This window comes from Nitrosospira sp. Nsp14, from assembly GCF_900113575.1.
Classification (GTDB): Bacteria; Pseudomonadota; Gammaproteobacteria; order Burkholderiales; family Nitrosomonadaceae; genus Nitrosospira.
This window is the reverse complement of record NZ_FOPV01000001.1, coordinates 1-57671: the sequence shown is the minus strand read 5'-3', so window position 1 is coordinate 57671 and position 57671 is coordinate 1. Positions and strand designations below refer to the sequence as shown.

50 protein-coding genes, 1 tRNA gene and 1 pseudogene (1 of these 52 running past the window's edge) are annotated in these 57671 nt (G+C 55.5%); 26 read left to right on the top strand and 26 right to left on the bottom strand.

Annotated elements, in window-relative coordinates; all coding sequences use genetic code 11:
- The 4 genes from BM022_RS00260 to BM022_RS00245 form a co-directional block, all read left to right on the top strand.
- Positions 1–1401, top strand: the 3' portion of a protein-coding gene (locus tag BM022_RS00260) for a Y-family DNA polymerase (RefSeq protein WP_091135617.1). It extends 144 nt beyond the left edge of the window; the window shows 1401 of its 1545 coding nt (coding positions 145–1545); its start codon lies off the left edge, out of view; it ends in the stop codon at positions 1399–1401.
- A 25-nt stretch (positions 1402–1426) separates the two neighbouring features.
- Positions 1427–4597 carry an error-prone DNA polymerase gene (locus BM022_RS00255; RefSeq protein WP_091135615.1) on the top strand — a complete coding sequence of 1057 codons (3171 nt, stop codon included), beginning with the start codon at positions 1427–1429 and terminating at the stop codon, positions 4595–4597.
- Positions 4598–5599: 1002 nt separating this feature from the next.
- Complete coding sequence (locus tag BM022_RS16255; RefSeq protein ID WP_305728852.1) at positions 5600–6379, top strand: calcium-binding protein; 780 nt, start codon at positions 5600–5602, stop codon at positions 6377–6379.
- Positions 6380–6729: 350 nt separating this feature from the next.
- Positions 6730–8430, top strand: coding sequence for an HAD hydrolase-like protein (locus BM022_RS00245; RefSeq protein ID WP_091135611.1), 1701 nt, complete (start codon positions 6730–6732; stop codon positions 8428–8430).
- A 16-nt stretch (positions 8431–8446) separates the two neighbouring features.
- Here the strand turns inward: BM022_RS00245 and BM022_RS00240 are convergent, their stop codons facing one another.
- The 7 genes from BM022_RS00240 to hda all read right to left on the bottom strand — a co-directional run bounded on the left by BM022_RS00240 (position 8447) and on the right by hda (position 15211).
- A complete protein-coding gene (locus BM022_RS00240) occupies positions 8447–9448 on the bottom strand; it encodes a DUF2806 domain-containing protein (RefSeq protein ID WP_091135609.1) in 1002 nt (333 codons plus the stop codon).
- A gap of 241 nt (positions 9449–9689) precedes the next feature.
- Positions 9690–11153: a 4-hydroxy-3-polyprenylbenzoate decarboxylase gene (gene ubiD, locus BM022_RS00235; protein ID WP_091135606.1), complete on the bottom strand. Its 1464-nt coding sequence runs from the start codon at positions 11151–11153 to the stop codon at positions 9690–9692.
- Positions 11154–11189: 36 nt separating this feature from the next.
- Positions 11190–12050, bottom strand: a complete 861-nt coding sequence (gene ubiA / locus BM022_RS00230; protein ID WP_091135604.1) for a 4-hydroxybenzoate octaprenyltransferase — start codon at positions 12048–12050, stop codon at positions 11190–11192.
- Entirely contained in the window at positions 12050–12589 is a 540-nt protein-coding gene (locus BM022_RS00225; protein WP_091136066.1) for a chorismate--pyruvate lyase family protein, read from the bottom strand. Before BM022_RS00225 ends, ubiA begins: the two co-directional genes overlap by 1 nt.
- Before the next feature lie 158 nt (positions 12590–12747).
- Positions 12748–13740, bottom strand: a complete 993-nt coding sequence (locus tag BM022_RS00220) for a FecCD family ABC transporter permease (RefSeq protein ID WP_091135601.1) — start codon at positions 13738–13740, stop codon at positions 12748–12750.
- Between the two features lie 134 nt (positions 13741–13874).
- Complete coding sequence (locus BM022_RS00215; RefSeq protein WP_091135599.1) at positions 13875–14537, bottom strand: histidinol-phosphatase; 663 nt, start codon at positions 14535–14537, stop codon at positions 13875–13877.
- A complete protein-coding gene (gene hda, locus BM022_RS00210) occupies positions 14534–15211 on the bottom strand; it encodes a DnaA regulatory inactivator Hda (RefSeq protein ID WP_091136065.1) in 678 nt (225 codons plus the stop codon). Before hda ends, BM022_RS00215 begins: the two co-directional genes overlap by 4 nt.
- Before the next feature lie 101 nt (positions 15212–15312).
- Here hda and purM point away from each other — a divergent pair, with 101 nt between their 5' ends.
- The 8 genes from purM (at position 15313) to BM022_RS00170 (ending at position 21903) form a co-directional block, all read left to right on the top strand.
- Entirely contained in the window at positions 15313–16371 is a 1059-nt protein-coding gene (gene purM / locus BM022_RS00205) for a phosphoribosylformylglycinamidine cyclo-ligase (RefSeq protein WP_091135597.1), read from the top strand.
- Positions 16372–16405: 34 nt separating this feature from the next.
- Complete coding sequence (gene purN / locus BM022_RS00200) at positions 16406–17038, top strand: phosphoribosylglycinamide formyltransferase (RefSeq protein ID WP_091135594.1); 633 nt, start codon at positions 16406–16408, stop codon at positions 17036–17038.
- Positions 17039–17040: 2 nt separating this feature from the next.
- Complete coding sequence (locus BM022_RS00195) at positions 17041–17820, top strand: DUF3108 domain-containing protein (protein ID WP_091135591.1); 780 nt, start codon at positions 17041–17043, stop codon at positions 17818–17820.
- A gap of 120 nt (positions 17821–17940) precedes the next feature.
- Complete coding sequence (locus tag BM022_RS00190; RefSeq protein WP_091135589.1) at positions 17941–19206, top strand: RsmB/NOP family class I SAM-dependent RNA methyltransferase; 1266 nt, start codon at positions 17941–17943, stop codon at positions 19204–19206.
- Positions 19203–19826, top strand: coding sequence for a phospholipase D family nuclease (locus BM022_RS00185; protein WP_091135587.1), 624 nt, complete (start codon positions 19203–19205; stop codon positions 19824–19826). Before BM022_RS00190 ends, BM022_RS00185 begins: the two co-directional genes overlap by 4 nt.
- A gap of 69 nt (positions 19827–19895) precedes the next feature.
- Complete coding sequence (locus BM022_RS00180) at positions 19896–21131, top strand: mechanosensitive ion channel family protein (RefSeq protein WP_091135585.1); 1236 nt, start codon at positions 19896–19898, stop codon at positions 21129–21131.
- 184 nt (positions 21132–21315) lie between these two features.
- A complete protein-coding gene (locus tag BM022_RS00175; RefSeq protein WP_091135582.1) occupies positions 21316–21534 on the top strand; it encodes a hypothetical protein in 219 nt (72 codons plus the stop codon).
- 66 nt (positions 21535–21600) lie between these two features.
- The gene (locus BM022_RS00170) at positions 21601–21903 is read left to right on the top strand and encodes a hypothetical protein (RefSeq protein ID WP_091135579.1); all 303 of its coding nucleotides are present in this window, start codon (positions 21601–21603) and stop codon (positions 21901–21903) included.
- Between the two features lie 41 nt (positions 21904–21944).
- Here the strand turns inward: BM022_RS00170 and gloA are convergent, their stop codons facing one another.
- Positions 21945–22334 carry a lactoylglutathione lyase gene (gene gloA / locus BM022_RS00165; protein WP_091135578.1) on the bottom strand — a complete coding sequence of 130 codons (390 nt, stop codon included), beginning with the start codon at positions 22332–22334 and terminating at the stop codon, positions 21945–21947.
- Between the two features lies 1 nt (position 22335).
- Complete coding sequence (locus BM022_RS00160) at positions 22336–22524, bottom strand: rubredoxin (RefSeq protein ID WP_091135575.1); 189 nt, start codon at positions 22522–22524, stop codon at positions 22336–22338.
- A 57-nt stretch (positions 22525–22581) separates the two neighbouring features.
- Here BM022_RS00160 and thiD point away from each other — a divergent pair, with 57 nt between their 5' ends.
- The 3 genes from thiD to hemL are packed head-to-tail and all read left to right on the top strand — an operon-like array spanning position 22582 to position 25382.
- On the top strand, positions 22582–23439 hold the full coding sequence (gene thiD, locus BM022_RS00155; protein WP_091135573.1) for a bifunctional hydroxymethylpyrimidine kinase/phosphomethylpyrimidine kinase: 858 nt from the start codon (positions 22582–22584) through the stop codon (positions 23437–23439).
- A complete protein-coding gene (thiE, locus tag BM022_RS00150; RefSeq protein ID WP_091135571.1) occupies positions 23417–24112 on the top strand; it encodes a thiamine phosphate synthase in 696 nt (231 codons plus the stop codon). The genes thiD and thiE overlap by 23 nt, the downstream gene beginning before the upstream one ends.
- A complete protein-coding gene (gene hemL / locus BM022_RS00145; RefSeq protein ID WP_371264275.1) occupies positions 24099–25382 on the top strand; it encodes a glutamate-1-semialdehyde 2,1-aminomutase in 1284 nt (427 codons plus the stop codon). Before thiE ends, hemL begins: the two co-directional genes overlap by 14 nt.
- A 61-nt stretch (positions 25383–25443) precedes the next feature.
- Here the strand turns inward: hemL and BM022_RS00140 are convergent, their stop codons facing one another.
- Entirely contained in the window at positions 25444–26094 is a 651-nt protein-coding gene (locus BM022_RS00140) for a c-type cytochrome (RefSeq protein WP_256208757.1), read from the bottom strand.
- 255 nt (positions 26095–26349) lie between these two features.
- Here BM022_RS00140 and BM022_RS00135 point away from each other — a divergent pair, with 255 nt between their 5' ends.
- From BM022_RS00135 to BM022_RS00120, 4 genes are all read left to right on the top strand, one after another.
- Positions 26350–26775: a VOC family protein gene (locus BM022_RS00135; RefSeq protein WP_091135565.1), complete on the top strand. Its 426-nt coding sequence runs from the start codon at positions 26350–26352 to the stop codon at positions 26773–26775.
- A gap of 69 nt (positions 26776–26844) precedes the next feature.
- On the top strand, positions 26845–27648 hold the full coding sequence (locus tag BM022_RS15360; protein ID WP_091135563.1) for an SPOR domain-containing protein: 804 nt from the start codon (positions 26845–26847) through the stop codon (positions 27646–27648).
- Positions 27649–27865: 217 nt separating this feature from the next.
- Positions 27866–28666 carry a type I methionyl aminopeptidase gene (gene map / locus BM022_RS00125; protein ID WP_091135560.1) on the top strand — a complete coding sequence of 267 codons (801 nt, stop codon included), beginning with the start codon at positions 27866–27868 and terminating at the stop codon, positions 28664–28666.
- A gap of 9 nt (positions 28667–28675) precedes the next feature.
- Positions 28676–31324: a [protein-PII] uridylyltransferase gene (locus tag BM022_RS00120; protein ID WP_091135559.1), complete on the top strand. Its 2649-nt coding sequence runs from the start codon at positions 28676–28678 to the stop codon at positions 31322–31324.
- Between the two features lie 122 nt (positions 31325–31446).
- Here the strand turns inward: BM022_RS00120 and metE are convergent, their stop codons facing one another.
- Positions 31447–33759, bottom strand: a complete 2313-nt coding sequence (gene metE / locus BM022_RS00115; RefSeq protein WP_091135556.1) for a 5-methyltetrahydropteroyltriglutamate--homocysteine S-methyltransferase — start codon at positions 33757–33759, stop codon at positions 31447–31449.
- 140 nt (positions 33760–33899) lie between these two features.
- Here metE and BM022_RS00110 point away from each other — a divergent pair, with 140 nt between their 5' ends.
- On the top strand, positions 33900–34814 hold the full coding sequence (locus tag BM022_RS00110) for a LysR family transcriptional regulator (protein ID WP_091135555.1): 915 nt from the start codon (positions 33900–33902) through the stop codon (positions 34812–34814).
- Between the two features lie 188 nt (positions 34815–35002).
- Here BM022_RS00110 and BM022_RS00105 read toward each other — a convergent pair whose 3' ends face one another.
- Positions 35003–35746 (bottom strand): 4-aminobenzoate synthase, encoded by a 744-nt coding sequence (locus tag BM022_RS00105; RefSeq protein WP_091135552.1) that lies wholly within the window; start codon positions 35744–35746, stop codon positions 35003–35005.
- A gap of 457 nt (positions 35747–36203) precedes the next feature.
- Here BM022_RS00105 and BM022_RS00100 point away from each other — a divergent pair, with 457 nt between their 5' ends.
- Entirely contained in the window at positions 36204–36626 is a 423-nt protein-coding gene (locus BM022_RS00100; protein WP_091135550.1) for a YqaA family protein, read from the top strand.
- A gap of 96 nt (positions 36627–36722) precedes the next feature.
- Here BM022_RS00100 and grxD read toward each other — a convergent pair whose 3' ends face one another.
- The 4 genes from grxD to hemA form a co-directional block, all read right to left on the bottom strand.
- The gene (grxD, locus tag BM022_RS00095; protein ID WP_091135548.1) at positions 36723–37040 is read right to left on the bottom strand and encodes a Grx4 family monothiol glutaredoxin; all 318 of its coding nucleotides are present in this window, start codon (positions 37038–37040) and stop codon (positions 36723–36725) included.
- A 129-nt stretch (positions 37041–37169) separates the two neighbouring features.
- On the bottom strand, positions 37170–37997 hold the full coding sequence (gene prmC, locus BM022_RS00090) for a peptide chain release factor N(5)-glutamine methyltransferase (protein WP_091135544.1): 828 nt from the start codon (positions 37995–37997) through the stop codon (positions 37170–37172).
- 12 nt (positions 37998–38009) lie between these two features.
- Complete coding sequence (prfA, locus tag BM022_RS00085; RefSeq protein ID WP_091135542.1) at positions 38010–39086, bottom strand: peptide chain release factor 1; 1077 nt, start codon at positions 39084–39086, stop codon at positions 38010–38012.
- Positions 39083–40336 (bottom strand): glutamyl-tRNA reductase, encoded by a 1254-nt coding sequence (gene hemA, locus BM022_RS00080; RefSeq protein WP_091135539.1) that lies wholly within the window; start codon positions 40334–40336, stop codon positions 39083–39085. Before hemA ends, prfA begins: the two co-directional genes overlap by 4 nt.
- A gap of 533 nt (positions 40337–40869) precedes the next feature.
- Between hemA and epsA the strand changes: the two genes are divergently transcribed.
- Positions 40870–41658: an XrtB/PEP-CTERM-associated transcriptional regulator EpsA gene (gene epsA, locus BM022_RS00075; protein ID WP_256208756.1), complete on the top strand. Its 789-nt coding sequence runs from the start codon at positions 40870–40872 to the stop codon at positions 41656–41658.
- Positions 41659–41772: 114 nt separating this feature from the next.
- On the opposite strand, the gene BM022_RS00070 is transcribed toward epsA, so the two are convergent.
- The gene (locus tag BM022_RS00070; protein ID WP_091135534.1) at positions 41773–42390 is read right to left on the bottom strand and encodes a PEP-CTERM sorting domain-containing protein; all 618 of its coding nucleotides are present in this window, start codon (positions 42388–42390) and stop codon (positions 41773–41775) included.
- A gap of 532 nt (positions 42391–42922) precedes the next feature.
- Here BM022_RS00070 and BM022_RS00065 point away from each other — a divergent pair.
- Positions 42923–44032: an acyltransferase family protein gene (locus BM022_RS00065; protein WP_177191582.1), complete on the top strand. Its 1110-nt coding sequence runs from the start codon at positions 42923–42925 to the stop codon at positions 44030–44032.
- A 52-nt stretch (positions 44033–44084) separates the two neighbouring features.
- On the opposite strand, the gene BM022_RS00060 is transcribed toward BM022_RS00065, so the two are convergent.
- From BM022_RS00060 to BM022_RS00040, 6 genes and pseudogenes are all read right to left on the bottom strand, one after another.
- Positions 44085–44570, bottom strand: coding sequence for an NUDIX hydrolase (locus tag BM022_RS00060; protein WP_091135532.1), 486 nt, complete (start codon positions 44568–44570; stop codon positions 44085–44087).
- 270 nt (positions 44571–44840) lie between these two features.
- Positions 44841–46226: a diguanylate cyclase domain-containing protein gene (locus BM022_RS00055; protein ID WP_091135530.1), complete on the bottom strand. Its 1386-nt coding sequence runs from the start codon at positions 46224–46226 to the stop codon at positions 44841–44843.
- Between the two features lie 210 nt (positions 46227–46436).
- Positions 46437–46841: a hypothetical protein gene (locus BM022_RS00050; protein WP_091135527.1), complete on the bottom strand. Its 405-nt coding sequence runs from the start codon at positions 46839–46841 to the stop codon at positions 46437–46439.
- Positions 46828–48819, bottom strand: a complete 1992-nt coding sequence (locus tag BM022_RS00045; protein ID WP_091135524.1) for an ATP-binding protein — start codon at positions 48817–48819, stop codon at positions 46828–46830. The genes BM022_RS00050 and BM022_RS00045 overlap by 14 nt, the downstream gene beginning before the upstream one ends.
- Before the next feature lie 66 nt (positions 48820–48885).
- Positions 48886–49125 (bottom strand): annotated as a pseudogene (locus BM022_RS16310) (Arm DNA-binding domain-containing protein); the annotation flags it as partial.
- 243 nt (positions 49126–49368) lie between these two features.
- Positions 49369–49444: transfer RNA gene (locus BM022_RS00040), tRNA-Phe, on the bottom strand.
- 447 nt (positions 49445–49891) lie between these two features.
- Here BM022_RS00040 and BM022_RS00035 point away from each other — a divergent pair.
- From BM022_RS00035 to lspA, 3 genes are read left to right on the top strand one after another with little or no spacing between them, the layout of a single operon-like run.
- Complete coding sequence (locus BM022_RS00035) at positions 49892–50869, top strand: bifunctional riboflavin kinase/FAD synthetase (protein WP_091135522.1); 978 nt, start codon at positions 49892–49894, stop codon at positions 50867–50869.
- A 15-nt stretch (positions 50870–50884) separates the two neighbouring features.
- The gene (gene ileS / locus BM022_RS00030) at positions 50885–53710 is read left to right on the top strand and encodes an isoleucine--tRNA ligase (protein WP_091135520.1); all 2826 of its coding nucleotides are present in this window, start codon (positions 50885–50887) and stop codon (positions 53708–53710) included.
- A 21-nt stretch (positions 53711–53731) separates the two neighbouring features.
- On the top strand, positions 53732–54211 hold the full coding sequence (lspA, locus tag BM022_RS00025; protein ID WP_091135518.1) for a signal peptidase II: 480 nt from the start codon (positions 53732–53734) through the stop codon (positions 54209–54211).
- An 8-nt stretch (positions 54212–54219) separates the two neighbouring features.
- On the opposite strand, the gene BM022_RS00020 is transcribed toward lspA, so the two are convergent.
- From BM022_RS00020 to BM022_RS00010, 3 genes are all read right to left on the bottom strand, one after another.
- Positions 54220–54786: a cob(I)yrinic acid a,c-diamide adenosyltransferase gene (locus tag BM022_RS00020; RefSeq protein WP_091135515.1), complete on the bottom strand. Its 567-nt coding sequence runs from the start codon at positions 54784–54786 to the stop codon at positions 54220–54222.
- Position 54787: 1 nt separating this feature from the next.
- Entirely contained in the window at positions 54788–56335 is a 1548-nt protein-coding gene (locus BM022_RS00015) for a DEAD/DEAH box helicase (protein WP_091135514.1), read from the bottom strand.
- Positions 56336–56507: 172 nt separating this feature from the next.
- Positions 56508–57290: a hypothetical protein gene (locus BM022_RS00010; protein WP_091135511.1), complete on the bottom strand. Its 783-nt coding sequence runs from the start codon at positions 57288–57290 to the stop codon at positions 56508–56510.
- Positions 57291–57671 lie beyond the last annotated feature (381 nt).

The following is a 57671-nucleotide window of genomic DNA, read 5'->3' as shown; positions in this document are numbered from 1 at the left end:
GAGCAGGGAATAATGGCTCATCAATCGCTCGCCAGCGCCCTGGCGCTTTTTTCCGATCTGGTGATAATGGAACAGGATTTGGCTGAGGAGATGAAAGCGCTGCAAGGGGCTGCATATGCCGCGCTGCGTTTCACACCCAATATTGTCTTGCAACACACTGGCCTTGTTGCTGAAGTTTCCACAAGCCTGAAGCTGTTTGGCGGCCTGAAGAAGTTGTGCCAGCTGCTGATAAAGGCAGTGGCCGCCCAGGGCCTGCAACTCTGCGCGGCGGTTGCTCCCACCGCGAAGGGGGCATGGCTGCTGGCGCAATCGGCACCGCCTGGAACCATCATCAATGGCACAAGCAATGAGACAAGCACCAAATTTCGCTTATTGCTCGATTCCCTTCCTGTCGCATTGCTGGAATCGGCCCAGTCCCACCTTGAAGTCATTCGGGGAATCGGCTGCCAGACACTGGTTGACTTGAGACGCCTGCCTCGCGCCGGGATTGCTCGGCGTTTTGGCCCGGGTCTGCCCACGGAAATGGATCGTGCTTACGGAGACTCGCCGGATCCCCAGGAATGGTTCAAGGCGCCGGAGCACTTCCAGCAGAAGATGAGGCTGATGGCGCAAGTTGAAAGCGTGGAGCTGCTGCTGATCCCCGTGCAGCGAATGATCCACCAGATGTACGGGTGGCTGGCTTCACGCCATGCGGCGGTTTCCTCCTTCTCGCTGGTATTGCAGCATGAACATTCCCTGCGGCAACCGCAACGATTCACACCCATATATATACAGCTATCGGAACAGAGCGGCGACCCGGGCCATTTGATGCTTTTGCTGCGCGAGCGTCTGGAGCGGACAAAACTCGCGGCCCCGGTTTGCGAACTGACACTGACAGCGGATGAAATCACCGCGGGAAGAGATGCCAACCTGGAACTATTCCCCAACGCGCAATCGGAAACCACCTCGCTGAACCGCTTTATCGAAAAACTTTCCGCCCGCCTGGGGCCACAGGCTGTCACGGGTTTGAAGGTTATCCCGGACCACCGGCCGGAACGCAGCCAGAGATGCGAGGCTCCGGGAAACCGGATGAATGAAAGGAAGATTGTTTCAGGCCAGAAAGAATCCCGGGAAGCCATTCCGCCTAAATCAACCCGTCCCGCCTGGCTGATGGAAACCCCGGTGGAGCTGAAGCTGCAGCGCCAGCAACCGGTCTATGGCTCGCCACTGAAACTGATTGCAGGACCGGAACGGATCGAAGCGGGCTGGTGGGATGATGCGTTGGTCGCGCGCGATTATTTCATTGCGGAGAATGACCTCGGCCAGCTGTTATGGATCTACCGGGAACATAGCGAACCCAGTGAACATAATGCGGCAACGACCAGGAACCAGAGCTGGTATTTGCAGGGACTGTTTGGCTAGCCATTGCTCATCATGAACCTACCCCATGAATTCCATGAATTCCTTCGTTCCCCCATACGCTGAACTTCATTGCCGCTCCAGCTTCAGCTTCCTCAAGGGAGCCTCCATGCCGGAGGAACTGGTCGAGCGTGCCGCGAGCCTGGGCTATGACGCGCTTGCCATCACCGATGAATGTTCCATGGCGGGTGTGGTTAGAGCCCATTCGGAAGCGAAGAAAACAGGGTTGCATCTGCTGATCGGCAGCGAATTCTTTCTGGAGGATGGATTGAGGCTGGTTTGCCTCGCCATGAACCGGAATGGCTACGGCAACCTGTGCGAGCTCATCACGCTGGCGCGGCAACGTGCGGAAAAAGGCGCTTACCGCATCAGCCGGGAGGACTTCGAAAGCTGTCCGGATGCTCCACATCTCGCTCTACTACCAGACTGCCTGGTCTTGCTTATTCCCGACCCTGCGCAGGCAGACAGCTCTTTGCTGGCTGACATGCGCTGGGCGCTGTCGCTTTTTCCCGGCCGCTGCTGGACCGCAGTCGAGCTGTTGCTTCATGCGGGTGAAGACCTGCTGTTTGGAAGAATACGCCAGGTTGCGGATATCACGGGCATGCCTTTGGTGGCCGCGGGCGATGTCAGCATGCATGATGCTTCCCAAAAGCCTCTGCAGGATACGATGGCCGCCATTCGCCTGGGCAAGCCGTTGGCGGAATGCGGTTATGACCTGCAGCCCAATGCGGAACAATATTTGCGTTCGAAGTTGCAGCTGGAACAAATCTACCCACTGGAACTCCTCCAGGAGACGGCAAGCATTGCCGCCCGCTGTGCCTTTTCGCTGGATGAGCTGCGCTACCAGTACCCCGATGAATTGACTGGGACTGATGAGACGTATGCCGCCTACCTGCGGCGCATGGTGGAAGAGGGCATAACCAGGCGTTTCCCGGGGGGCATTTCAGTCAAGGTCAGGGAACAGGTCGAGCACGAATTGGACCTGATCGCGGAGCTCAACTATGAGCCCTATTTCCTGACGGTATTTGATATCGTAAGGCACGCCCGCTCGCGCGGCATTCTTTGCCAGGGACGCGGCTCGGCAGCCAATTCCGCGGTGTGCTATTGCCTGGGCATCACCGAGATTGATCCGGCGCGCAGCAATCTGCTGTTTGAGCGGTTTATTTCCAGGGAGCGTAACGAAGCTCCCGATATCGATGTCGATTTCGAGCATCAGCGCAGGGAAGAAGTCATCCAGTATATCTATGAGAAATACGGCCAGGACCGTGCCGCCATTGCTGCAACGGTCATCACCTACCGCACCCGCTCGGCGGTCCAGGATGTCGGCAAGGCCCTCGGCCTGGATCTCGAACGCGTCAGGCGGCTGTCCGGCTCGTTTGCCTGGTGGGACAACAGCTCGGAAATCCGCCAGCGACTGACCGAAAACGGCTTCGATCCCGACAGTCCGGTTATCCAGAAGCTGATTGCACTGACCACTCTCCTGTATGGCTATCCGCGCCATCTGTCCCAGCATGTAGGCGGCTTTGTCATTACGCGCGACAAACTGTGCCGTATCGTTCCCATCGAAAATGCCGCCATGCCGGACCGCCGCATCATCCAATGGGACAAGGACGATCTGGACGCGGTAGGGCTGATGAAAATCGACGTGCTCGCGCTGGGCATGCTCTCCGCCATTCGCCGCGCGCTGGATCTGGTTTCCGCGCGACGTGGAATCCTGTTCCGGATGCAGGATATTCCCGCGGAAGATGAAAAGACCTATGACATGATCTGCAAGGCAGATACGGTGGGCGTCTTCCAGATCGAATCGCGCGCGCAGATGTCGATGCTGCCGCGTTTGAAGCCGCGTAAATTCTACGACCTGGTGATAGAAGTGGGCATTGTCCGGCCGGGGCCGATACAAGGTGGCATGGTGCACCCCTATCTGCGCCGCCGCCAGGGTCTGGAACCTGTAACCTATCCAGGCGAAGGCGTGAGAGAGGCCCTGGAGCGCACAATGGGGGTGCCGATCTTTCAGGAACAGGTCATGCAGTTGGCGATTCTTGCCGCAGGCTTTACCTCGGGCGAAGCGGACCAATTGCGGCGCTCCATGGCGGCCTGGAGAAAGAAGGGCCTGCTTGGCTCCTTCCGTGCGCGCCTGATTAGCGGCATGGTCAGCCGCGGCTATAAACTCGAATTTGCCGAGCAAATCTTCCGCCAAATCGAAGGCTTTGGCGAATACGGATTTCCTGAATCCCATGCCGCCAGCTTCGCGCTGCTGGTTTATGTATCCGCCTGGCTCAAGTGCCATGAACCGGCCGCCTTCCTGTGCGCCATGCTGAACAGCCTGCCGATGGGTTTTTATAGCGCCTCGCAACTGATCCAGGATGCCAAACGGCATGGCGTCCAGATCAGGCCGGTGGACGTGACTGTCAGCGAGTGGGAATGCACGCTTGAAGAACAGAATGATGAGCCTTCCCAATCCATTGCATCCACCGCACCTGCTCTATCCATGTCGCCTGCTGTCCGGCTGGGCTTGAACCGGGTGAAAGGAATGGGGCTGGAAGCGGCCACGCGTATCATGGGAGCAAGAAAAATCTCGCCATTTGAAAATACCGGCGACCTGGCCAGCCGCGCACTATTGAATGCCACGGAAATTCGCGCGCTTGCCGGCTCGGATGCATTACTCGCCTTATCGGGTCATCGGCGCCAGACGCTATGGGCGGTGGCGTCCCACATCAGGCAACAGGACATGATGCAGAACGCGCCAGTGAAAGAGGCGTTGCCGGTCATCTCCGCCGCTCCCGAGGGAGAGGAAATCCTGGCGGATTACGCCAGTACGGGGCTCACCCTGCGCAGGCACCCGCTGGCCCTGCTGCGGCCGAAATTATCGCGGATGAATCTGCGCTCGGCCATGGAACTGGATAACTATCCCCCGGGGCGGCTGCTGCGAACCACTGGCATCGTCACCTGCCGACAGCGGCCCGGCACAGCCAGCGGTGTCATGTTTATCACCCTGGAAGACGAGACCGGAATAATCAATGTTGTGTTATGGAACCAGCTTATTCAGAAATACCGCCGCGAAGCGTTGGGCGCACGACTGTTGACCGTGTATGGCGTATGGCAATCCGAAAGCGGCGTCAAGCACGTGATTGCCAAGCGGCTGGTGGACCATAGTCACTTGCTGGGGAATTTGATGGTGGCGAGCAGAGATTTTCATTAGTCGTTCTCATAGTCTAGGGTCAAAAAACGGAGCATGCCCTTTTCCCAATAAGACTTGTTTTTCCTCCATTGCCATCTATAAAGGAAATATCTGCCCCCCACATAATTTTTGCCGGCTGAGAGGAGATCTGAAATGAATATGCCCGGTTTTACCGCCGAGTCCTCGGCTTATAAGACAAGAGGACACTATCGCCATTATCAAATGGCTTCAGGTTTTACGGATAACAGCGCAAGTGTTGTTCAGCCACAAGCATGTGATCTCGCCTGTCTCGGCGAATGCCGGGAGGGCTGTGCTGGCCTTACAGGCAGGGAGCATGCGGACTGCATAAGGGCTTGCAGGTCGGAATGCGGCTGCACACCGCAGCCTCAGACGTGCGGCCCGTGTGAGTGCAATGCGGCAACCGGCTGGTCGCAGCGATGCTGCGCTCCCAACGGAACGAATTGCTCCCAGCGAGCTTGCACACCTCCGGGTGAGGGATGCACCGTCCGGGATAACCGCACCTGCCTTCCCTGGCCGTTGGACTCCATCTGCTGGGGTAGCTGCGAGCGGACCTGCTGCTATTGGTCGGGCTGTGACCTGCTGCGCTGCGGCGTGTCACCGTGCTGACAGTTCGCCTGGCATGAGATGAACTAAAGGTATCTGCCGCAACATTAAAACGGGGAGTGGGGTAAATCAAGGCTATCCCGCAAACTTAACCAAGGACAGGCTGAACTTTTCCCTGCTGTTTCCGGCGGTGGGAGCTTTATTTTGTGAAATAAGGTAAGACCCTTTTTAACCTGATGCTGAGCCACGGAGAGACACATATCCCTCTGTGGCTTTTTGCTTTTCACCCTCGGAGTATGAGGTTATTCGGCTCCGACAGCTGATCTCTTGGCACCCGTCACAATCGCATTTCCGTTCGGTTTCCCACTGATATTCCCGTTCGGCCGCGTCATCCTGTGCCTGTAAACGCTTGCAATTTATCCAACTTGGGGTTCAACCTTCGATATTAAGGAGATGACCTTGGCCAATATTACAGGAACGAAATATCACGATAACAACACGTTTAACAACCCATTGTGGCAGTGGCGCTCCGATCTGGATGGCACCAATGGGAACGACACCATCAATGGGTTGCAGGGTAATGACATTCTCAATGGCAAAAATGGCAACGACCGGCTGATCGGTGGAAGCGGAAATGACAGGCTCAATGGGGACAACGGTAACGACCAGCTGTTTGGCGACTCGGGCAACGACACGCTTAACGGGAATGCTGGAAATGATACCCCGCGCGGGGGACCCGGCAACGACCGGCTCAATGGCGGCACGGGTAATGATTCGCTGTCGGGCGAAGCAGGCAATGACATACTCAACGGAGATTCAGGGAACGATTCGCTAAGCGGCGGAACCGGTCACGACACCCTCAATGGTGGAACCGGAAATGATCGGCTTAATGGCGGACCCGGCAATGACATTTTGTCGGGTGGGAGCGGCCGGGACACACTCACAGGCGGAACCGGAGCGGATACGTTCGATTTCAACTCGGTGGGCGAGAGCCCTCCTAATGGTCGCGACACAATTGTCGGCTTCAACCGGGGACAAGGCGACAGGATTGACCTGAAAGCAATCGACGCCGACAGAGGCTGGCCACTTGGCAATCAGGACTTTAAGCCAAGCCAGCTGATCTATGAGAAGGTCAATGGAAATGGCCTGTTGACAGTGAACATATATGACGGTGATGATCTTCAGATAATCCTGGCAGGATACCCGCCGCTAAACGTCAACGAGGACATAATTGGATAACTGTTGCTGATTCTCTGCTGGCGCTAGGGCCTATCCGGCTTGGTGAAGCGCTGGCAGAGGGCTTCACCCATTTGTATATGAATCTAACGACTTCGGTAGACAGTTTTGATAAATTGAACTATTTTCCAGGAGTCGCCAACGAATATATAAGCGCAAAGAGATATTCCCCGCACCTGAAAGTGTTTCAAGAGATACAAGTCCTAAACACCCCTTGGAGAAGACGTGTCAAGGCTTCTGACCCCCCGGACAACTCAATACGCTGCATCTTCTCCTCGCCATCCAGGCACAGCACTCAAGGTCTCGACCGGTTATCTTGAAATTTCCCGGACTATTCGTTTCAAAGCAGCCGCATGAGGTGCCGTAATGTCCTTGTCTTCGGTGGAGGATTTCAAGGCCTTGGCTTGATAAAAGCCCTCCGCAAGGTAGCGGGAATACGTATTCTGGTAGCGGACCCCAATGAGGAAAACGTCGCGCGCTATTTTGCAGACGCTTTCTTCCCGGTGCCTTTTTCAAAGGAGAAGCAGGTATTCCTGGATTTTATTCTCCCTCTGTGCACACGGGAGAGTGTGGAAGCCATCTTCGCATCCACCGAACATGAAGTGGAGTTGCTGGCCCCTCACTACGATGCTTTTGCCGCAAGCGGCGTCGTAGCTTATGTCTCCGGGTTTTCACTGCTGAAACTCGCATGGGACAAGCTCCTGTTTTATCGCTGGCTGATCGAGGAGGGCTTGCCCTCATTGCCTTGCTACATCTCGCCGTTGGATGATGACGCGATTTTTCCCCTGATTGGCAAGCCGCGGCGTGGTTGGGGAGCCCGCGGCCTGCATGTCCTTGCCGACCGTGAAGCTTTTTTGAAACTTACAATCGACCAGAACCAGGAATTCATATGGCAGCCTTGTCTGCATGAATTTGATGAATACTCCGTTGATTTCTCGATCAGCGTTGACGGCAACATTTCTCCCCTTGCGTTCCGACGCCGAATTCGCTCGAAAAATGGATTCGCGATTCTCTGTGAGCCTGGCGCCCCTGCCCATGTTCGCGAAACCGCCCAGCACGTTCTGGAGCGCACCGTCCCTTTAGGAGCGTGCGGGCCTATGAACCTGCAGATATTACGGACTGGCGATCGCTGCTGGGTATCCGACCTCAATTCACGTGCCGGCACATCCATGCCCTTGAGTCTTGCTATCGGTTTTAACCCTATTGCCTTTTTACTGGGGGGTGGGGCCGCGGCCCCGGCCGAGGCCGATGTGATCAACGGCGTTCCCGCTCCAGGTTCACATGCAAGGACGCTGCGCTATCTGGAGGAACGCAACATCCTGGATTTAAAGCTGGACGAGGTGCGGGGAGTCGTGTTTGAGCTGGACGACACACTGCTTGATCAGAAAGCCTGGATGATCCGCAAGCTGGAGCTGACCTGGCATGAGGAAAAAATTGTCCTGCCCGCGCGCACAACATTTCTTTCCACGGCGTTGCAAATCATCGAGGAAGGCAATCACGCATGCCTCTTCGATACGCTGTGTTTGCAATTGGGATTGGGTGATGCCATCCGCGTGCGCATGATCGAAACCTACAATCAAACGCAGCCGAAAGATTGTCCGCTCTACGGTGACGTACAGGCGACCTTGGGTCAACTTCGCCGATTAGGCTACCGAATTGGAATTTTGGCTGACAATCCACCCGCGTCACAACGGCAGAAGCTGGATGTTTGCGGCCTGCTGCCGCTGACGGATGCCGGGGTGTTGACTGCGGAGCGGGGAACAAAGAAACCCGATCCTAAAGTTTTTGAGGAATGCGCCCGCTTGCTCAACTTGGCGCCGAAGCAGCTTGTCATGGTAGGCAATAATGTATTCAGGGACGTGCAAGGTTCCTGCAATGCAGGCTTTCGGCATGCCTTTCATATACAAAGAGCTGGTGCCCTCTTCAACTTCAGTCCGGATTTGATGCGGAGCGTTGGCAACGCTATGCCGGGATGTACGTCGATTAGCAGTTTGAATGAGCTGTTCTGGTATTTGAAAGGTTGTGAAAACGTTGCATCACAACAGAAGAGGTAGGGCGCAATAGCTTCGTTTACGCCGGTGTGATCTCTCTCAGCGGTTGGTATCGAATTTGCCCTGTGGGGAGATACTCAAGAATTCGTCCCATTGTAGCTGTGCCATTTCTTGCGATATAAAATCCACCTACTTTCTCCAGATAGGCCTCATCACCTTCTACAGCGATCAGCTGCAATACCTCCTGTCCAATTTTAGTAAACTTCCAAATAGCAAGATCTACCTTCGTCGCGATTTTCCCACGTTGAGCGGCCAAAATGAGATTACCAGACGTAAATAGTTCTTCTTGCACGGAGCTTTCCCGGAAGGTTTCAAGACCCAATTCTGTAGGGTACATCGCACCGAGCTCGCCTAACGCAAAATGATGTCCCGGGTAAATTTCTCTGTATGTTCGCAGCCATCCGGCATCAGCCGCTACGATAAAAGATGAACCCTGATAATTAATGGCAAGTTTTGCCATATTCTCTAGAAGAGTCGCGTCGGCTTTGGTGAGGTTCTTAACAAAATCAAGAGTTTTAAGTGAGTAACTCCCGGGCTTCTTTATTTCGCCAGAAAGTATCCGCCCCCACAGTTCTTGCATCTGCTGAGACGACACATCTTGAGCTGAATTGAAGAACCTAGATACCCAGTCCTCATCTGGTTTCTGGTCTGGGACGCTACTTTGAGCTAGTAGATCTGCCGCAGCAACGGAGGTGATGTTTTCAATATTTCTTTGTCGTTTGCGCTCTTGGTAATTTGAGCGACTGTTGGCTCTATCCTCGTTACTTGGGGCTTGGAGGGTGAGCGTCTGATCGTCCGGCTTTTGCCAAATCTCAAATTCCCCGTCCTTAAACACAACAGGAAGGTGATGTTGGTCCGCTATGTTTATCAGTGCCGAAGAGATAGTGCGCACTTCATATGCTTTCGCGTCGGCATTTCTCCTTATTAAGTAAGGACGAGAGACAGCGCCGATTCCATTGGAGATCACTTCAATAAGCCGAGTTAGGGGCTGACTCAAGCCCGCGAGATCTTTGATTTCCACATCTTTTCCTTGCTGGATAAAATGATATTAAAGCTCTTTTTTATAGGCCACGGTTCGGACCCAAGCCCGACAAACTGTTCCTTGGCGCGTGTGTCGCGCATTCGGTAAGAGCGCGGGAGGCTGCTTGGCCGCAATATCTAACTATTAAACGGAATTTCCAGGAGGAGCTATCACAAACATATGCTTAAAAACTGATTTGTAACTGGTCGCTTCTTTGCAAGGCAAATGTTCTTCTTACCAATCAAATCCCCAACCCCTTCCAAATCTCGTCCACCCGCGTCTTCACTGCCTTATCCATCACAATCGGCTTTCCCCATTCCCGGTTCGTTTCCCCTGGCCACTTGTTGGTGGCGTCCAGTCCCATTTTTCCCCCCAGACCCGATACGGGGCTGGCGAAATCGAGATAATCGATTGGGGTATTCTCGACAATCAGCGTATCCCTTGCAGGATCAACACGGGTGGTAATGGCCCAGATGACTTCCTTCCAGTCCCGGATATTAACGTCATCGTCGGTGACGATAATGAATTTGGTATACATGAACTGCCGCAGGAAACTCCACACGCCGAACATGACGCGCTTGGCGTGGCCCGCGTACTGCTTTTTCATGCTCACCACGGCCATGCGGTAGGAACAGCCTTCGGGCGGCAGGTAGAAATCGACGATTTCGGTGAACTGCTTTTGCAGCAGGGGCACGAACACTTCGTTGAGCGCCACGCCCAGTATCGCTGGTTCGTCCGGCGGCTTCCCGGTGTAGGTGGAGTGGTAGATCGGATCGCGCCGCATGGTGATGCGCTCGACCGTGAATACCGGAAAAGTCTCCTGCTCGTTGTAATAGCCGGTGTGGTCGCCGTAGGGGCCTTCCAGTGCTGTCTCGCCCGGATAGATGTATCCTTCCAGCACGATTTCGGCGCTCGCCGGAACCTGCAAGCCGTGGCTCAGGCATTTGACGATCTCGGTTTTCGCGCCGCGCAGCAGTCCCGCGAACTGGTATTCGCTCAAGGTATCCGGCACCGGCGTGACCGCGCCCAGTATGGTGGCGGGGTCCGCCCCCAGCGCTACTGCGATTGGATATGGCCGGCCAGGATTGGCGAGACAAAAGTCGCGAAAATCGAGCGCCCCGCCCCGGTGGGCCAGCCAGCGCATGATGAGCTTGTTTGGACCGATGACCTGCTGGCGGTAAATGCCCAAGTTCTGCCGGATCTTGTGTGGTCCTTTGGTGACGGTCAACCCCCAGGTGATCAGGGGGCCTACGTCTCCCGGCCAGCAGGTCTGGATGGGCAACTTGCCCAGGTCCACGTCCTCGCCTTCCCATACGATTTCCTGGCAGGGGGCTTTCGACAGCTCCTTCGGCGTCATGTTGAGGACTTGCTTCAGCACCGGGAATTTTTCCCACGCATCCATCAAGCCCTTGGGCGGCTCGGGTTCTTTCAGATAAGCCAAAAGCTTTCCCACTTCGCGTAGCGCCTCGACCGATTCCTGCCCCATGCCCATCGCCACCCGCCGGGGCGTGCCGAACAGGTTTCCCAATACGGGAATGGTGTGCCCCTTGGGTTTTTCGAAAAGGATCGCCGGACCGCCGGCTTTCAACACGCGGTCGCAAATTTCGGTCATCTCCAGACGGGGATCGATCTCGATGGCGACGCGCTTGAGTTCACCCTGATGTTCCAGCTGGGCGATGAAATCGCGCAGGTCCTTGTATTTCATGAGAGGGGTACCTGTTTGGTTGGGTCTATGAGGTAATCAGGCGAGATAATCAAGCGCAATGCCGGCAAATATCGTTGCGCCCACCCAGTTGTTGTGCAGGAACGCTCTGAAACAGCGTGTCCGGTCGCGGTCGTGAATCAGGCGATATTGGTACAGTATCAGCCCCAGTGCGATGGCCAGAGCGAGGTAATAAATCATGCCCAGCTTCTGCACCTGCCCTACCACGACCATCGCGCCCAAAAAAGCCGCGTGGCACGCCATGACCCCCGCCACATCAAAGCGGCCAAACGTGATGGCCGAGGTCTTGATACCGATCTTGAGGTCATCCACCTTATCCACCATTGCATATTCGGTGTCGTAAGCGATCACCCAAAGCAGGTTCGCGCCCATAAGGAACCATGCCAGGAGTGGCACTTCGCCCGTTTGCGCGGCGAACCCCATGGGGATGCCAAAGCTGAAAGCGATGCCGAGGTATGCTTGCGGCATGGCGAAGAAACGCTTGGTGAAGGGATAGCTGGCCGCGAGAAACAATCCGAGAAACGAGAGCTCGATCGTCAACCGGTTCAGCGGCAGGATCAGGAGAAATGCGCACAAGCTGAGCGCCGCCGACAGCAGCAGCGCTTCCTTGGTGCTCACCGCCCGGGTAGCCAGCGGGCGATTTTTCGTGCGTTCGACATGTCCGTCGAAATCGCGGTCGGCGTAATCGTTCACGACGCAACCGGCGGAGCGCATCAGCACCGTGCCCGCCACGAATATCGCCAACACCATCATGCTGGGGACACCGTCTGCGGCAAGCCACAGCCCCCACAGCGTCGGCCACAGCAGCAGGAGAATGCCGATGGGCTTATCCAGCCGCATCAGTTTTTCGTAATGGCCGAGGCGTTGCGTGAGTGTCACTATGCCAGCTCCAGTATGGAAGGAAGAAACACTTCTGTCACCAGAATGGATTGCCCGCGCAAGCTGAACAGCGAACGGCGCGCCCACAGGCCGCTCGGTTTTACCTTCAATTTCTGGCAGGCGCGGTGGAAGAGGGGGTGGGCGGGAGTCAACTTTTTAAATTTGAGCGGCGTGCGCCTGATGACGGGATTGGTAAATAACACTGTTCCCAGCGAGCGGTTGCCGAGGCCGCTCAACCCGCGCCACGCGCCGCGAAGGTCTTTCCTCGCCACCACCGAATGCGCGAATACCACCGGGGTGTTGCCGCAATACAAGTACACTTCGCGCACCAGCGCCAGTTCATTCCGGCGCAGGTTCATCACGGCAAGCTCATCCCCGCATGCCTTGTCGAGAGACTGAAACATCTGCTTGACGCGAAAATTGCTGCAATGCTGCTGGATGAGCTGAGTAAGCGAGCCGCGATTCTGCAACCAGCCGCGCGCCCGTGGAGAGACCGCAGACGGCGCGGGATACCACGCGGATGACCGGACAGGACTCATCACAACCAACTGAAAAGGGTGCATTATGCCGCATAATGCCGCGCGACTGAATCCCTGAATCCTTTATCCCTGCCGGGCAATCGTCTTCCGATGCGACGCGCCGATCCTGCAAGACCGCGTCCGGAGATCGGGTGTCTCAGGTCGGGATTTTCGGGCAATCAGGGTTTTCTTGACAGCAGCAGCAACAACATGGGCACCCCCAGCAAGGCGGTCAATACGCCGACAGGAAGTTGCTGGGGCGCCCACAATGTGCGAGCCAGGGTGTCGGCCAAGGTAAGGAAGCTGCCTCCGAGCAGTATCGATAGCGGCAACAGCCAGCGGAAATCGCTCACGCCGAGCAAGCGGACGGCATGCGGCACGATGAGACCCACGAACCCGATTGCGCCCGCCAGCATCAGCGCGGCCACCGTCGCCACCGATGCGCAGAAATAGAGTCCCACCTGCAAGGGCAACACGGCCACGCCCAGCGTCTGCGCCTTCAGCTGGCCGAGGCCCAGGACGTTGAGGCTGCGGGAAAAGAGCATGCTCACGGCCGTTACGACGCACAGCGTAACCCAAGCGGGAAGCACTTCCTCGGCCCGGGAAACGTCCCCCATCAACCAGAACAGCATGCCTTTCACGTCGCTCGCCGGGGCGAGGGTGAGGATCAAGGTCGTCAGCGCCCCACAGCCCGCGGACAACACCACGCCTGTAAGCAGGAGCCGGTAGAGATTCCAGCCGCCGGCCCGAAAACTCAGGCCAAAAACGATGGCAATCGCGGCCAAGGCTCCCGCGAGCGAGACGATATTGGTCAGCACCAGGCCCCAACCCAGCAACATCGCAAGCAGCGCGCCTACCGCCGCCCCGCCGGACACGCCGAGAATATAAGGATCGGCAAGCGGATTGCGCAGCAGAACCTGCAACAGCACGCCGGCCAGCGCCAGCAGGCCTCCGCAGGCAAACGCCGCCAATATCCGCGGCAGCCGCAACTGCCAGACAATCTGGTGCGCGACATTATCCTTACCGTCGCTGGAAGAGAGCAGAGCCTGGGCAACCGTTTCGGCGGGAATGTGGACGCTACCGAATAGCAGCCCCGCAAACGCGCTGGCGGCAGCAAAAAACAGGAAAAGGGCCAGAAGCTTCGGTCCTCTTCCCACGTTCCATGCAATCATCGCCGCGATGCGTTCGACTCAACGCCAGGTTTTGCGCCCGTTTTGAAACCGGTGAGACAGCAGCCCCGAACCGGCGGCAAAGCGAAAATGGGTATAGGGTTGAGATCGCAGGCCGGCATGAGCAACCCGGGCAATTATCGCAGGCTGATGATGGGCCAGCCGTTTCTTTCCGCATGGGCCTTGAGGGTCGCGTCGGGGTCCACTGCCACCGGGTGGGTAACCTTTTTGAGCAAGGGCAAGTCATTCAGTGAATCGCTGTAAAACCAGCTTTCCAGGAACGACAGCCAGGTCAGGTTGTGTTCATCCAGCCAGCTTTCCAGGCGCGCGATCTTGCCTTCCCTGAAGCAGGGCAGGCCTGAAACCCGACCCGTGAATTCACCATCGTTCTGCTCCGGCTCCGTAGCGATGAGATGGGTAACCTTGAGTGCCCTGGCGATGGGAGCGGTGACGAAGCTGTTCGTGGCGGTGATGATGACGCACAGGTCGCCGGCAAGCATATGCTCTTCCACCAGCTTGCGCGCAGCAGGAGTGATGATCGGCAGTATCCTGTTCTGCATGAAATCGCTGTGCCAGGCATCGAGCTGGCTTCTGGGATGGCGCGATAATGGTTTCAGCTGAAAGTCGAGAAACTCGTGTATATCCAGCGTGCCGGCTTTGTATTGCTCGTAGAACTCCACGTTGCGCGCCTCGTAGACCTCCCGGTCCAGCACGCGCTGTTCGATGAGGAACTGAGCCCATTGGAAGTCGCTGTCCCCAGCCAACAAGGTATTGTCGAGATCGAACAGGGCCAGATTCATGATGCGGCCTGCAATAGTTCACGCACCAGCGGAACGGTAATTTTGCGGCGGCTGGCCAACGCATAATTGTCCAGCGCATCGACAGTGGCAATCAAGGTGGGCAAATCGCGGCGCCCATGGCGGAGCAGGTAGTCGCCCACCTCTTGCGGCAAATCGAGGCCGCGGCTGGCTGCATGGCTTTTCATGGCTTTAATTTTTTCCTCGTCAGTCAGTTCATGAACCTGATATACCAGACCCCATCCCAGTCGCGTCACGAGGTCATCCCTCAGCTTGAGCTGTGCTGGCGCAACAGGTCCGGTTACCAGCAGGAAGGCGTGTCCCTCGTCACGAATGCGATTATAAAGATTAAACAGCCCCACCTGCGCTTCGGGGCCCAGACGATCCACATCATCCACCAATACGCAGTCAATTTCGCCGTCGATTTCGAACCGTGTGTCTTCAGCGCAAGCGAAATAGTTCACGCTTACCCGATGATGCTCGTATGCTCCAGCGAGCCCCTGCAGCAAGCGGCTCTTCCCGCATCCCTCGTTGCCCCATAAATAGAAGAAACGCTCCTTTTCGCGGCCCAGCGGAATGTTCTCCAGGGTCTGCAACAGCTCGGCGTTGCGTCCTGGCACAAAGTTAGCCAGCGTCGGAAGGGGTGGAGGTGCAATGTCCAGCAGGAGTTGTTTCACGAAGCTCACAGAATGGGCCCATAAATTGATAGCGCATGGCGCACACATCCGTTTGAGGTAAAATTGCCGTCACTTTATCTGCAACAGGAAGAGAACTCAACTTGACTTCATTCAAACAGGATAACGCGCAGTCCGCACCCCTTTCCTACCGATCTGCAGGCGTAGACATCGATGCAGGAGATCGGCTGGTCGAAAACATCAAGCCCTACGCCAAGCGCACCATGCGCCCGGAAGTGCTCGCGGGCATAGGCGGGTTTGGCGCGCTGTTTGAAATCTCGAAAAAATATCGTAATCCAGTGCTGGTGTCGGGCACCGATGGCGTCGGCACCAAGCTGAAACTGGCGTTCGAAGCAGGAAAGCATGACAGCGTCGGAATAGACCTGGTGGCAATGAGCGTCAACGACATCCTGGTGCAAGGCGCGGAACCGCTGTTCTTCCTGGACTACTTCGCCTGCGGGCGGCTGGATGTGGACACGGCGACCCGCGTGGTCAAGGGCATTGCGTCCGGTTGCGAACAGGCGGGGTGCGCATTGATCGGCGGCGAGACTGCGGAAATGCCCGGCATGTACCCCGAGGGGGAATACGATCTGGCAGGCTTTGCCGTCGGCGTGGTGGAGAAAGACAGCATCATTACCGGGCTTGATATCCGGGAAGGGGATGCGGTATTGGGGCTCGCATCCAGCGGCGCCCATTCCAACGGCTACTCGCTGATACGCAAGATCATCGAGAAAAATGGCATCGACCTGTCCACCGAATTCGACGACAAGGCGTTAATCGATGTAATCATGGCGCCGACCCGCATCTACGTCAAACCGGTGCTCGATCTGATGAAACAACTGCCGGTTAAGGGCATGGCACATATAACGGGCGGGGGGCTGGTGGAAAATATTCCCCGCGTCCTGCCGAGCGCGGTCACGGCCGTGCTGCAAAAGAATACATGGGAAATGCCTCCGCTTTTCCATTGGCTGCGGCAACAGGGAAATGTAGAGGAGAAGGAAATGCACCGCGTTTTCAATTGCGGTATCGGCATGGCGCTGATAGTGGCGCCAGAGCTGGCCGATAAGGCGAAGCAGTTATTACAATCCGCCGGCGAGACGGTCTGGCGGATTGGTACGATACGAAAACGCGCCGGGAATGAAGCGCAGACGATAATTGAGTGAGCGGCAGGGCACCCGGGCTCGCGCCTCTGCCGATATGAAATCGCTTGTCATCCTGATCTCGGGCCGGGGAAGCAATATGGAGGCCCTGATCGAGGCAAGGCTTCCGGGGCGGATAACGGCCGTTATCAGCAACAGGCCGGATGCGCCAGGGCTGGAAGTTGCAAAAAGGCACGGCATTGAAACCATCGTGCTGGATCAATTGTCTTACCCCGGTCGCGATGCATTCGATGCCGCGCTGGCGCAGGAAATCGACACGCACCAGCCTGATCTGATCGCCCTTGCGGGGTTCATGCGCATCCTGGGGAATGATTTCGTAAACCGTTATGATGGGAAACTGGTAAATGTCCACCCTTCGCTGCTTCCCGCCTTTCCAGGTCTCCATACTCACAGGCGAGCGCTGCAGGAAGGGGTAAAGATACACGGTTGTACCGTACATTTCGTCACCGCGCAGATGGATCGGGGCCCAATTGTTGTTCAGGCGGCGATCCAAGTACTTCCCGATGACACCGAGCAAACGCTGGCCGCCCGAGTATTGGAGCAGGAGCATCGCATTTACCCCGAAGCCGTGCGCTGGTTCATGGAGGGGCGGCTGAAAATCTCCGAAGGCGCGGTTGAAGTAAGCTCTGCCGCATTCGACAGCTCCATTCTGTATTCACCTGGATTATGAAAATGAAATTATCGTTTGATTTGCTGAGAGATTTAAGTTTTTCCTTCGCTGCGCTGACGACCCTTGCTGCGTTTTCCGCTGCCAGCGCTTATGCCGCAGATATTCCGCCCCGCATCGATATCAGCTATACAGTTACATCGGGCAGTCTCGAAGCGGATATGAATGACAAGGTGGAAATCCGGCAGGAAAACGGCGCGCGCAGCTATGCGATCTACAGCGAAGGCCGCGCCAAGGGGTTGCTGGCGCTGACACAGCCGGACAGCGTGGTGCGCGACAGCGAAGGCACGATCACGTCACAGGGGCTTTTTCGCCCCGGCCGTTTCTCCGACAAGCACGGCAACAAGCCGGGGAAGATAGCCATTTTCGATTGGGACAAGAAGCTGCTGACGCTGCAGCATAAACGCGGGGAAGAGCAGAAGCCATTGCCCGCCGATACCATCGACAGGCTCAGTTTGCAGTACGCCTTCATGTTTGCGCCTGTTCCCGTCAAGGTGGTGACGGTGCATGAAACCGACGGCCGACGCCTCGAAGCCACCCGCTATGCGGTAGGCAAGGAAACCCTGGATACGCCAATGGGCAAGCTGGAAACCGTTGTGCTTACAAAGCAGCTGGAAAAGGAGGGTGACCGCGACAAGAAGATCTGGCTTGCGGTTGATCATCACATGTTGCCGGTTCGCGTCGTCGCAGCAGAGAAGTTGGGAATCGTGACGGATCAGATGGTCAAGAACATCAGCTATGCGGAAAAATCGCTCAACGGCCAGAAACAGGGGCGCCTGCACTGACCTGAACCAACCTGAGCCAACCCGCAAACCCGGACGGCAGTGGTCATCCCTGCCGTTATGGTGTATGTTGCGTTCGAGCTGCGCTATTCGCCTTAACTTCCTTCCGCAATACCACTATCGATGCGTCTCACCCCTGCCCACCTGGAGACGGCTACCGCCGCGCTCCGTGCCGTGCTTCCGCTGGAGCATCCCGCTGACTCGATACTTCGGCGTTTTTTCCGGGAGAACCCCAAGCTCGGCGTAAATGATCGGGCGTTTATTGCCGAAACGGTATTCGGCATACTGCGCCATCGTTTTTTCCTGGAGCAGGTGGTCGGCACCGCCACGCCCCGCACCCTGCTGCTGGGCTATCTGGCGAAGTTCCATGGGATGAATCTGCGGGAGCTGACTCCGCTCGTAAGCGAAGCAGAGGCAAAATGGATCGCGCAATTGAAGGCGGCGAGGCCCGAAGCTCAGCCGCTTGCGGTTCAGGCGGAATTCCCGGAGTGGCTGGTTGAAAAGCTGCACGGTTTCCTGGATGAGCAGGGAATTCTCGAACTCGGGCGCTCCATGCAGGAGCCGGCGCCACTCGATCTGCGCGTCAATACGCTGCTTGCGAATCGCGAGGAGGTGCTTGCACTACTCAAAAGCGACGGGATCGAGGGTGATGCTACGCCGTACTCTCCCGTTGGCGTCCGCCTTTCCGGCAAACCTGCAATCAATCGCCATGAGTTGTTCATAACCGGCAAGGTGGAAATCCAGGATGAAGGCAGCCAGTTGCTGGGCTACCTGCTCGCTCCCCGTCGGCGCCACATGGTGGTGGATTTTTGCGCGGGGGCGGGCGGAAAATCCTTGATGCTCGCAGCCCTCATGCGATCGCAGGGACGCATCTATGCATTCGATACCTCGGAAAAACGGCTCAATAACCTCAAGCCGCGCCTTAAGCGTTCGGGGTTGTCGAACCTTTATCCACAGCTTATCGCCAACGAGAACGACTTGAAGGTAAAACGCCTGGCGGGAAAGATCGACCGCGTGCTGGTGGACGCGCCATGCAGCGGCTTGGGGACGTTGCGCCGCAACCCCGATCTGAAATGGCGACAGTCTTTGCAAAGCGTCGAAGAACTCAAGCACAAACAGGCGGCGATCCTTGCATCGGCGGCGAACCTGCTCAAACCCGGCGGGCGGCTGGTTTACGCCACCTGTAGTTTTTTGCCGGAAGAGAACCAGGAAATCGTCAAGAATTTCCTCGCAACCCGCCCGCACTTCACACTTCTGAACTGCGCCGAGTTGCTGGCGCAACAGAAGGTGCCGCTCGACACGGGTGTTTTCATGCAATTGTCACCCCGCTTGCACCACACCGATGGTTTTTTTGCCGCTGCATTGGAACTCGCAGGCAGCGGCAAATGATATCACCCGTGCTTGGCATGCCCGTCTCCAGATGTCTTGCAAGCTGCCTGGCCATTCTGTTTACGGCATCTGCCGCAGCTTTCCAGCCCGCAGCGGGATACGAAGGCCAACACGACAGCAGTCGTGGCACGACGGCACCCGTTACGCTTTCCGCGACCGGAACGGTACAAGCGGCCTTCACGCCAGGGGATGATATTGGAAAGCTCATCGCCGACGCCATCGATGCGGCGCAACACCAGGTTCTGGTGCAGGCATTCAGTTTCACCCACCGCAAAATTGCTGATGCACTGATCGCAGCCAGTCGTCGCGGGGTGGACGTGAAAGTAATTTCCGACAAGGACCAGATCCACCGGATTCGGACGAGTTTGATATCGAAGATGGCGGCAGACGGCGTGCCGGTTTTTACCGATTCCGCCCACGACAGCGCTCATAACAAAGTGATCGTGATTGACGCCGGCAGTCCGGCGGCGACGCTGATCACCGGCAGCTTCAACTTCACCCATGCCGCGCAGTACAAAAACGCGGAGAATGTGCTGGTGATGAAGGGCAATACGGCGCTGACCGATCTTTATCGGAAAAACTGGCAGCACCATTACGAGCACTCGCGGCCTTACCGATAGCGCTTGCGGTTTGTCCCGGTTTGTTTCGCCAACCAGGTTTCTCCCAAGGGGACTTTTCGAGGTTTCCGAATGCAATCCAATACCGAGTTCCAGAGTCTGCTGCGTAATCTGATCACGGATGTGCAGGAAACCAGCGTGTTGTGGCAGATTGCCGTGCTGGCCGCAAGCCTCGGGCTTGCCTGGCTGCTGCAGCGGCAATTCGAACGACGCTTCCCTTCCGAAAGCAGAAGCCGCAGGCTGAATATCAGCATGCAGAGCATGAGCCGCCTCATGTTTCCGCTGTTCGCGCTTGCGCTGGTCATTCCCGGGAGATGGGTGCTCAGCTACTGGTACCCCACCCATCTTCTCAACATCCTGGTGCCGCTGCTATTCGCGCTCGCGCTGATTCGCGTGACTGGCTATATATTGCGCAGGGTGTTTTCGAGCCAGAAGTGGCTGCACTCCTGGGAGCTATTTATCGGCTGGACGGTATGGATCGGGCTTGCGCTTTATATAACAGGCCTGCTGCCCGAGATTCTGGATCTTCTCGACAATATCGGGTTTCACATCGGCAAACAGCGTTTGTCGTTATTGCTCATCGCGCAGGGCATCCTTGCCTTCACCGCCAGCATACTGGTTGCGCTCTGGATGGCCAGCGCATTCGAAACGAGGATCATGGATGCGAAAGCGCTGGACATCAATCAGCGCGTCATCCTCTCGAAAATGAGCCGCTCGATTCTGATTGTGGCAGGTGTCTTGATCGCGCTACCCATGGTGGGGGTAGATATTACCGTTTTGTCCGTGTTCGGGGGCGCGCTTGGGGTAGGGCTCGGATTCGGCCTGCAGAAGATTGCGAGTAACTACATCAGTGGATACATCATTCTGTTGGACCGATCCCTGCACATCGGTGATACCGTGGCGGTGGACAACCGCAAGGGAGAGGTTGTTTCACTTACTACGCGATATGTGGTGCTCAAGACCGAAGACGGGACTGAAGCGCTTATTCCGAACGACACGTTTATTACGTCGACGGTTGTCCGCCAAACCTATGCTAACCACCGGTTGCGTCTAATTACAACCATAAAGGTCAGCTACTCCAGCCCGGTGGAGACGGCCATGCGCATCATGCTGGAAGCCGCGAAGCGGCAGCAAATATTGGCGGAACCCGAACCTGTCGTTATCCTCAAGGAATTTGCCGAGAACGGTGTCATCATTGACCTGATGATATGGGTGCAAGATCCAGAAGGCGGGGTGTTACGGCTGCGCTCCAACCTCCACCGTGAAATCCTGGCGGAATTTGAAAAGAACGGTATCGGCGTGAAGTAAGACTGAATGGGAACACCTGAATAATTCCAAGCGAATTAAATGGACCTCGTGCCCACCCTTCCAGAGGTGCCCGCCTTGAAATCCACCCGAAACTTGAGATACGATTCCACTATCGAAGACTTGTCCGGAGACATCCAATCGCGGATATAAATCCGGGTCGTTAAGGTTTGCTGCTCGCAACACTATGAAGACGATACTACCGGCGCTGCTGTTCGCGCTTTGCTCAATGCAGGTTTCCGCCCAAAAAGAGGCTCAGGAATTTCCCTGGTCCAAAGCGGCAAAAATCATCGCGGCGGATGAGGCAAAAGCCGCCGCCTCAAAATCGAAAAAGCCGGAAACGCAGCGGGAGAGCGATACCAAAAAGCGCGAGAAAACATCTGACGCGGACCACAAGAGCAAATAACGATTGAGTGCGACCGCGACGTCAGACTTCCTCCCAGAAACGAGTTCATAACATCGGGAACTCTTTATGGGCGCCTTGATTTTCTATACCGGGATCTATTTCCTGGGGTACTACACCGCGCACTTGCTAAACCAGGCGGTTGGCCGGGCTTTGATAGCCCATCGCCGTATCGCCGGTCTTGTTCTCGTTCTCACCGTCAGCATGGCCCACGCATACAAGATAATGACCTCTTCCCCGCCTCACGATCACGGGGATGGGGCAGGATACGCGCTCGGTTTATACGTGATCCTGCCGGTCACCCTCATTGCGATTGCGGTGTTCTTTTTCAGCCGGATGAGTGACCAGGATGATGATGAAAGTCCTCCCTGAAAGTCCCCCCTTAGGTAAGCCAGCGGTAAGGACGAGATGGGCTAGACGGTTTTTTTCTGTATGAATTCTATCTTGTAGCCGTCCGGATCTTCCACGAAAGCAATAACGGTGGCGCCGTGTTTCATCGGTCCCGCTTCCCGCGTTACCTTGCCGCCGCGCTTTTTCACTTCCGCACACGCCTGGTAGGCATCGTCCACTTCCACCGCGATATGCCCATAGCCGTTGCCCAGGTCATATTGCCTGGTGTCCCAATTGTGGGTGAGTTCCAATACTGCGCCCTGCTTCTCGTCCTGGTAACCGACAAAGGCGAGCGTAAATTTTCCCTCGGGGTAATCTTTCTGCCGCAGTACTTTCATCCCTAGCACCTCGGTATAGAAGGCGATGGATTTCTCCAGGTCGCCGACCCGCAGCATGGTATGAAGAATACGCATATCAGATCTCGATCATCTCAAAATCTTCCTTGCGCGCGGCACATTCCGGGCAAGTCCAGTTCATCGGAACATCTTCCCATCGAGTGCCGGGAGGAATGCCTTCTTGTGGCGACCCTTCGGCTTCATCATATACATAACCGCAAATAAGGCACATGTAGCAACGGTAAACGCGAGTTTCGGTGGTGGTCATGATGAGCGAGAGTAATTGGGTTAATTAGGTTAAAATGTCATTTTACGGTATTAGTCCATGTCTCAGCCACCCCCCACGGTACTTTCTTTCGCTGCCAGTGACTCGACCGGTGGTGCCGGTATTCAAGCCGATATTCTCACCCTAGCCAGCATGGGATGTCACCCGTTATCGGTGATCACAGCCATTACGATTCAGGATACAGCCGGCGTGGACGACGTAATGGCCCTCGATCCGGAATGGGTTGCCGATCAGGCAAGGGCGGTCCTGGAAGACATGCCTGTAAACGTGTTTAAAATCGGGATGCTCGGAAGTGTGGAAATTATCGCCTCGATTGCGGAGGTCATTTCCGATTATCCGAACATTCCGCTGGTACTGGACCCGGTGCTCGCTTCCGGGCGCGGTGACGAACTCGCCAACGACGAGATGGTGATGGCCATGCGCGAACTGCTGCTTCCCCAAGCGACCATTATTACCCCCAATAGCCTGGAAGCGCGCCGGCTCGCACAGGATGACGATGACGATGATGACGATGACAACCCAAACTTAAGCCAGTGCGCAGGACGGCTTTTGAGCCTGGGCTGCGAGTACGTCCTGATTACCGGAACCCACGAAAACACTTCGCAGGTTATCAACAGTCTGTACGGAAGCGCTGGGGTGGTGCGCTCGGACAAGTGGCAGCGGTTGACGGGATCGTACCATGGGTCTGGCTGCACCCTCGCATCCGCCATTGCTGCTGGCCTGGCGAACGGGCTGTCGATCGCCGAGGGTGTCTATGAAGCTCAGGAGTATACCTGGCAATCGCTGAAAGCCGGATTTCGGCCGGGAATGGGACAGCATCTGCCTGACCGCCTGTTCTGGGCGCGCGACGAGAGCGATATCGGGAACGACAAAGATGACGCAAAAGGCGGCGATTAACGGGTTATACGCGATCACACCGGATGTGACTGACACCTCCGAGCTGGTTGCGATGACGCAGCAGGCGCTTGAAGGCGGAGTCAGCGTGGTCCAATACCGCAACAAGGCAGCCGACAGCGATTTGCGCCTGCACCAAGCCCATTCCCTTGCCCGTCTTTGCCAGGATTTTCAAGTTCCCTTCATCGTCAACGATCATCTCGATCTGGCCATCGCCGTCGGCGCCGACGGCGTGCACCTAGGGGGCGAGGATACTCCGCTCGCGGAAGCGCGCCGCCGCCTGGGAGTGGGGAAGATTATCGGGATTTCCTGTTACGATCAACTGGGCCGTGCCGTAGAAGCCGAGCAGCACGGTGCCGACTACGTCGCATTCGGGGCCTTTTTTGCTTCAGTCACCAAGCCTGGAGCAACGCACGCCCCGCTCGACCTGCTGGCCCGCGCAAGGCAGGAACTGCGGCTTCCAATCATCGCCATCGGGGGCATCACGCCCGATAATGGCGGTGAGTTGATTCGGCGCGGTGCCGATGCGGTGGCCGTGAGCAACGCGCTGTTTTGCGCCCACGACGTCCGCTTGGCCGCGGCAAAGGTTTCCCGCTTGATTAAGCAAAATAAAGCGAAACAAGCATTCCATTCCTCCTCATCATCATCATCATGGGCTAACCATAATGTCACGTAACCAGCAATTATTTGAACGTTCTCAACAATATATCCCCGGTGGCGTGAACTCGCCGGTCCGCGCCTTCAAGTCGGTGGGGGGCACGCCTATATTTTTCGAGAGAGGACTCGGACCTCAGGCGTGGGACGCGGATGGCAATGTCTATATCGATTACGTCGGCTCATGGGGCCCTCTGATTCTTGGTCACGCCCATCCCGAAGTGGTCGCGGCGGTGCAGGCGGCCGCGCAAAAGGGTTTGACCTTTGGCGCACCAACCGCCGCGGAGCTGGAGATCGCGGAGCTGTTGTGCAATCTTGTTCCTTCGATTGAGCAGGTGAGGCTGGTAAGTTCGGGAACCGAGGCCACAATGAGCGCCATTCGCCTCGCGCGGGGATATACGGGGCGTAACCGCATCATCAAATTCGAGGGTTGCTACCATGGGCATGATGATGCCCTGCTGGTGAAGGCAGGTTCTGGAGCCCTGACGTTCGGCAATCCGAGTTCCGCCGGGGTTCCGGCAGAAACCGCGTCCAGCACGGTGGTGCTGGACTACAACGATATGAACGGCATCGAGCAGGCGTTTAGTCAGTTTGGTGATGAAATTGCGGCGATCATCGTTGAACCGGTCGCCGGCAATATGAACCTGGTAGCCCCAAACCCAGGATTTCTGCCGGGCCTGCGCGAACTGTGCACCCGTCATGGCAGCGTACTGATCTTTGATGAGGTAATGACCGGCTTTCGCGTCGGATTGGAATGCGCGCAGGGGCTTTATGGCGTAAAGCCAGACCTCACCACGCTCGGCAAAGTCATCGGTGGAGGCATGCCGATGGCGGCGTTTGGCGGCAGGCGCGACATCATGCAGTGTCTCGCGCCACTGGGTGCGGTGTATCAGGCCGGCACGCTTTCCGGTAACCCGGTCGCGGTAGCGGCCGGACTTGCCACGTTGCGACTGGTGCAAGAGCCCGGATTCTATGACAAGCTTTCCGCCAGAACCCGGCAGTTGACAGAAGGCCTTACCGCTGCTGCCCAAGAGCGCGGAATCGTTTTTTGCGCACAGGCGGTGGGAGGCATGTTTGGCCTTTATTTCCGGAAGAGCCTGCCGACCAGTTACGCTGAAGTAATGAGCTGCGACAAGGAAGCGTTTAACCGCTTTTTCCATGCAATGCTAAAAGCCGGCGTCTATTTTGCGCCGTCGGCGTTTGAAGCCGGTTTTGTTTCCGCAACTCATGGCGACGTGGAAATCGGTAAAACGTTGGCGGCAGCGGCACAAATATTCGATTCGTGGAAATAAAAACGGCTCCGGACATGTCCGGAGCCGTCTGTTACGTGCGGCCTGAAGACCGGGTTAAGCGTTAGCGCAGGCCCGAGATGTACTCGGATACTGCCTGCATTTCCCTTTCGCTCATGCGCGTGGTAATCATATGCATCACCTGATTATCATCGTTTGAGCGCAGCTCCTTTCGGAATGCTCGCAGTTGTGTCAGGGTGTAATCCCGGTGCTGACCCCCGAGACGGGGATAATTCGGCGGCAGACCAGAGCCATTGGGTGAATGGCATCCTGCGCAAGCAGGAACACTCGTCTCGAGATTACCGCCCCGGTATACTTTTTCACCCTGTTCAGCCAGAGCCTTATCCTGGGCGGCGCCCGGTTTAGGCTTTTGTTGAGCATAGTAGGCGGCCAGATTCGTCATGTCTTCCGGGGACAGCGGCGCAACCATCGCGCTCATTACCGCGCTTTCCCGCGTTGCCGGCTTGCCATCCTGGGATTTGAAATTATTCAATTGCTTGGTGATATACTCGGCATGCTGTCCGGCCAAGCTGGGGTTTGCCGGTATAACGCTATTGCCGTCGGCATTGTGACAGGCTGCGCACACTTGCGTTGCAATTTGCTGACCTTTAGACGCATCGCCCTTGATCTTTCCAGTCTCTGACGGAGCTTTCGCGAAAACGGGATTGGATAGCGCCAGTGAGGCTAATACCACGACTTTTGAAATCAATTTCATGCCTTGCATTCCTGACGCTCCGGAAGAAAAGTGATAACCATGTCAATAACATTGTATTTTAGCAGGGCAAGGGCGGGTTCACAACAATAAAGCAGCTGAACTACCAATCATTTTGATGACGTAAACTGTTCTGCCAAAGAGCGTTTTCATCAAGTCGTCGGAAGAAACATTCCAGCCGCAAATGTCGTCCTGGCGGGCAATCGACGCGAGTTTCCGCAAATAATTCTTCGTTACATGTCGTTCCGGGGAGAAAAAATGGGCACAAAAATTTTTGTTAATCTGCCGGTGAAGCATCTTGGCAAATCGGTAGAATTCTTTACCAAGCTGGGCTTTGAATTCAATCCTCAATTCACCGACGAGACCGCGACCTGCATGATTGTGGCGGAAGATATTTTCGTCATGCTCCTGACGGAGGAAAAGTTCAAGTTGTTTACGCCGAAGAAGATTTGCGACGCGACGCAAAGCACCGAAGTGCTCGTTTGCCTGTCCCGGGAGAGCCGTGAGAAAGTCGATGAGATGGTACGTAGCGCGGTCGCAGCGGGCGGCGCCACCTACAATGAACCCCAAGACCATGGATTTATGTACGGACACGGGTTCCAGGACCTGGACGGGCATATCTGGGAGCTCATACATATGGATCCTTCTGCAATGACTCCGGACGAACGCAATGACAATAAATGACGCAACCGCTCCCTCCAGATACAATCGAGAATTCGACCTTCTGTTTGTTGCCGAGAATCAGGCGTGTAAATGAGAATCGTCTTTTTTCTTCTGCTGTTTATCAACCTGATTTTCGCGGCTTATATCCAATGGGACCCCGGAGCCAGCAGTCGCGTGCAACTGGCAGCGGAATTTCATCCGGAAAAAATCCGACCCCTGTCGGTGCTTCCTGAGTCGGCCGCTTCTGCATCTATCACTTCTGCGCCTGTCACTTCTGCGCCCATCAATTCGGCTCCCGTTACACCTGCACCTGTCACTGCTGCGCCGGCCCCGCCTCCCCTCGCCGCTGTTACACCTGAGACTCCGGCACCCGCGCATGTGGCATCCTCCGTTCCTTCTCCCACCGCTCCGGCTGCGCCGGAAACCTGTCTGGAATGGGGAAAATTTCTCGGGGTTGAGCACGCGCGTATCGAGGCCGCAATGGGGCGACGGCAACTGAATCATGAGGCACAGCGCGTCGCAGTAGGGAAAAAAACCGGTTACTGGGTTTATATTCCGCCGCTTAGGAACAGCGATCACGCGGTACGAAAGATGGGAGAGCTTGGCAGACTGGGGCTGAACAATTACTACCGTGTCGAGGACAACGGCCAATGGAACAATGCGATTTCCATGGGTTTTTTTGACGACGAGGATGAGGCGGACGATCTCCTGGAGGAATTGAGGCGCACCGGCGTAAGGTCCGCGGTCATGGGAAAGCGGAGCCTGGAACAAATAAAATTTGTCCTGCGCGATCCGCCTCAAGATGTGATCGAAAAGATGAAGGCGCTAAAAGCTGAGTTTCCCGGGAGCGAGCTTAAAACCCTCGAATGCGACGCCCGCCCGAAGGCGAGATGAGCGCCCGACGCGCGGCCCGCGTAAGTACGCCGTACCTGGGCGCGGCTTGTGTCTCCCTCTCCACCGGTCCGAGCATTCCCGGCTGAATTGTCTTAAGTCTGCCCGGGCAATGCTTATCCCCATACAATGAACGATATTTGCGGGCCGGCCGCGGGTGTTGCAATGCGGTACTCCAGCCCGCATGATATGTTTTTTGTTATTTGATACGGAAATCGCGATGACAGTGTCCCTAAAGACGCCGCAGGAAATAGAAAAAATGCGGGTGGCAGGTAAACTTGCGTCGGAGGTACTGGACTACATCGCCCCCTTCGTCAAGCCCGGAGTCACAACTGATGAACTGGATAAACTGTGCCACGACTACATGGTCGATGTTCAGCACGTTATCCCCGCGCCGCTCGACTACGCGCCGCCTGGTTATTCGCCATATCCGAAATCCATTTGTACTTCGGTCAATCATCAGGTTTGCCACGGCGTGCCGGGACAGAAAAAACTCAAGTCGGGGGACATCGTCAACATTGATGTCACTGTCATCAAAGACCAATACCATGGTGATACCAGCCGCATGTTTTACGTGGGCGAGCCCGGGATTCAGGCCAGGCGCTTGTGTGAAGTTACCTACGAGTGCATGTGGCGCGGCATCGATGAAATCAAACCGGGGAAACACCTGGGCGACATTGGTCAAGCCATTCAGCGCTTCGCCGAAAGTCACGGCTATAGCGTAGTGCGAGAGTTTTGCGGCCATGGTATTGGCGCCAAGTTCCATGAAGAGCCGCAAGTGCTTCACTATGGCCGTGCCGGAACAGGGTTGGAACTTAAGGCTGGCATGATTTTTACGGTTGAGCCCATGATCAATGCGGGGAAGGCGCCGATACGGCAGATGGCCGATGGCTGGACCATCGTAACCAAGGACCACAGCTTGTCGGCGCAGTGGGAGCATACCGTGCTGGTCACTGACAGCGGGTATGAAGTGTTGACCCTGTCCGACGGTGCGCCGCCCAAACCTTTATTCCATTCCTGATCTCATCTCATGGGGTCGCTTGAGCTAGAGACGCCTCCCGATAGTTTCAATCCGGAGACGCGTACCGAGATATTTAGGCAGACGCTGCTGCAGGGACGCGAGGCGTTACGCCAGCGCTATTACAGCAGTGGTAACGGCGCCGCTTTGCTGCGTGACCACAGCCGGTTGCTGGATGATATTCTGCGCCGTGCCTGGCGCGCTATGGCCATGCCCGATTCGATTGCCTTACTTGCCGTTGGTGGCTATGGCCGGCAGCAGCTTTTTCCTTTTTCGGACATCGATCTGCTGGTGCTGCTTCCGGCGGAAGGCCAGGGCTATGCCGACGCCGCGGACGGGGCCGTCAAGGTTTTGCTGGAACAGTGGGTGAGACTCTTATGGGATATCGGACTTGAAATTGGCCACAGCGTCCGTACCATCCCCCACTGCACCGAAGAGGCAATGAAAGATATAACGGTGCAAACCAGCCTGCTCGAAGCTCGACAGTTGACGGGACATCGCCAGTTGTTCGATGAATTTGTCAACACAATGAAGGCCAGGCTTAAGCCAGGGCTTTTCTTTCAGGCCAAACAGCGTGAGCAGGAACAGCGCCACGGCCGCTATCATGATGCGACGCACAATCTTGAGCCCAACATCAAGGAGAGCCCGGGCGGGCTTCGGGATCTGCAAAATGTCCTGTGGGTCAGCCGGGCTGCCGGGTTTGGGAAATCCTGGTCTGAACTGGCGAGACGAGGGCTGATCACTCCCCGGGAAGCGCGCCTCGCGCAACGTCATCAGGCTATCCTGCAAGACCTCCGTATTCGCCTCCACTACCTCGCAGGACGGCGCGAAGACCGCCTGCTGTTCGATTTTCAAACCACGCTGGCCGATGAACTCAGCATGAGCGCGAAACCGCCCCGGCGTGCCAGCGAGATGCTGATGCAGCGATATTACCGCGCAGCCAAGGGCGTGACACAAGTCAACACCATTCTGTTGCTCACACTGGAGGCAAGAATTTTTCCCGGCGCGAATGCGGTTCCAGTCGTCATCAATGAGCGTTTCCAGAAACTTGGTGAATGGCTGGAGGCGACAGACGAAAATGTTTTCCGCAAGGAGCCGGGCGCAATTCTGGAAAGCGCGCTGCTGCTGCAACAGCGTCCCGACCTGAAGGCCCGCAGCGCGGCGACGCTGAGAGCAATGTGGCAGGCTGTGCCGCTGATCGACGCGGTATTTCGCCGCGACCCGCGCCATAGCGCGCTCTTCATGGAGATCTTGCGTCAGCCGCGCGGCCTGACGAGCGAGCTGCGACTGCTCAATCGCTACGGCATTCTCGGGCGCTACCTGCCGGCGTTCGGACGCATTGTGGGCCAGATGCAACACGATCTGTTTCACGTCTATACCGTTGATGAGCATATCCTGATGGTGGTAAGAAATCTGCGCAGGTTCCTTTCCCCGGAGTTCGCCCATGAATATCCGCTTTGCAGCCGGCTCATCGGTGAATTCGAGCGGCCCGAAGTGCTCTATATCGCCGGACTCTTCCACGATATTGCAAAAGGACGCCAAGGCGACCATTCGAAACTCGGGAAGAAGGATGCCGATCGTTTCTGCCGGAATCACGCCATTTCCCGCGACGACACCGAGCTGATCACCTGGTTGGTTGAGAACCATCTGGTGATGTCAATGACCGCGCAAAAGAAAGACATATCCGACCCAGACGTGATTGCGGATTTCGCCAGACAGGTGAGCAACGAGCGGCGCCTGGTTGCGCTTTATCTGCTCACGGTCGCGGATATACGCGGTACCAGCCCAAAAGTATGGAACGCGTGGAAAAGCAAACTGCTGGAAGATTTATTCCGGGCGACGCGGCGTCAGCTTTGCGGCGAACCCGCCTATGCCGACAGGACGTTGACAAGCCGTAAAAACAAAGTGATGGAATTGCTGCAAAGCAATAACATTGCAGTCAGCGGGAACGAGCAGCTCTGGCGGATACTCGATCCAGCGTATCTGCTGTCGCAAGATCCGCAGCAAATCGCCTGGCATGCAGGGCACTTGATCCATCAAACAAAACCGTCAACACCGGTGGTGAAAACGCGTATCGCACCGGCCGGAACAGGCATCGAGGTATTGGTCTATGCTGCCGATCAAAAGGACCTGTTCGCGCGTATTTGCAGTTTCTTCGACCGCGTCGATTGCAACATCGTCGAAGCCCGGATTCATACCACTCGTCACGGCTATGCGCTGGACAGCTTTCTCGTGCTCGACCCTTTTGACATGGCACACCAACGCCGCGATGTCGTCGATTTCATAGAGCATGAGCTGGCACAGCAATTAGCCCAGCATGCGCCGTTACAACCGCCGCTGAAAGGACGCCTGAGCCGCCATCTCAGGCATTTTCCCATCAAGCCCAAAGTAGACATCGAACTGGACGAAAAAGGCGAATACCATATCTTATCTATCGTCGCCGGCGACCAGCCGGGGCTGCTGTCCCGCATCGCCCAGGTACTGGTGAGCTTTGGCGTAAACGTGCAGCACGCGCGAATCAATACCTTGGGCGAGCGCGCAGAGGATACGTTTCTGGTGACAGGAGATGCCTTGAAAAAATCCCGAACGTTGCTTCATCTGGAAACGGAACTCGTCGAGGCGTTGCAAACTTCAAGCGAAGCAGTCAGTGATCCTGGCTAACCCTCTATAGGCAGGCGGCGACGGGAGCGCCAGGGGTACGCAGCCTCACCCCCACGAGCCCATCTACTTCGCCGGCGACCCGGTACCCATCAGACACGCACACCCTCCGGACTCGCCCTGGCTCATGCTATTGCGTTGGCCGGCTGATTGTTCGGTACGTCGCGCAGATAAAGTGCCCGAGAAAGACGCGCCGCTTCGACCATCCGCGTCAGGGCCGCAGCGGTTTCCGCCCAGCCTCTCGTCTTCAAGCCGCAATCGGGGTTGACCCACAACTGCACCGGATCGATGACTTTGCACGCCTTCTCTAACAGTTCCAGGATTTCTTCCGTCTGCGGTATCCGCGGCGAATGGATATCATAAACGCCGGGCCCGATCTCGTTAGGATACTTGAACTGACTGAATGCGTTAAGCAGTTGCATGCGTGAACGCGAAGTCTCGATCGTGATGACGTCCGCATCCATCTCGGCGATTGCGGGCAGGATATCGTGAAATTCAGAGTAACACATATGAGTATGGATCTGGGTATCGTCCCTCACGCCAGCGCTGGCCACCCGGAAGGCCTTCACGGCCCACCGCAGGTATGGGTTCCACTTGGATTTTTTTAGCGGCAGTCCCTCGCGAAATGCGGGCTCGTCGATCTGGATCATGCCGACGCCGGCCCGTTCCAAGTCGGCGACTTCGTCGCGTATGGCAAGCGCCAGCTGGAGCGCAGTATCAGCACGCGGCTGATCGTCACGCACGAAAGACCACATCAGCATCGTTACCGGACCGGTCAACATGCCTTTCACCGGCCTGGATGTCAGGCTTTGCGCATATTGAATCCAGTCTACAGTCATCGGCTCCGGGCGGTAGATGTCGCCGTAGAGAATGGGCGGTTTTACGCAGCGCGAACCGTAGCTCTGCACCCACCCGTTTTCGGTAAATGCATATCCCCACAGCTGCTCTCCAAAATATTCCACCATGTCGTTGCGCTCGGCTTCGCCGTGCACAAGCACATCCAGGCCGATTTCTTCCTGTTTTCTTATTGCCAGCGCTATCTCGTCGCGCATCGCTTCGAGGTATTGCAAATTTCCAAGTTCGTTTTTTTTGAAAGCAGCGCGCGCCTGTCGTATCTCCGGCGTCTGCGGAAAGGAACCGATAGTCGTGGTGGGCAGCAAGGGAAGCTTAAAACGCTGCCGTTGACGTGCTTGACGCGTCCGGAACGGGCTGGCGCGTTCACTTTCTTTCTGCGTCAGGCGCTGCAGACGTTCCTGAACCACGGGATTATGGATCCGTGCGGATTGGGCCCGCGCGCGACTTGCCTCGCCAGAAGCGACTAGGATGTCGGATATCGCGTCCTCTCCATGGTTCAAGCCTCGTCCGAGCGCCGATACCTCATGCAGCTTCTGGATCGAGAACGCGAGCCAGCTCTTGATTTCCTCATCCAGCCGTGTCTCCAGCTCGAGATCAACCGGGCAATGCTGAAGAGAACAACTCGGCGCAATCCACAACCTCTCTCCCAGGACCGCTTGCACGCGTGACAGCGTGGAGAGCGATCGGGCAAGGTCGGAACGCCATATATTGCGCCCATCCACGATACCAAGGGAGAGCACTTTCTCGGCAGGGTAGTTGTCGAGAAAAATTTCGAGCTGGTCGGGCGCACGGCATAAATCGATATGCAGGCCGTCCACCGGCAGCGCTTTCAGGCGGGTGGCATGATTGTGCACCGCCTCGAAATATGTGGTTAGCAGCAGCTTGGTCAGCTTGGACTCGGTCAGGAAAACATACGCCTGGTCGAGTCCGCCCAGCCATTCGTCCTCCAGATCGAGCGCCAGCAGTGGCTCGTCAATCTGCGCCCACTCCACGCCGAGCGACGCAAGCTGGCCTAGAATCTCCCGATAAACTGGCAACAGTCGCGGCAATAAATCCAAGCGGCTAAAGCCGGGCGTGCTCTCCTTGCCCAGGTATAAGTATGTCAGTGGTCCGATCAGCACCGCTTTCGGCGAAATGCCCAGTGCCCGTGCCTCCGCCACTTCCCGGAAGAGGTGGGGCGATGCTACGCGGAATTGAGTGTCTGCATCGAATTCCGGCACGATGTAGTGATAGTTGGTATCAAACCACTTGGTCATCTCCATGGCGGGTTGAGTTTCGGTGCCGCGCGCCATGGCAAAATACAACTCCAGCCCGACTTCGTCCTGTTGAGCGTTAAACCGCGCGGGAACCGCGCCGAGCAGCGCTGTCATGTTCAGCATTTGGTCGTAAAGCGCAAAGTCGCCGGCCGGAATCAGGTCAATGCCGAGGTCGCGCTGCAGCGTCCAATGCCGCTGCCTTAATTCGGCCGCTGTGCCATTCAGCTTTTCGTCATCGATATCGCCGCGCCAATAGGCCTCAAGCGCTTGTTTCAGCTCCCGGCGCGCACCGATTCGCGGAAAACCCAGGTTGTGTGTCAGTGCCATCGATCGCTCTCCTTAATCGCTTTGTTGCAGGCTCGTTGAATGAAGGCTGATTGTGTGACAGACTAATCTATGAATCAAATGAAACGTTATATAATATTGATGAATACTATTCATACGTTTATCCAATGTCAGCCATATCCATGCTCGAACTGCGCCACCTTCGTACACTCTCCGCGCTCCATGAAACCGGCAGTGTTTCGCGCGCGGCAAAACGCGTGCACCTGACCCAGTCCGCGTTATCGCATCAGATCAAAGCACTGCAGGACCATTATGGAGTGCCCATCGTGCGCCGCCAAGGCCAATCCGTCGAACTCACGGACGCCGGAAAACGCCTGGTTGCGTTGGCCGGCAAAGTGCTGGAAGAAATCCAGGCGACCGAACGCAGTATCGCGAAGATGTCCCAGCAGGCATCGGGAAGTTTGCGCATAGCGCTGGAATGCCATACCTGTTTCGATTGGCTGATGCCGCTCATGGATGCATTTCGCCAACATTGGCCGGATGTGGAACTCGATCTTGTCTCTGGCTTTCACAGCGACCCGGTCAAGCTCCTGGAGGAAGGCGGGGCGGACGTGGTGATCGGATCGGAACACAAACGCAGGCGTGGGGTAGTACACCACCCCTTATTCAGCTTTGAGATTCTGGCAGTGCTGTCGCCGGACCATCCCTTGCGTGCGAAACGAATTTTGCAAGCGGCGGATTTTTCCGACCTGACACTCATTACCTACCCGGTGCCGGAAGACCGCATCGATCTGATTCTCAATGTGCTGAAACCCGCTGGAATCCATCCCCAGCGGCGCACGACGGAGCTGACTGTCGCCATTCTCCAGCTTGTAGCCAGCCGCCGAGGTATTGCCGCACTACCCAGTTGGGGCATCCAGAATTACGTCGAACATGACTACGTTATTGCTCGCCGCATCGGCCCGCACGGTCTCTGGAGCGACCTTTACGCATCGACCCTCACTGAAACCGCTTCCCGGCCTTATTTACGCGACTTTCTGACGACGGCGAGGAACACGTGCTTCGCCACGCTGGACGGTATTGTCCCCTTGGATTAGGCAGACAACCCGGGAATAAGGCGATGGAATAACTTGGTGGAGAAAATCGTCTGGTGAGCAAACGCAATGCGTCTGCTCACCAAGGACAGGAATCAGGGTAAAACTCTTTCAAGAACGACCCCTGGCGATTCCGCCAGGCACATGCGGGAGGAAAGCGGAACCGGTGCAGTGACTGCTGAGTGCAGTGCTCAGTGCAAAGTAACGGCGACCTTTTCCTCGCAGGCAAGATCGGCACAGTAATTTTGGTAAACACCGTCGAGAAAGCCCCATAACGCGTCACACGCCCGGGTAGTTGCCGCCAGCACCTCGGCCTCTTTCTCCGGCGTATCGACAAAGCGGTCGATCAGTTCCCACTCAGCTTGCGAATGATATACGTCGGCTTCCTGGTGCACCGAAAAGAACTCGTAGCTGGCCGGATCGCTCATGCCGTAAAACCTTTCCAGCCCGTCGATCTTGACTGCAGCAATGGATGGGACCTGGGATTCAAACGCATGCAGCGCTGCAAGACCGGCATAAAAAGGCTCGTTCAAGCAGATGTCACGAAATGTTTCCACCAGTCTGGCCGTGCCCGGAAGGGCCGCTGCCTTTGCCAGATCCTTGTCGGTGGAACCGAGGGCCAAAGCAAAATTCTTCCATAGCGCGGGGTGGTTTTTCTCGCCATGCTCCTCGCTGATCAGGTTCTTCAGCACTTCCTGCCGTACGCTGATGTCGCCACTATTGGATTCACTGTGAAAATGCGGTGTATTGAAATGCACCGCGCTTAAGTAAGTCGGCTCGGCCAGCACGTTATGGAAATATTGTTCGGCATATCCGCGCAGTTGCTCTTTGGTCAGCTTTCCTTCTGTCCAAGCCACGTAAAATGGATGCTTGAGCAAGTGCTTGGCCGTAATAATGGAATCTATCTTATGCTTAAGGGATACGTTGTTTGTCATGGTTTTTCCTCTTGAACAGAGATGGAGTGGTCGGTCGACGTATCATCGCGAAATAATGTCGTGAAGTCAAATTTTGACCGCCGAGCCACGATGACGTGAATTAATTGCGCTCCTAAGGGAATCGCTGAACAAATCCTCGTTGAGCGCGTTGCTGTTAAAATCGGGATGATCATAAGGTGTGCGACGCTGGTCGTAGCTGGGACTACGATGCCAAGGAGCGCAACGCCATGAGCGCCCGATTTTACCGCAACCCGATGGGACGGGGCTTTGCGGGCGGTCTGCCTTGTCAGGCTCTAGCGAAGGGGATCAACCATTCGCGTCGTCGCCTTTCGCGCATCCCATCCCGCAAAACCTCGTCGCGCCAGCGGAGATTTATTCAGCGATTCCCTAAGATGATCTGTTCCATCCACTCGCAACGCGTTAGCGGCTACACTGCGATTTTTTTACTGATACTGTTATGGATGAGCAATCGAGCCTGCTGGCGCTATTTACCAGCAGCTTTCTCGCGGCGACACTTCTGCCCGGTGGGTCCGAAGCGGTATTATTCGGTGTATTAAAAGCTTATCCTCAGCTTTACTGGACTGCACTGGCTGTTGCCTCCGTTGGCAACACTTTGGGTGGAATGAGTTCGTATGCTATCGGACGCTTCTTGCCCGATGAAAAAGCGCTAATGCAGAAATCGAAGGGGAATATGCGCGGGCTCGTCTGGGTGCGCAAACACGGCACTCCTATACTGCTGCTGTCCTGGGTGCCGCTGATCGGCGATTTGCTATGTGTCGCTGCGGGATGGCTTCGCGTCAACTGGATCTCAGCGTTGGCGTTCATGGCAGCGGGAAAGTTCATGCGCTACTGGGCCATCGCGGCAGCGATGAGTCCATAGCCGCCCATCCGCACGGTTCCATGATGCCCGGAATAGGCCGGCCGACGCCAGGTTCATCGGCCGCCCTCTCGGTTCAACTTTGACGCCGCATGAAACTTAACTGGTCTTGCTCTGAAGCATCTTCTGCAGTTCACCGTTCTGGTACATCTCGCTGACGATATCGGAACCGCCGACAAACTCGCCATTGATGTACAACTGGGGGATGGTGGGCCAATTTGAATAGTCCTTGATGCCTTGCCGTATCTCCGGTTCCGCGAGTACATCCACCGCAAACAGATCGCTCACCCCACAGGCATTGAGAACTTTGACCGCATGGGCCGAGAACCCGCATTGTGGGGAACTCGGAGTCCCTTTCATGTAGAGCACTACGGGATGCGTAGTCACCTGCTCTTTGATCTTTTCCTGGGTATTCATGTCTGGCTCCTTCCTTTAAAGTTGAATAAATGGCAAACCGGGCCTATAGGAGGAAATCAAACGACCTTAAGGAAATCTGCCACCATGCTCAAGATACCTTTTAAATTGTAATTTTAACAGCTTATTTCGTTAAACTTCCAAACAGCCGCCGCTGACGCGGAGTATGCCGGCCAAGTCGGGAAGAGAGAACACCCCGACGAATCCAGTCTTGCTCAACAGGTCCCTGCAAGCTTGCGCCTGATCGTAGCCGTGTTCGAGCAGCAGCATGCCGTTGGCTGCCAAGTGAGCGGGAGCAGACGCGACTATGGATTCAATACATTCAAGGCCTGCGCCACCTGCAGTTAGTGCCCAGTCCGGCTCATAGCGCAAATCGCCCTGGCTGAGATGAGGATCGCCTTCCGCGACATAGGGCGGATTGGAAACGATAAGATCGAACCGTTCCTGGCCAAGCTCGCAGAACCAGCTCCCCTCGAGAATACGCACATTGTTTACGTTGAGCTGTGCGACGTTGGTTTTCGCGACCGCAACGGCATCGGCGGAAATATCCACCGCAGTGATACTCGCAAGAGGCCGATGCTTGGCGATGGTCAGGGCAATGGCGCCGCTGCCGGTTCCAAGATCAAGAACGCGGCAGGGAGAGTCGAGGGGGATTCTCTCCAAGGACAGATCCACCAGTAATTCGGTTTCGGGGCGGGGAATGAGCACTGCCGGGGTTACTGTAAAACCCAGGCCATAAAATTCGCGTTTGCCGATCAGATAGGCTACCGGTTCACCAAGCGCGCGCCGCGTAGCCAACAGGTGAAAGCTTTGCGCCTGTTCAGCCGTAAGCACTTGCGCGGGGTGGGCGACAAGATGCGCATGGCCGACGTCCAGCACGTGCTGTAACAAAATCCGAGCATCGATCGCGTCGATGTTCAGGCATGCCTGATATAGCGCTTCGCGAGTAGTGATCTGCAAGACGGTGTTACTTCACTCCGCCATGGCCGCCAATTGCTCGGCTTGATGCTCGGACATCAACGCAGAGCAAAGCTCGTTCAAGTCCCCATCCATTATCTGCTCGATCTTGTAAAGCGTAAGATTGATGCGATGATCGGTTATGCGGCCCTGCGGAAAATTGTAGGTGCGAATGCGCCCGGACCGGTCACCGCTGCCGACGAGCGATTTGCGCGTGGCAGCCTGCTTGCTTTGCTGCTCCTGCGTCTGCTTGTCGCGGATGCGCGCTGCAAGGACACTCATCGCCTGCGCTTTATTTTTATGCTGCGAGCGCCCATCCTGGCACTCGACCACGATGCCGGTGGGCAAGTGCGTGATGCGCACGGCGGAATCGGTCTTGTTGATGTGCTGCCCGCCGGCACCGGATGCCCGGAACGTATCGATCCTCAGCTCAGCCGGGTTCAGCACCACATCCATGATCTCATCCGCCTCGGGCATCACCGCAACGGTGCAGGCGGACGTATGAATGCGTCCCTGCGTCTCGGTCGCGGGTACGCGCTGAACCCGGTGGCCACCCGATTCGAACTTGAGCTTCGAGTACGCCCCGTGCCCGACGATCTTGGCAATGATTTCCTTGTAGCCGCCTGCTTCGGAAGGACTCTGCGATATTACTTCGATCTGCCAGCGCTGACGTTCGGCAAAACGCGCATACATACGGAATAGATCGCCCGCGAACAGCGCCGACTCGTCTCCGCCAGTGCCAGCGCGAATTTCCAGGAAAATATTTCGCTCATCGTTGGGGTCCTTGGGAAGCAATTGCTTCTGCAATTCGGCGCCGAATCGCACGAGCTTCTCCCTGGCGTCGCGAATCTCCGCGTCTGCAAATTCACGCATTTCAACATCCGAGCTCATCTCCTGCGCGGTGTGTATATCGCGCTCGCTTTGCAGGTAAGCATTGTAAAGCTCAACCACCGGTGCTATCTCCGCGCGTTCACGCGTCAGCTTGCGATAGTTATCGAGGTTGGCGGTAATGCTTTCGCTACTCAGAAGACGATTCAATTCTTCCAAGCGCACGCTGAGCTGCGTGAGCTTAGCCGCGATGCTTTTGTTCATTCGGGGCGGTGGAGATGGTACAGTCGGTTAATCAGATCGACCAGATCGTCACGCTCGTCCGCCACGGCGTGATTGAGCGCGTAGGAAGGGATATGCAGGAACTTGTTTGTCAAGCCATTGCTCAGGGACTCGAGGATCTGGTGCGGATCTTCGCCTTTTGCCAGCAGCTTCTTGGCGCGGTCCAGCTCATGGCGACGGTAGCGCTCGGCCTGGTCGCGTAGCGCACGTATGGTGGGCACAACTTCGCGCGACTCCAGCCAGTGCATGAAATTAACCACGTTGGTATCAATGATCGCCTCGGCCTGCGCTACCGCTCCCTGACGGGAATCAAGGCCTTCCTTGACGATCTCGCCAAGATCATCCACGGAATAAAGAAACACGTCGTCCAGTTCCGCCACCTCCGGCTCGACATCTCGCGGGACGGCCAAATCCACCATGAAGATCGGGCGATGCTTCCGTGCCTTGATGGCCCGCTCCAGCATGCCTTTACCGAGTATGGGAAGCGTGCTGGCTGTGCATGTCACCACGATATCATGCAGCGCGAGCTGTTCAGGCAGCTCGTTGGGCGTGATGACGTTCGCGTTGAAACGGCTGGCCAGGGACTGCGCACGCTCGGCAGTGCGGTTGGCGACGGTGACGCGCTTCGGATGACGCGCAGCAAAATGGCTTGCGCACAGCTCGATCATCTCGCCTGCGCCGATGAATAAGACCCGCTGCTCGGCAATATCGCCAAAAATCCGTTCAGCCAACCGCGCGGCGGCCGCGGCCATCGAAACTGAATTAGTACCAATCTCGGTTGAGCTGCGAACCTCCTTGGCGACGAAGAAAGTGCGCTGAAACAACTTGTGCAGCATCATCCCCAGGGTACCGGCATGTTCAGCCGACTTCACGGCGCTCTTCAACTGGCCGAGTATTTGCGGCTCGCCCAACACCATGGAATCAAGCCCGCTCGCCACGCGAAAGGCGTGCTTCACTGCTTTTTCGCGTGGCAGCTTGTAAAGATAGGGCTCCAGCTCCCGCGCCTTCATCTGATGAAAATCCGCCAGCCAGTGCGTTGCCTCCTCCGGCTTCTCGGTACTGCAATAAATCTCGGTACGATTGCAGGTCGAAACGATTGCGGCCTCTCTCACCGGGTGATGCCCGACAAGATCACGCAAAGCATGCTCCGTTTCATCCGCTGGAAACGAAACCTGCTCCCGCACATCCAGTGGCGCGGTCTGATGGTTAATGCCGAAGGCGAATAACTGCATTGAAGACAATTTGGCCAACCGGTGAAGAATTTGAAAATTCGCTGATTATAGTATTACAAGCTTTTGAATACCATCGGTTAGAAGAGTTTCTGCTTTGAAGAAAAATATACGTGCTTTTGCATGCTTTCAGTCGCGCCCTGATAAATCGCTTACCTCTCACGCCCGGCAGAGACGAATTAGCACATCCCCTCAATCAAGTTACTCTTCGGGCTTCGCAGCAGACCAGCCTCATTTCAGGCAGAAGGCATGGTTAATCCGAACGTCATTCTGTCGCAATTGTTGACATTAGCGACACAAAAAAAAATGATATAAGAATTTAATTGATTGATTGTTAATGTTTTATATAAGAGGCACATAAATTGCTTGATAGGCTTAGCTGGTAGAGCTTCGGGCTCGAAAAAATCTTTGGTACAAGCCGCGGTGGCCACAGGTCTTTTATAACAATAATCCGTTGCGAAGCTAGCATTCATTGGCGATTCAAGTCTCTTGCTTTATGTTGCCTGAACGCTAGTCATATAAGCGTGACCTATAACATGGATCTCTCTACCTTATCCCCCGAAAATCTGGACCGTTACTACCACATCATTACGCAAGCAAACAGCATACGTCGACACAATGAATTACTTGCGTGGCTTCAGGGAGACATTCAATATTACTTGCCGCACGAAATTCTGATCGCCGCATGGGGCGATTTCACAGCTAACCGGATCTCCTACGATATTGTCTCAGCATTACCTGGGGTAAGAACCGAGCATTCCACTCCGCAAGCGCTGCTACCCCTTCTGCAGGGGTTGTTCAACCGCTGGATGGAACTGGGGAAATCCCCCTTTACGCTCGGTGTTGGCGAATCGGGTTTCCTGCTGGAAGGGGATGGTCTTCAGTGCTCTCTGGGCAAGGCGTTGCAAGCCATGCGGTCTTTGCTGGTACATGGCCTTATCAACGAACGCTCGCGTCACGACTGCCTTTATGTAATGTTCAGTCCGGAAAGAAAGCTGCATGAATCGCTGGGTGCGGTGCAAATCCTGCTGCCTTATCTCGACACGGCGTTTTGCCGGGTTACACCCCTGACGGAGCCACAGCCCAATCAATCTCCACTTACAAATCAACCGAATGCGATCGAAAACTACGGCTTAAGCAAGCGCGAAATAGAGATTATGAACTGGGTGAAAATGGGCAAAACAAATCTCGAAATTGCGAGCATTCTGGACATCAGCGTATTTACCGTTAAGAATCACCTGCGCCATGTCTTCAAGGTGCTTGATGTGTCAAACCGTATGCAAGCTGCTGCAAAAATCGCGCATCGCTTCAAACAAGAAGGGTAGGTTCGATTTAAACGTGGCGAGCGACGAAAAGCGTGCTACTGCCTCAAGCCACTCTGCGTGACGATAAGATCACCCCCGCCATCTGCGGGGGTCTGAAGCTTTTGAGCAAAAAGATCAGGTATTTTTTTTACTTCTGCGCTTAGCCATAGCTCCAATCAGGCCTAGCCCCGCCAGCAGCATGGCGTATGTTTCGGGTTCGGGAATGGTCGGGACCTGGGTCAGCGTGAAGGTCGCAGTATTTCCCGCGCCGGGGTCAAATGGGCTCAGTGAGAAAGTTGCAGTAGCAACACCAGAATGATCCAGTTGGCCGGTAAAGTTAAGATTGCGGGGGCCGCTCGAAGGCGCTGAGTCGAGCGTAAAGCCAGTCAGGGTGGAATTGTTGAAATTGGTAAATACGACTCCTTGACCCCCTGTTGTTGGTTCCGTGATGGCGAAGTGATAGTCCACCCAGGTGTAATTTGTGTTGTTGGTAATCGTCTCCGTTACCACGTAAGGATTCCCGCCTCCTCCATTGGTATGGCCAACCGTAAAAGTCAGGGTGATCGGAGCGAGGCTGCTAAAGGCTTTGGAAAGATCCAGCACATTTGGGTCGGTACCGAGATTAGTAAGATCAAATGTACCCCCTGCGCCATCGTTTATCGTAACATCGGTGATAACGCCCGCGGCCGACGCTGCAGAGATCGACCCTGCAAAAACTAACGCAGCCACAAGTGCTTTTATTTTTACGTTCATTATTCTTCTCCTTTGGCATGAACATGACGATTTGATCGGGATATTCGAGCAATACAGCCCTTTCCATATGCTGTGCTCTTTTATACCGATTGTTATCATCCACCAGGAGAAACAAATATGTAATAGGCTTATTGCTTATTGGCTATAGCCCAACCGTGCTATCACGCGAAGAATTTGTAGCGGCGGACAAGATCTGTAGCTATAAATCAGCTGCTTAGGCTCTATTTCGCGCTGTTTCCGGCAAAATTGGACTTGTCACGAGAACTCCTCGCCTTTTTTATCTGCTGAGCATACCGTGGCAAGGTAAATTCAAATAAAATAATCGCTTTCGACTAGTAAGAATCGTCGCTATGACGAAAGATTAGTCCGGCAAAAAGTCCGACAATAATTCTGGACATCAACGTGTCGCGGTTCTGTTCCTGTTTCTCCTCGCTGATCGGGCCCCGTTACAGGTTGGGGCGAGCTTGGCATTTATCCCGCAAGGGCCACGCTCACGACCCTGCGCCAGTCTCTTCGGGCGGATACAAACAACATGCATGCTAGTCTTTCCAGGATGCCTCTTCTGGATGCGCTCAAGGCCATCGCCTGCCTGATGATAGTGGCGCACCATCTTGCCGCCTACGGGCCCATGTCGCAGATTGCCTACCCGCTTTTTCCCGCATTGATCGATGGGATGTATGAATACGGGAGAATGGCCGTACCGGTTTTTTTTGTTGTTGCGGGCTTTCTGTTTGCCGGAAGACACGCGCCCGATGGCGAATTGCTCGTACCTCATCCCATTCAGGCAATCAAGCGGCGCTACTTCAGACTGGTCGTGCCGTATCTGGCTGCACTGATCCTGGCAATTGGATGCGCAGCGCTTGCAAGAATCTGGATGGTGCACGAGTCGATCCCGGTTACCGTTGGTCCTTTTCAGCTTCTGGCACATGCCCTGCTGCTTCAGGACTTGCTGGATCAAGAGGTGTTATCAGCCGGCATCTGGTACGTGGCCATCGATTTCCAGTTGTTCGCCATTACGGTAATCCTGCTTTGGCTGTCCGGACAGATCCAGCATTGGCGCCCAAACCTGAAAGGAGGCGGGTTGATCCTGATTGCGAGTTTAACCCTGGCCTCGCTGTTTATATTCAACCGCGATAAATCGCTGGATGAAACAGCTTTTTATTTTTTTGGCTCGTTCGGTCTTGGAATTCTAATCTATTGGATCTCGGGTATGCGGCGGCGTAATCTCTGGCTCCTGGCGCTGGCCCTGGTGGTCATCGCCGCTTTGCTGGTAGATTTCCGTGTCCGAATAGCGGTTGCTGGAGTCGTAATGCTGATGCTGGGGCTGGCGAGGCAACATGGCTCCTTGCTGGAAAGCTTGCCCGTGCCGAGTTTCTTAACTTCCTTGGGGCGTATTTCCTACTCCGTTTTTCTGGTTCACTTCCCGCTGTGCCTGGTGGTCAATGCAACATTCTTTCATTTTTTCCCGGCACACCCTGTTGCGAATGCGTTCGGGCTGATATTGGCTTTTGGTATAAGTATCCTCGGCGGTGCGCTGTTTTTCAGATGGATCGAGAGCGCCTGGAGCCACCGCGCGGGTGTCTGGACGAGAACTAAAAATGCGGTTGTTTCTGTAGGCCGAGGTCCGAAACTTGGAATATAAATCGCGTCAACCGAAATAAAAAAGGAAACAGTCCGGCAAGCGAATCATTGGCTTAGCTCGTGAACTCTTCTAGATGCTTTCCCGTAAGCTTCTCATATAGCTCATAAAGAAAGCCTTGCTGCCCGGGGCGAATTCGTCGCGCGGCTTCAGCTATTTCGAACCATTCGGCGCGATCCACCTCGGGAAACTCACTGATTCGCCCTGAGTTCTTGGGCCATTCCAAGGTGAAATTATTTGAAACCAGGCTCGACGGATCCCAGTCCGATTCAGTTGCCCATGCTAAAACGAGCTTGCCCCCGGGCTGCTTCCGCTCCGCAAGCGGCAAAAACGGCCCAGCTGGCTGGTGCCCGGTTTCTTCAAAGAATTCCCGTAAGGCAGCCTGAAAAGGTTCTTCGCTTTCCTCGTACTCGCCTTTTGCAATTGACCAGGATCCCAGGTCTTTTTTTGCCCAAAATGGCCCGCCTGGATGGACAAGCAACACCTCCAGGCGACCAGGTTGTCTGCGGAAGGGGAGGATGCCGGCGCTTTTCTTGGGCATATAGGCTTTGTGCGAATTCTTAACTTACCGAGACACTGACGTATTGGTTTTTTACAGCCCCATACTACCAGTATTCACCGGGGGAATCGTACCTGAGCCGCTGACTTGGAGCCTGCCTACCATCTGCCGAGTAAATGCTCGCACTTCACCTGTAATTCTTCAATTGGGAGAGACGATGACTTTATCTTTTGCGCTAACGGCAAGAGTTTATCTGGGAGCACCTTATAGTTTGTAATTCGCTCCCAGATCCCTCACGGGCAAACTCCTCTTTTAAGATGCCGATTTCGTGCGGACGCTGTTATAAACGCCCTTTGCAAGGCCGTTATCACTGTTCTTTTTCTCCAAATACATAGCCTCGTCAGCATGTCGGAGAAGTTGTTGCGCCTCGTCACCATGATCAGGGTAGAGCGCAATTCCTATGCTTGGTAGCATGCACAAGCTGCGGCCTTCTATTTTGATGGGTTGGCTGATAACACTGCGGATTTTTTTGGCGATATTCGAGGCGTGCTCAGGCAACCGGATGTTTTCGAGCAGCACCACAAACTCATCACCGCCCATGCGCGCGACCGTATCCAAACCGCGCAGGCACTGCTTTAGGCGATTGGCAACCTCTTGCAGCAACTCATCTCCTGCAGCATGACCCAAAGAGTCATTGACTTGCTTGAAATTGTTCAAGTCCAGGTAGAGCACGGCCATTTGTCCTTGTTCCCGTCGTGTTCTTGCGAGCGCCATTTTCAGGCGATCATATAAAAGTCCCCGGTTGGGTAGCCCCGTCAAGCCGTCGTATTGCGCCATGTGTTTTAGTCGGGCGTGCAACTGTTTTCGCTCGATAGCAGTGGCAACTTGGGTGGAGACGAATTGCAGCAGTTCCTTGTCCTTTTTGGTGTAGCGCGCTCCGTCTGAGTTGCCTTTCAAAATCAGGGCACCAATAGTACCCGTATGCGAGTTGAGCGGGACGACCAGCCAGCACACCACATTACTATCGCTGATAGCTCTTAATCCCTCGGGAACGGTGGCCAGCGACTCAGACCCCAGCAGCAGGGGCTGTCTAGTACGAATGACTTCTGCGCAGAGAGCACCTACGGCTGTTTGCTGCAGTTCGGACGCCTCGCCGTGGTCACCGCTGTAATAGGGAAAGCTCAGCTGATCATTTCTCTCATCGTACATCGCCACGGAAAAATTTGTTGCTGACAGCAGCTTGCCGATTATTTGATGAATTAGCTGAAACAAAGAGGGTAGATCCTCAGCATTATGCGCAGCTTCAGAAATGGCGTAGAGCGCCGCCTGCAGTGATTCAGCCTGCTTGCGCTCGGTGATGTCTCGAGCAACAGCAATCCTCACCCGATCGGTTTCCGACCAGCGTGCTGACCACATAATGTGCACCACTTGTCCATCCTTGCGTATATAGCGGTTCTCAAAATCAAGTTTGGGATGCCCTGACATGATTTCATTGGCGGCTTGGAGAGTTATCGCTCTATCCTCGGGTACCACCATCTCTAACATAGCCTTACCGATCATTTCTTTCTGCGTGTAGCCAAAAATGCGCTCGCATGCTGCACTGACAAAGATAAAACGCCCCTCTCTATCAACAACGCAAATGGCGTCGAGCAGGTGATTTATAAATCCCGTCAGAGGTGCGTGAGTTTTTATATCCATATGTGAAGGATACTACTCGGGGTTAACCATGGCCAAGGCTATATTCGGCCCCGAATGTGACGACATTAGGAAGGCGGGCATATGTAAAAGTGCGATTTAGGCGGGATGCATCAGGACGTGATCTGCTGGTGCGGCAGTTGGCGGCAAACTTTGGTAGAGGGATGCACGGCCGCGGATGGATCGAGCAGATTGTCCTAGCCTATTGGGGCCTCAAAAATCAGTGTGCCGCCGGAATGGTAAAGAGTAAGCGGGAAACCGCTTCGGACGCATAAGCAGTATGCGAACGTAATGGGAGTACATCAGTTTTAAATCGGGATTGACGGATGTGACGGTTTGGTACTCTATGCGCTCTAACCCGTTGAGATCAACTGCGTAAATCACTGGATCGCACAAACGGATTGCATCAATCGCTCCACGAATACCATTGAGACATGAACTGATCCGTCCAGGGTGATCCACGGGAATGGGCTTCTCCATCAAGAAGCCATCCGATTCAATCCGAGCGGGATAGCAGGACGAGGTTTCGTGGTCTCCCGTCCAGTCCATCTGTTCGATGTTGCTTGGAAACACCCGTCCCGTTCCGACCAATGGGTGGTCAATGTCAAAGGTTTCCAACGCACGCCTCCTTCGTCGCCGCAGCCTCGACTAGCACTAGGTTGGCCTGGCTCGCGGACTGCATCACTCGAGCGGAAAGATCCGCTCCCGAAACATCTTCGTAGCGCGCCGGAACCCGCTCTTTAAGGCGAAAGAGTCGCTGATGGGCTGTCCGTGTGAGTTGACCGTAGGTGGTGGCAATCACTCGTCCACGGAGAACGCCATCCTCCTTGATTTCCTTTTCACGCGAGGTCTTGGCTGCGATTTCGTAACCAACTACGAAGGCTCGGAACATGGGGGCGCCATCCAAGGCTCCGCTGCCCAAGAAGTCTTGCACATATCCGTCGGCCTGGTTCATCTCTTCGCGGCCGATAGCGGATTTCCCCTTTTTGAGCTCGATGATCAACACGTCCTGGATGCGCATTAAATTTGCGTTGGTCGAGTCAAAGGACTCTGTGCCCACCACCGAACACGTCGCATCAGCCAGCACGACGATGTCGGGTCGTTGCCGCGCATTCACGAATGCCCTCGGCGAAACTCGCTTGTCGAATATTTTTTCTGTGGCTGTCCGAAGGCTCACGTTGGACGCGTATTCGCTGCTGTCAAACTCAGGGCCAAAAAGCCAGCGAGCCTGAGTCACCAAGGGGTGGAGCGTATGCAACTCGTCTGTCGCGGGATCGCCGCAAAGCTTCTCGATTGCCGTTACCACAGCCAAGCGATGGTCGATCTCGTCGAGTACCGACAACGCATCCCTGACCGTCCATTGGCTCAGTAGTCGGTCGAGTCCTTCAATATCGGAATCATCCAGCTTGGTAAGCTTTTCAAGAAGACCGGCCCCGCCTCGAGACTTCTCCAAATTGATCAACGCCTGCACTGCGGCGGACAGCGTGTCCGGATGCACAGTCGGGTTGGCCGTGACGAGATCGCGCGCAAAGCTCGCGACCTCGATGCGTCCAAGCTGAGAGAGTCCCTTGAAGTCCTCGCGATTGCGGACCAAAGCTTCCTCGGAGCTTTCCTCGACCAAGTTCGTGGACAGCTTGCCGAGGACTTCTTGGGCGTATTGGCGCACGGCCTCAAAGAGCGCCTCGGTCTTCGAGCCTGCCTTGAATCGAGCCCAATCTGCCTCGACCTCGCTGGTCCAGCCATCGTCGGTCTTCACCACGATGGAATAGCGTTTGGCGAACCGAGCGCGCCCGTCGATGACGGCCTCCGATCCGACCACCCAGCTTGGCGAGCCCACAAGGCGTCCATTTACCCAAAAGGCGATACCCTGATAGATAGTGGATTTCGCGGCTCGGGTGGAATCGACCACGAATGCTTCTGCCTCCCGGCAACCAGCGATGTTGAGCGGCATTCTTTCGATGAGCCCCGACTGATCGGCCAACGACACCGATTGACCATTGACCCTGACGACGAATTGCGGATCGTGCAGGAATCGGGCCGACAGGATTTCCCGGATTCGATCAGGATCGGGAAGATGCCGCTTCACCACCACCGACAATCGCGTCCCGCTGCCTTGCCGCAAGAACGACGACTCCTTTGTTATCCGAAATGGGGTCTCGCTGCTCTGGGTGCCGATCTCGAACCCAGCACCTTTGCCTTCGCGCCAAGTCTCCACGGCGTATTGATCTGCGAAGCACAGAAGGCCATGCCGTCCCACGCCATTTCGCCCGTATGCCTTGCGTCGCCAAGTGGAACGATCAGGCGGGAACTCCACTTGCACGCCTTGGTGCTTGATACGGTCGTATCCCAACCGCATCCATCGCCCCTTGAACTGAGCGGCGCTCATGCCATGCCCATCGTCTTGAACCACCAGCCCTGTGCCCCGAATGCCTGGCACAGTTATGTCCACAAGCGAGGCTCCGGCGTCCCACGCATTTGCGACCAACTCCGTTAGTGCCACTTCGGAATCATGGGCGATTCGTCCAAGGGACCGAACAAGATAGTCTTCCTCAAAGAACGAGCCTGTCGATGTATCTACTTTTTTCGGTCTAGCCATGGCTTATCTCCCCTTTACTTTTAGATGTTGTGACCGAAACTGGGTCTTAACGTCCATCTATTGCAGTCACTCGCCACATTCTTGATTCTTGAACTTCAACTGATTACAGTTTTCCCTGACTGATCTCTGCACCCCATCGTCGAACCCTGCGTCCAACTCGGACTTGCGGGCGGCCTCTCGGCGCTCGCGAGCAAGAATTAGTGGCACCTGGGATAGGCGCTCAAGGCGAACGACTTGCTTGCCCTCAAACCGACGGGCAAGCCGCCAATACCTTGAGCCGTTAAGCTGTACCAGCAGAAAGAACCCGCCGCTATCTGCATCTTAAAGGGCCTGGCTTCAGGTTTCGATTTCCTTATCGCTGTATCAGTCAGCTTCATCTTAATCCCGCTGTTGGTATCGACTTTCAAATGCTGGTAACAGCAGTCGAAATATACCAACAATAGCAGGTCGATTGCGATGGATGGGAATGGATGGCGTAAAACAAAAAACCCGCTGATCGTTAAGATTTAAGCGGGTTTCTGACTTCTTTGGGTGGGGAAAACAATGATTTGGTGGCCAAGGGCGGAATCGAACCACCGACACAAGGATTTTCAGTCCTCTGCTCTACCGACTGAGCTACTTGGCCACTTTAAACAAAAACAAAAATTTGTCAGTACAAGGATTTTAGCTCCGGCCGCACGGCTTGCGCCGTTCTTAACATGCCCTCAACGGCCATGTTAGCCTTCTCTGCAACAAGTCTCGCCATGATACATGTCGAGCCATGTTGTCAGTCCTCTGCTAACAAAAACCACCAAGACTTTAGCTCAGAACAAAATGCCAAGGTTCTTTTTTTACGGCGCAATTCTAGCACAGCGTCCCTTCGTTGGAAACAAAAGGCGGATATCCACCCCGATCGCATGAGGGCGGCAATAGCGCGCTCAGGTTCCTGAACACGTTTTTTTCCAGCGGATGCCATGGGGAAAATTCATTTCCCGAGGATTACCGTCCCGTCCTGCGCGGCGCCTGGAAATATGCCGTATAGACCCGGTCGCATAAAACAGGCTACAATTCAGTATTTTAGCAGTTGTATGTCATGCGTGTTTCCCACGGTATTCCCGTTCAGGCTGAAGCTCCTGTTGCGCTCACCATAGGCAATTTCGATGGCGTGCATCTGGGCCACCAGGCGATGCTCGCGCGCCTGAAGGATGCTGCTGCCCGGCTCAGGCTCACCACGTGCGTGATGATATTCGAGCCGCATCCGCGCGAGTTTTTCGCGCCGGACAAGGCCCCCACCCGGCTCACCAGTCTGCGGGAAAAACTGGAGCTGCTGGCGGCGGCGGGGGTGGAACGGGTGCAGATATGCCGCTTTAATTTCGATTTCGCCAAGATCCACGCTGAAGACTTTATTGTTCGCATCCTGCAGCAGGGGCTAGCTGTCCGCTGGGTGCTGGTAGGCGACGATTTCCGCTTTGGTGCACGCCGTGCAGGGGATTTTGTCATGCTGAAAGCGTTTTCGGCCAGTTGCGGCTTTGAAGTAGAGGAAATGCCGGGCTACATGGTGGATGGCTTGCGCGTTTCAAGCACCGCGGTCCGGCAAGCGCTCGCTGCGGGGGAGCTGGACCTGGTGCGGAGGCTGCTGGGGCGTTCTTACAGTATCAGCGGACGGGTAGTCAACGGTGACAAGCTGGGTAAGAAGATCGGCTTCCCCACGGCCAATATCCAATTGAAGCACAACCGCCCGCCGCTTTCCGGCATATTCGCGGTGGAGGTAGGGGGCGATAACTCGACATTTTCGGCTTCGCCATTGCAGGGGGTAGCCAGCTTAGGCGTGCGCCCGACCATTCATGAGCATGGGATGCCTGTCCTGGAAGTGCACCTGTTCGATTTCAACGATGAAATCTATGGAAAGCATTTGCGCGTGCATTTTCTGCATAAACTTCGGGATGAGGAAAAATACCCTGACCTCCCGTCGCTTGCCAAACAGATCGGACAGGACGTGTTGGACGCCAGGAATTTTTTCCGCACTTTGTCGGCCGCAGCCATAATCGACAATAAGCTTATATCGAACTGACTTTCGCTATCTCTCATGACTGACTACAAGAAGACGCTCAACCTGCCTGATACGGCTTTTCCGATGCGTGGCGATCTCGCCAGGCGCGAACCCGTCATGCTCAAGGCCTGGCAGGAGAAAAACCTTTATCAAAAAATTCGTGAGGTTTGCAAAGGCCGCCCCAAATTTGTGCTGCACGACGGCCCGCCATATGCAAATGGCGACATACACATCGGCCACGCGGTCAACAAGATACTGAAAGACATTATCATCAAGTCGAAGACGCTCGCCGGTTTCGACGCCCCCTATGTGCCGGGCTGGGATTGCCACGGGCTGCCCATAGAACATCAGATCGAAAAGAAGTACGGCAAGAATTTGCCCGGTGATAAGGTGCGCGAGCTGGGTCGCGCTTTTGCCCAACAGCAGGTGGAGCGACAGAAAGCGGATTTCATCCGCTTGGGCGTGCTGGGCGACTGGGACCGTCCCTATCTCACCATGAATTATCGTACCGAGGCCGGGATTATCCGTGCGCTCGGAAAGATCTATGAAAGAGGATATCTTCATCAGGGACAAAAGCCGGTCAACTGGTGCATAGACTGCGGTTCTGCACTGGCCGAAGCGGAGGTTGAATACGAGGATAAGACCTCCCCGGCCATTGACGTGAAATTCAGAGTGGTCGATGCGGATGCGTTCTGGAAGAAGATCTCCAATCAATCTGGAGACTCCGCTTCGGTGGATGTATCAGAGAAACCGGTTTACGTAGCCATCTGGACAACCACGCCCTGGACGTTGCCCGCAAACGAGGCGGTGAGCTTGAATCCTGATGCGCATTATGCCGTGGTGGATACAGGGAGCGAGTACTTGCTCCTCGCCGATGCGCTAGCGGACAGCGCGCTGCAACGCTATGGTATCGATAGGAACAGCACCAACGCTGTCGCCGGATGTACCGGACGCGAGCTTGAAAATATTTTGTTGCAGCACCCCTTCTATGAGCGGCAAGTACCGATCATTCTCGGGGATCACGTGACGATGGAAGCCGGGACCGGAGCGGTGCACACCGCGCCTGCACACGGCGTGGATGACTATGTCGTAGGGCAGAAATACGGTTTACCAGTGGAAAACCCGGTGGGCGATGACGGCCGCTTTTTTGCTCAGGTGCCGCTCTTCGGTGGGCTCACGGTGTGGAAGGCCAACGAGGCGGTTGTTCACGAACTGGAGATGAACGGGATGTTGCTGAAGGCGGAGAAGCTTCAGCACAGCTATCCTCACTGTTGGCGTCATCGCACGCCGATTATCTTTAGAGCGACGCCGCAGTGGTTCATTTCCATGGACAAGCGGATCAGGGATATCGATCCCGACGAAGGAAGCCGTACCTTGCGCGAATCCGCGACTGCGGCGGTGGAGGCCACGGCGTTTTATCCTTCCTGGGGTCGGGCACGGCTGGAAGCGATGGTGAAGAACCGCCCGGACTGGTGCGTGTCTCGCCAGCGCAACTGGGGAGTGCCGATGGCGCTGTTCGTAAACAAGGACACACACGAACTGCACCCGCGTACCGCCGACTTGCTGGAGCAGGTGGCGGCTCGCGTCGAACAAGCGGGTATCGAAGCATGGTTCAGCCTTGACCCAGCGGAACTGCTCGGGAATGAAGCGAAGGATTACAAAAAACTTAACGATACGCTCGACGTCTGGTTCGATTCCGGCACAACGCACGATACGGTTCTCAAAACCAGCTCCGAGCTTTGCTATCCGGCGGATTTATATCTTGAGGGTTCCGACCAGCATCGGGGATGGTTTCAATCGTCGCTGTTGACGGGTTGTGCCATCGACGGGCGCGCGCCCTACGAGGCGTTGCTCACGCATGGTTTTGTGGTGGATGGGCAGGGCCACAAGATGAGCAAATCCAAGGGCAACGTCATCGCGCCGCAGAAGGTGATGGATACCTGGGGAGCGGATATTCTTCGTCTATGGGTAGCCTCTACCGACTATTCGGGGGAGCTGTCGATCTCCGATGAGATTCTCAAGCGCGTGGTGGAAAGCTACCGGCGCATACGCAACACGCTGCGATTTCTTCTTGCCAATCTGGCCGATTTCGATGCTTCCGATGCAGTCCCGGTGGAGCAATGGCTGGAAATCGACCGCTATATGCTCGCCTTTACGAGAAGACTTCAGGATGAGTTGACCGAGGCTTATCGCCACTACGATTTTCACCTGATCGTCCCCCGCCTGCACAATTTCTGCTCAGAGGATTTGGGCGGATTTTATCTCGATGTTCTCAAGGACCGGCTTTACACTGCTGCGGCCGGGGGTCTTCCCCGCCGATCGGCGCAATCCGGGCTATATCATATCGCCCACAGCCTGGTGCGGCTATTTGCCCCCATCCTCAGCTTTACCTCCGAAGAAGTCTGGCAACATCTGGTTGGCACTAGCGAAGATAGCGTGCTGCTGCACACTTGGCATGAATTTCCAGAACAGCCTGATGAAGAAATCCTGATGGGTCGCTGGACGCGGATACGCGAATTACGCTCGCTGGTTCAGGGGCGTCTGGAAGAGTCCCGGATTCGGGGCGAGATTGGCTCATCGCTGGCTGCCGCGGTAGACATACACGTCACAGGCGAAGACTTTACACTGCTTGACTCCCTTGGGGATGACCTCAGGTTGATATTGGTTACGTCGGCCGCGCGTGTATTGCGTTCGGACGATTCCGGCAGGGAAGGAGTCTGGGTCATTCCGTGTATTCAGCCAAAATGTGAACGCTGCTGGCATTATCGCGAGGACGTCGGGAGCGATTCGGCGCACCCGACTATTTGTGGCCGCTGCGTATCAAATTTATATGGATCAGGCGAGTCCCGGCGGTATGCGTGAGATGAGAACAAGGCGGGCGCGATGAAACTGCAGGTCAGCCTCATCCTGGCGTTAGTCGTGCTTGTGCTGGATTTACTCACCAAACGTTGGGTGGAAGCCATATTGGTTTACGGCGACCAGATTCCGCTGACCAGTTTTTTCAACTTGGTGCTCACCTATAATGCTGGCGCTGCATTCAGCTTTTTAAGCGACGCTGGCGGATGGCAGCGCTGGTTTTTCAGCGTGGTTGCGGTGGGCGCGTCGATACTGATCATTCATCTGCTGCGCAAGCATGCCGCCGACATGCTATTTTGTCTTGCGTTGAGCCTGATATTGGGGGGCGCGCTGGGCAATTTGTGGGACCGCATTACCTTGGGCCATGTGATCGATTTTCTCGATTTCCATGTCGCCGGATACCACTGGCCGGCGTTCAATGTGGCAGACTCCGCTATTTTCCTGGGGGCAGCTTCGCTTATACTGGACAGTTTTTTGCGCAAGGAACCGAAAACAAAGGGCCGGTAGGTCCGGGACTAGGCAGCTTCGACTCCGCGGTTCTTACCCGGTTGCCACATGATATCTGCCACTCCATGTTCGCGATTCAGGTCGCGGCACAGCACGAACAATAGATCCGATAGCCGGTTAAGGTAATGGATGTGGCAGGGTATTACGGCGTCGGTGCGGTAAAGTCTGACGACACATCTTTCCGCCCGGCGGCATACAGCGCGCGCAACATGACATATGGCAGCAATAGGCGTCCCGCCCGGTAGTATGAACTCCTTCAGCGGAGGCAGGGTGGCGTTGTATTCGTCGAGCTCTTGTTCCAAGCGGCTTACCTGTGCTTCGCTCATGCTGACCCGCCCGGGAATGCTCAGGTCGCCGCCCAGATCGAATAAATCATGCTGGATATTTTCCAGCCTGTTGCGCATGCCTTCCTGAAGCACTTGGGAGAGCAAGACCCCGATGTGGCTGTTTAACTCATCCACCGCCCCAATAGCTTCGATACGCAAGCTTTCCTTGCCCGATCGCAGACCATTGCCAAGCCCGGTGGTGCCGTCGTCCCCGGTGCGGGTATAGATTCTGGTCAGGCGCTTTCCCATTTTATGACTCCTCCTGTTCCGATTTGACTGGCGGCCGTGGCCGAAATAACGCGGCCAGCGGCTTGCTTGGTTGTCCGGAACGAAGGTAATGAACGCGGCTATCTGTGGGCTGCGGCACTGGAGGGGCAAGCGAACTTGTCGGGGAAGGGATATAGGGTTGGGTGAATAAGGGGTCCTCCGCACCTTTATGTTTCCCCCCGGTCGTGCGCGAGCGCCCGCGGTAGCTTTTTTGCTCGGCCTGGCCCCGGGAGGACTGGCGCCCGTCCGATCGATACGGTGACTGGGTTTCCTCCGCCACGGGACGGCGCGATTCGACAGGCTTCTTCTGCCCTGGCGGGATGGCCACGCTACGCTGGTCGCCCCTGTCGTTTCCGCGTGGAGATTCGCCACGTTGTTCAAATTGTATATCAGCCTCAAATCCAGGAATGACAGTGGAATTGAGTTTGAATTTGAGAAGTTTCTCGATTCCGTCCAGAAGTTCGTGCTCATCCTCGCATACGAGGGAAATTGCGTCACCCTTGGTGCCGGCACGGCCGGTACGGCCGATGCGGTGAATGTAGTCCTCCGGGGTAGTGGGTAGCTCAAAGTTGACCACATGCGGCAGGTCTTCAATGTCAAGTCCGCGTGCGGCAACGTCGGTCGCCACCAGCACGCGGGCCACTCCTTCCTTGAATTCGGCCAATGCCTGGGTACGTTGAGGCTGGGTTTTATCGCCGTGAATGGCGGTTGCAGTAATTCCGTCTCTTTCCAACTGCTGCGCCAGGCGGCTTGCGCCGTGCTTGGTGCGAACAAAAACCAGTACCTGTTTCAAATCCTGAGAGTTGATCAGGTAGGTTAGCAGCTCCCGCTTGCGGACTCGCGATACCGGATGAACCACGTGCGTAATGAGCTCAGTTATGGAATTTTGCCTTGCCACTTCGATCAATACTGGATCTTTTAGCAGCGTGTTTGCCAGCTTCTTGATTTCGCCGGAGAACGTCGCGGAAAACATGAGACTTTGACGCTGGGGTGGCAATAACGTAAGAATGCGCTTGATATCCGGGAGAAAACCCATGTCCAGCATGCGGTCAGCTTCGTCCAGAACGAGTATTTCCAGTTTTGATAGGGTTAAGGTTTTTTGCTGTATATGATCGATCAGGCGTCCCGGCGTTGCCACCAGGATTTCAACGCCGGCGCGTAGTGCTTTTATTTGCGGATCAATGTCGACTCCGCCATAAATCGCGGTGCATCCGAGCGGAAGGTATTTGCCGTAAGCCTTCACGCTCTCGTAGACCTGGACAGCCAATTCCCGCGTGGGTACAAGTATGAGGGCGCGAATGGGATGGCGGGCTGGGGATGCGCTTGAATTTGCGCCGGGTTGCAAACGGTGCAGCATTGGCAGGGTGAAACCTGCGGTCTTGCCGGTACCTGTCTGGGCGCCACCCATGATGTCCTTGCCTGCAAGGATGGGGGGAATGGCCTGAGTTTGAATCGGGGTGGGCTGGGTGTAACCTTGATCTGCGATAGCGCGGAGAATTTCCGCTGAAAGATTGAGTTGGGTGAATGACATATATCTTACGTCTGAATCGCCCAACGTTGACAGTTGAAGCGGTTCAAACAGAACAGTTTATAAATAGGAGGGTGGTTGAGTACAAGGGTGTGGAAAATGTACGTAGTGCGTGTTGTCTTTAGACGATGGGTCATAGATCGCAATTAGACTGCCAGCGGGATGTAAAATTCAATTAGTCATTTCTCACGCCTTGCTGAGCGCTTTTCGGCTTTTCAGCCTTAAGCCAATCGGTGCCTTTTTTTAGGGCATTCAACAACACCGGTGCGGAGCCGATGGCTACGGCGTCAACGAGGCAATACCAGGCAGCCACTCCGCTCGGGGGATTTCCCTGGGTTAGTTGAAAGATAGGTTCCAGCGTTGCCCATTGCCAGGTCCCCGCAGCAGTACCGATCAGCTCCAGCCAAGTGGTAATGAAGAAGGCGGCAAGGTAGACCATCGGTGAGCGGCCCTTGAACAGATAAATCAGAAAAACGCAAAACAGCAACGCCCCAACCTGGTCGCCCTGCTCCGGATATCCGCTGATGCCCCAGAGAGACCAGGCGCCGCACATGACGATAACAAACGCCGCTATCTTTCGGGCGTGCCGTAAAAAAAGACCAGAGCGGGCGAGGGCAACGGCAGTTAAATAAACCATTCCATGGCCGGGCGGAACGTATGCGGGCACATTCCCAAATCGATAGGTATAACCACCCATGTAGATGGACGCGAAATGTTCGCCTAATGTAGCAAATGCCACTGCCACGATAACCTGCATCCTGACTTCCTTGTTCTCACCAAACAGCAGCCCGAACAGAAACGTCCAGGCGATGAGCCCCATGGTATTTTGCTGCTCCAGGCTGCCGTTTGCGTCGAGGTTCAGACTGATCGCGACGCAAACGAATGTCAGGGTCGCGATGAAGTAGTCACGAATTCGATGAATACCAGGAGTATTTGGTTGGGGAAAGTGACGCAGCATTATTGTCTATGCGCTTATTGCTTGTAAAAACGCTCCAGTATACTGCGATTCGCCCGAAAGCGGGGACCGGGAACCCATGGACGTGAAATACAGCTGGACCGCGGCAGGTTACGAAAATGCTATCAGCTTAGGTAATTAAAACCGCTGGGCCCTCATAACAAGGGGCCAGCGGCCTGATTGGATTAACAGAAAACGCCTAGTGCTTGATGCGGTGATGGATCGTGCCTACTCCTCATCCTCGTCATCGTCGTCCTCATCCTTTTTCTCGGGTTTGAGGACCATCTTTCCCTGCTTTTTGCTCTCGTTCAAGTCGGTCTCGGCGACTTCCTTGTGCACCAGGTTCTGGTGGCAGTCAATGCAGGTTGCGCCTTCGGTTTCCAT

What these genes read in the sequence shown, in the direction of transcription:
- BM022_RS00255 (WP_091135615.1), top strand. Translation starts at nt 1,427, where the DNA reads ATGAATTCCATGAATTCCTTCGTTCCCCCATACGCTGAACTTCATTGC.
- BM022_RS00245 (WP_091135611.1), top strand. Translation starts at nt 6,730, where the DNA reads ATGAGGTGCCGTAATGTCCTTGTCTTCGGTGGAGGATTTCAAGGCCTT.
- ubiD (WP_091135606.1), bottom strand. Translation starts at nt 11,153, where the DNA reads ATGAAATACAAGGACCTGCGCGATTTCATCGCCCAGCTGGAACATCAG.
- BM022_RS00225 (WP_091136066.1), bottom strand. Translation starts at nt 12,589, where the DNA reads ATGAGTCCTGTCCGGTCATCCGCGTGGTATCCCGCGCCGTCTGCGGTC.
- BM022_RS00220 (WP_091135601.1), bottom strand. Translation starts at nt 13,740, where the DNA reads ATGATTGCATGGAACGTGGGAAGAGGACCGAAGCTTCTGGCCCTTTTC.
- BM022_RS00215 (WP_091135599.1), bottom strand. Translation starts at nt 14,537, where the DNA reads ATGAATCTGGCCCTGTTCGATCTCGACAATACCTTGTTGGCTGGGGAC.
- purN (WP_091135594.1), top strand. Translation starts at nt 16,406, where the DNA reads ATGAAATCGCTTGTCATCCTGATCTCGGGCCGGGGAAGCAATATGGAG.
- BM022_RS00195 (WP_091135591.1), top strand. Translation starts at nt 17,041, where the DNA reads ATGAAATTATCGTTTGATTTGCTGAGAGATTTAAGTTTTTCCTTCGCT.
- BM022_RS00190 (WP_091135589.1), top strand. Translation starts at nt 17,941, where the DNA reads ATGCGTCTCACCCCTGCCCACCTGGAGACGGCTACCGCCGCGCTCCGT.
- BM022_RS00185 (WP_091135587.1), top strand. Translation starts at nt 19,203, where the DNA reads ATGATATCACCCGTGCTTGGCATGCCCGTCTCCAGATGTCTTGCAAGC.
- BM022_RS00180 (WP_091135585.1), top strand. Translation starts at nt 19,896, where the DNA reads ATGCAATCCAATACCGAGTTCCAGAGTCTGCTGCGTAATCTGATCACG.
- BM022_RS00175 (WP_091135582.1), top strand. Translation starts at nt 21,316, where the DNA reads ATGAAGACGATACTACCGGCGCTGCTGTTCGCGCTTTGCTCAATGCAG.
- BM022_RS00170 (WP_091135579.1), top strand. Translation starts at nt 21,601, where the DNA reads ATGGGCGCCTTGATTTTCTATACCGGGATCTATTTCCTGGGGTACTAC.
- gloA (WP_091135578.1), bottom strand. Translation starts at nt 22,334, where the DNA reads ATGCGTATTCTTCATACCATGCTGCGGGTCGGCGACCTGGAGAAATCC.
- BM022_RS00160 (WP_091135575.1), bottom strand. Translation starts at nt 22,524, where the DNA reads ATGACCACCACCGAAACTCGCGTTTACCGTTGCTACATGTGCCTTATT.
- thiD (WP_091135573.1), top strand. Translation starts at nt 22,582, where the DNA reads ATGTCTCAGCCACCCCCCACGGTACTTTCTTTCGCTGCCAGTGACTCG.
- thiE (WP_091135571.1), top strand. Translation starts at nt 23,417, where the DNA reads ATGACGCAAAAGGCGGCGATTAACGGGTTATACGCGATCACACCGGAT.
- BM022_RS00140 (WP_256208757.1), bottom strand. Translation starts at nt 26,094, where the DNA reads ATGAAATTGATTTCAAAAGTCGTGGTATTAGCCTCACTGGCGCTATCC.
- BM022_RS00135 (WP_091135565.1), top strand. Translation starts at nt 26,350, where the DNA reads ATGGGCACAAAAATTTTTGTTAATCTGCCGGTGAAGCATCTTGGCAAA.
- BM022_RS15360 (WP_091135563.1), top strand. Translation starts at nt 26,845, where the DNA reads ATGAGAATCGTCTTTTTTCTTCTGCTGTTTATCAACCTGATTTTCGCG.
- map (WP_091135560.1), top strand. Translation starts at nt 27,866, where the DNA reads ATGACAGTGTCCCTAAAGACGCCGCAGGAAATAGAAAAAATGCGGGTG.
- BM022_RS00120 (WP_091135559.1), top strand. Translation starts at nt 28,676, where the DNA reads ATGGGGTCGCTTGAGCTAGAGACGCCTCCCGATAGTTTCAATCCGGAG.
- metE (WP_091135556.1), bottom strand. Translation starts at nt 33,759, where the DNA reads ATGGCACTGACACACAACCTGGGTTTTCCGCGAATCGGTGCGCGCCGG.
- BM022_RS00110 (WP_091135555.1), top strand. Translation starts at nt 33,900, where the DNA reads ATGCTCGAACTGCGCCACCTTCGTACACTCTCCGCGCTCCATGAAACC.
- BM022_RS00105 (WP_091135552.1), bottom strand. Translation starts at nt 35,746, where the DNA reads ATGACAAACAACGTATCCCTTAAGCATAAGATAGATTCCATTATTACG.
- BM022_RS00100 (WP_091135550.1), top strand. Translation starts at nt 36,204, where the DNA reads ATGGATGAGCAATCGAGCCTGCTGGCGCTATTTACCAGCAGCTTTCTC.
- grxD (WP_091135548.1), bottom strand. Translation starts at nt 37,040, where the DNA reads ATGAATACCCAGGAAAAGATCAAAGAGCAGGTGACTACGCATCCCGTA.
- prfA (WP_091135542.1), bottom strand. Translation starts at nt 39,086, where the DNA reads ATGAACAAAAGCATCGCGGCTAAGCTCACGCAGCTCAGCGTGCGCTTG.
- hemA (WP_091135539.1), bottom strand. Translation starts at nt 40,336, where the DNA reads ATGCAGTTATTCGCCTTCGGCATTAACCATCAGACCGCGCCACTGGAT.
- epsA (WP_256208756.1), top strand. Translation starts at nt 40,870, where the DNA reads ATGGATCTCTCTACCTTATCCCCCGAAAATCTGGACCGTTACTACCAC.
- BM022_RS00070 (WP_091135534.1), bottom strand. Translation starts at nt 42,390, where the DNA reads ATGAACGTAAAAATAAAAGCACTTGTGGCTGCGTTAGTTTTTGCAGGG.
- BM022_RS00065 (WP_177191582.1), top strand. Translation starts at nt 42,923, where the DNA reads ATGCATGCTAGTCTTTCCAGGATGCCTCTTCTGGATGCGCTCAAGGCC.
- BM022_RS00060 (WP_091135532.1), bottom strand. Translation starts at nt 44,570, where the DNA reads ATGCCCAAGAAAAGCGCCGGCATCCTCCCCTTCCGCAGACAACCTGGT.
- BM022_RS00055 (WP_091135530.1), bottom strand. Translation starts at nt 46,226, where the DNA reads ATGGATATAAAAACTCACGCACCTCTGACGGGATTTATAAATCACCTG.
- BM022_RS00045 (WP_091135524.1), bottom strand. Translation starts at nt 48,819, where the DNA reads ATGGCTAGACCGAAAAAAGTAGATACATCGACAGGCTCGTTCTTTGAG.
- BM022_RS00035 (WP_091135522.1), top strand. Translation starts at nt 49,892, where the DNA reads ATGCGTGTTTCCCACGGTATTCCCGTTCAGGCTGAAGCTCCTGTTGCG.
- ileS (WP_091135520.1), top strand. Translation starts at nt 50,885, where the DNA reads ATGACTGACTACAAGAAGACGCTCAACCTGCCTGATACGGCTTTTCCG.
- lspA (WP_091135518.1), top strand. Translation starts at nt 53,732, where the DNA reads ATGAAACTGCAGGTCAGCCTCATCCTGGCGTTAGTCGTGCTTGTGCTG.
- BM022_RS00020 (WP_091135515.1), bottom strand. Translation starts at nt 54,786, where the DNA reads ATGGGAAAGCGCCTGACCAGAATCTATACCCGCACCGGGGACGACGGC.
- BM022_RS00015 (WP_091135514.1), bottom strand. Translation starts at nt 56,335, where the DNA reads ATGTCATTCACCCAACTCAATCTTTCAGCGGAAATTCTCCGCGCTATC.
- BM022_RS00010 (WP_091135511.1), bottom strand. Translation starts at nt 57,290, where the DNA reads ATGCTGCGTCACTTTCCCCAACCAAATACTCCTGGTATTCATCGAATT.